Consider the following 46,942-nt stretch of genomic DNA (forward strand, 5'->3'; position numbering starts at 1 on the left):
CATGGTGCTCGATGAATACGCCGACGTCGACGCGGCTTCGCGCGCCCAAGCGCGTCGCACGCGCGCGCTGCTGAAGCCGCACGGCACGGTGCGCGTGGTGCGCGAGCGCGTGCATCGTCGCGAGGTTGACGCGTGGCGTGGCTATCGCGCCGCCATCCAAGCGCTTCAGCGTCTGTAGATCGCGGCCCGTGCGGTCTTGCGCGCTTGCCGCCGACCGCCGCTTACCGCTTACCGCCCGCCGCTTGCCATTTGCTGCCCGCCACCTGCGAGGAACAGGACATGCCCGAACTCAACGACACGGTGTTTTCGCTCCATCGCGGAACGATTCCGTTATTGCTGTCGATTCCGCATCTTGGAACCCGCATCCCTGGCGACATCGCCGCGACGATGACGGAGACGGCGTTGCGCACCGACGACTGCGACTGGCATCTCGACCGGCTCTATGCCTTCGCCAGACGGCTGGGCGCGTCGATCATCACGCCTGCGTACGCGCGCTACGTGATCGACCTGAACCGGCCGCCCGACGGCGCTAACCTCTATCCGGGCCAGGACACGACGGGGCTGCTGCCCGTCGATACCTTCGACAAGGCGCCGCTCTACCGTGACGGGCAGGTTCCGGCCGAGGCGGAGATCGCGCGCCGGCGCGACGCCTACTGGGCGCCGTATCACCGGGCGCTCGCGGGCGAACTCGACGCGTTAAGGCGCGAGCACGGCAAGGTGCTGCTATGGGACGCCCACTCGATCCGGTCGCGCGTGCCGCGTCTGTTCGCCGGCACGCTGCCCGACTTCAACTTCGGCACGGCGGGCGGTGCAAGCGCGCTGGCCGGGCTTGGCGAAACGCTGGCGGAGGCGGTGCAGCGGCACGGCAGGTATTCGGCCGTGTCGAACGGGCGTTTTCGCGGCGGCTACATCACGCGGTGCTACGGCCGGCCGGAGCAGGGCGTCCATGCGGTGCAGCTCGAACTCGCGCAGCGCACCTACATGGACGAGCAGGCGCCGTACAGCTATCGCGAAACACGGGCCGCGGAGGTTCAGCCCCTGCTGGAAACCCTGGTCGCCATTGCACTGGAAGCCGTGCGCGCCGATAATGTTCAATAACAAAAAAAATATTGTTCATTTTTTTTGATAAACATATGCTGGACTCAGATGTCGCAGGCGTTCCACGAGCCGAAGTCTAGCCGCGCACGGCCGCCGCCATCGTCCGGCCCCGCTCGTTGCATGTCGCACGTTGCCAAGCAAGGCGCTCGCGTATTGTGAGCAGTAAAAAAGGAGATCGCATGAGAGTTCGTCCTCGCACCGCAGTGGTTGGCCTATGCTGCGCGCTGGCCGCCGGCATGAGCACGCTTTGCGCCGGCGCGCAGCAGCCGGCCGCTGGGGCGGCCTACGACGTCAGCCCGCTCGCCATGCCCGGCAAGAGCGTGGAGGCGCCGCCGAAGGTGGCCGCCGCGGGCAGGATCGTGCTGTGTACGGAACTGGGCGATCCTCCGGGCGGCTTTCTCGCCGAGGACGGCGTGACGCCGAAGGGCTTCAACGTGGACGTCATGTCGGCCATCGGCCCGGTCATGGGCGTGAAAAGCGAGGTGGTCAACTACCCCTTCGCCGACATTTTCGCCGCGCTCGATTCCGGCAAATGCGACGCCGTGATGTCGAACAATTCCCGGAGTCCGGCGCGCGCCGCCCGCTACAACTTCGTCTCGTACATGACGATGCGGCTCGGTCTCATGACGCCCAAGGGCAACCCGCTGGGCCTGAAGACGTTCGGCGACCTGTCCGGCCGTCGCGCCGCCGTGCTGGTTTCCAGCACGACCGAGCGGCTCCTGAAGGACGCGAGCGCGAAGGCCGTGGCGGCGGGCAGGAAGCCGATCGACATCCAGTCGTATCCGCAAAACACAACGGTGTTCCGTCAATTGCAGTTGGGCCGCGTGGATGCCTTCGTCGGCGACGCGATGACCATCGGCTACTTCATCCATCTGATGCCGAACCGTTTTCAGGTAGGCGGGCTGCCGGTCGAGCCGCTCACCATCGGCATCGTGATGCGCAAGGACGATCCGCAGCTCGAGGCGGCGGTGCGCAAGGCCTATTTCGCGCTGTACGACAGCGGCTACGTGCAGCGCGCGGCGAAACAGTGGGGCATGGACGGGCTCGTCACGCTGTGCCGCGACAGCGCGCCGTGCTCGTGAAACGGCATGCGCATGCGGCGGTAAGCGAACGGCGGCGGTGAGCGCCGGCGGTTGGCGCGAGTTGCGGTTTCCACGTCCTGTCATGTAATCGGATTTCCGGATTTTCGAAATGCACTTTGACGTCGGCTATTTCCTGGCATTCGTCTTTCATCCGCCGCTCGCGCTGCTCCGGGGGCTGCTGACGACCGTGCTGACGACGTTCGTGTCGATGGCGCTGGGCGTCGTGCTGGGCTTCCTGCTGTGCCTCCTCGGGATGTCGCGTTATCGCCCGCTGCGTTGGGCCAACCAGGCCTACATTTTCGTGTTTCGCGGCACGCCGCTGCTGGTGCAGGTGATCCTCATCTACTTCGGTTTGCCGTACCTGACGCGGGTGAATCTCTTTCCGCAAAGCGTCGAGCTGTTCGGCGTGATACCGGTGGCGGGCGCGATCGTCGCCGGTGTCGCGTCGTTCGCGCTGCACGAAGCCGCGTATATCAGCGAAATCGCGCGCGGCGCGCTGGGCGCGGTCGAACACGGCCAATGGGATGCGGCGCGCGCGCTGGGCATGTCGCCGTCGCTCGTCATGCGGCGGGTGATTCTGCCGCAAGCTGTGCGCACCATGTTGCCGCCGCTCGGCAACCAGATCAACAGCATGTTCAAGGCGACCTCGTTGCTGTATCTGATCGCCGTGCCGGAGATGCTCTTTATCGCCGACGCGGTGCAGGCCGTGAACTACAAGACGCTCGAGGTCTATCTCGCCATCTCCGTTTATTACCTGGCGTTGACGAGCGCGTGGAGCTTCGTCCAGCAGGGATTGGAGCGGCGCTATTCGAAGGGTTTTACGCTGGGGTGACGCGATGCGGGCGCGCGGCGTTCGCAGGATGGTCGTGATGGTGCTGCCGCTTTCGCCGAAGTGCGCGAAAGCCGGCGTGGGAGATTGCCGGTGAATTTCGATACGCATTACTTTCTTGAACTCGTGTTCGCGCCGCCGCCGCCGTTGCTGTACGCCGTCTGGCTCACGGTGTCGATTACGTTCGCGTCGATGGCGGTGGGCATGGTGACGGGGTTCTTTCTCGCGCTGCTCGGCCTGAGCCGCGTGGGCGTGCTCAAGGGCATGAACGGGTTCTATGTGTGGTTCTTTCGCGGCACGCCGGTACTGGTGCAGCTCTTTCTGATCTATTTCGGTTTGCCCTCGCTATTCGGCATCGACCTGTTTCCCTCGCAGGTGGACACGCCGCTTTTCTCCATCAGCGGCAGCATTCTCGCGGGCATTCTGGCGTTCAGTCTGCACGAGGCCGCTTATGTGAGCGAGATCACGCGCGCCGGCATTCGCTCGGTCGATCCGGGGCAGCGCGAAGCCGCGCTCGCGCTCGGCATGACCCGCGCGCTCGCGATGCGGCGCGTGATCCTGCCGCAAGCGCTGCGCACGGTGCTGCCCGCATTGGGCAACCAGTGCAATCTGATGTTCAAGACCACGGCGTTTCTCAGCGTGATCGCCGTGCCGGAACTGGTGCATACGGCCGACAGCCTGCGTTCGGCCAATTTCAAAACCTTCGAGGCTTATGCCGCCATCTCCGTCTACTACCTGCTGCTGAGCGGAGCGTGGATGTTGCTGCAACGCTGGGTCGAGAAGCGACTGGCGTGGGATTCCCGCGCCGCGACGCGAAAAGCCCGCCGCGGGGCCGCGACGCTCGTACAACTGGAGAACTGATATGGCCGATCGCCACGCCGCGCCCGCTGTCGAACTGCGCAATGTGAGCAAGTCCTTTGGCGCGTCGAAGGTATTCGAAGACGTGTCGCTGACGGTGGGACAAAACGAAACCGTCGTGATAATCGGGCCTTCCGGTTCCGGCAAGACGACGCTCATCCGCTGCATCAACCACCTCGAAACCGTCGAGGCGGGCGAGATTTTCGTCAACGGCGCGCTCGTCAGTCACAAGATGTCGGGCCACAAGCGCGTCGCGCTCAGCGAAAAGGAAAAGACCGTGACGCGCCGCCGTGTCGGGATGGTGTTCCAGCGCTTCAATCTGTTTCCGCATTTGACCGCGTTGCAGAACATCATTGATGCGCCCATGCACGTTCTCGGGCAGTCGCGCGAGGAAGCGACCGCGCATGCGCTGGCTTTGCTCAAACGCGTGGGGCTCGCCGACAAGCGCGACCACTATCCGGCGCAACTGTCGGGTGGTCAGCAGCAGCGCGTGGCCATTGCGCGCGTGCTCGCCATGAAACCCGAGATCGTGCTGTTCGACGAGCCGACCAGCGCGCTCGACCCGGAAATGGTGGGCGAAGTGCTGGCGGTCATGAAAGAACTCGCGCGCAACGGCATGACGATGGTCGTCGTCACGCACGAGATGGGTTTCGCGCGCGAGGTGGCGGATCGGGTGATCGTCATGGACAAAGGCGCGATCATCGAGGAAGGGCCGCCCGACGACGTGTTTTCGCGCTCGCGCAATCAGCGCACGGCGTCGTTCCTGCAACGCGTGGCGTGAGCGTGACCTCCGCTGCGCGTCTTGCCGGCTTTGTCTCGGATGCCCGCACGTTGCCGGCGGCGGTGATCGAGCGGGCGCAACGGCATATCGCGGACACGCTGGCCTGCCTGTACGCCGGAACGGCTTCGCAGGCCGTGCGTTTGATGCGGCGCGTGAGCGTGGCGCCCGAAGCCGCCGCACCCGTTGTGGTGCCCGGCCTCGGACGATGGCGCGATCCCGCGCTGGCCGCGTTGCTCGCCGGCCTGTGCGCGCACGCGGATGACTTCGACGACACGAGCGAATATTCGATGAACGGGCACCCGAGCGCGCCCGTCGTCAGCGCATTGATTCCCACTGCGTGCCTGACCGATGCGAGCGGTGCCGACGTGGTGCGCGCCTACGCGGTGGGCGTCGAAGTCGCCTGCAAGCTGGGCCTGGCCGTGGGCGAGAGCCATACGCGGCGCGGCTGGCACACGATGTCAACGCTCGGCGCGCTGGGCGCGGCCGCGGCGGCCGCCAATCTGCGCGGCCTGAGCCGCGCGCAGACCGAGCGGGCGCTCGCCATTGCGTGTTCTTTCGCGGGCGGCCTGCTCGGCAATACGGGGACCATGACCAAGGCGCTGCACTGCGGCCGCGCCGCGCAAGCCGGTTATCTGAGCGCGGCGCTCGCGCAGCAGGGATTCACCGCGGGCGCCGATATTCTGGAAACGGAGGGCGGCTTTCTCGATGCGCTGACGGACCGCGCGGTCTCGCGCATCGAGTGGGGCGCGCTGGGCGAGCCGTGGGACCTGGTGGCACCGGGTTTCGCCATCAAGCTTTATCCGTGCTGTAGCTGTACGCATCTGTGCATCGACGCCGCTCTCGCGCTTCGCGGGCGGCACGCGTTCGCGCTGTCGGCGATCGAATCGGTGCATTGCACCGTGCGCGAAGAATGCACGCATTATCTGCGCTTTCCCGCGCCGCGCACTGCCGTCGAGGCCAAGTTCAGCCTGCATTACGTAGTGGCGGCGGCGCTCGCGCGCGGGGCGGTGCGGCTCGACGACTTCGAAGCCGAGGCGCTTGAACGCCCCGATGTGACCACGCTCATGCACAAGCTCCACGTGGCGGTCGCGGGTCCGGGCGAGAAGGAAGGCCGCGTCGAGGTGCGTCTTGCCGACGGCAGGCGGTTCGCGCTGCGCCGCGATGCCGCGCGCGGATCGCCGGACGATCCCGTCGAGTGGGACGACATCGGCGCCAAGCTGAAAGACGGCATGGCGAAATCCGGCGTGCTGAGTCGGGTCGATGCCAACGCGCATGTTGCGGCGCTTCGCGAGATGTCACGCGCCCCGCGCTTTTCCTCTCTGCTGATCGGGGGCGACGCCGAAGTTCGCCCGTAACCGGCGTTCGCCGCCGCTTGCATTGCCCGCCGCGCCGCCAGACCGGCGCGCGGTTTCGGGCTGATCGCGCCCGGCCGTCTAGCGGCTCCTCCTGCTCATTTCCGTTCCCTCGGGACGGCCGGGTTGCCGTGACCGGCCGCTCGCACGGCCCGGGTTTCGTCGCCGGAAAAATTATTGTTCAATAACATAAAAATAATTGTACATAGTTTTTGATAAACATATTCTTGTCCTTGTAACAACACGGCGTCCGGCGAGCGAACTTCCTCTGCGGGAATGCGCAGCGGACTCAAACACAGGCTGATTGGGAGAGGCCATGGATATTCGTACTTATGCAGTAGTCCTTAGCTTGATGATCGCGGCCGCGGCGAATTTCGCAGCCGCGTCGAGCGCCGCGGAAGTCGCGCCCGGCACGTCGTATCAGATCAAGCTTCCGGCGATACCGGCGAAAGGCGTCACGCCGCCGGCGCGGCTCGCGGCGGCGGGCAAGATCGTGATGTGTACCGATCTCGGCGACCCGCCCGGCGGTTTTCTCGACGAAGACGGCGTCACGCCGAAGGGCTTCAACGTGGAAATCATGTCGGCGATCGGTCCGGTCATGGGCATCAAGACGGAAGTCGTGAACTACCCGTTTGCCGATATTTTCGCGGCGCTCGATTCGGGCAAATGCGACGCCGTCATGTCGACGAATTCGAAAAGCCCGGCACGCCTCGCGCGCTATGACTTCGTCGATTACATGACGATCCGGCTGGGCCTGATGGTGCCGAAGGGGAATCCGCTGGGTTTGAAGAACTTCGAGGACCTCTCGGGGCACCGCGCCGCCGTGCTGGTTTCCAGCACCACCGAACGGCTCGTCAAGGCTGCCAGCAACAAGGACGTGGCCGAAGGAAAGAAACCGGTGGAAATCCAGTCGTATCCGCAGAACACGGTGGTGTTTCGTCAGTTGGAGATGGGCCGCGTCGACGCGTTCGTGGGCGACGCCATGTCTATCGGCTACTTCATGAATCTCGACAAGAACCGCTTCGAAGTGGGCGGTCTGCCGGTCGATCCGCTCACCATCGGCATCGTCATGCGCAAGGACGATACGCAGACGGAGGACGCGGTGCGCAAGGCGTATTTCGCGCTCTACGACGCCGGTTATGTGGAGGCGTCCGCGAAAAAGTGGGGGATGTACGGGCTGGTTTCGCTTTGCCGCGACGACAAGCCGTGCATGTGAGCGTGTGCAACGTCATGCCGGTTTGCTGCTGAGACGACGATGCCGGGACGATGCGTCCGGCGTCGGCCGCATGCTTTCTTCGCCTGCATTCGCGCCGCGGATGTCGGGATCTTGAGACGCAACACGATTGAGGACGATAGTGATCAATTTTAGAAAAATCGGCATTGCCGTGACGATGGTGCTGGGTGTCTGGGGGATGACCGGCGTGACGGCCGCGCATGCCGCCCAGGATATCGCGACTCCCGCGACGCTCGTCCAGAAGGGCGTGCTGACCGTTTGCTCCGACCTGTCGAATCCTCCGGCCGAAGGTGTGGCCGACGACGGCAAGACGCCCAAGGGCGCCGCGCTCGACATCGTGTATGCCGTCGCAAAGAAACTGCGCCTCAAGCCGGAGATCGACAATTACCAGTTCTCGGGCATCTTCGCGGCGCTCGACACGGGCAAGTGCGATCTCATCATGGCGAGCCTCGGCAAAACGCCCGAACGCGCGCAGCGTTACGCGCTGGTGGACTACTGGAGCGTTGCTTCCGGTCTGCTCGTTCGCCAGGGTAATCCGTACCACATGACTCATTTCGAAGACTTGTCCGGGCATCGCGTTTCCGCACTCCTTGGCAGCCGCAACGCCAAAGTCGTGAAGCAGATCAGCGATCAACTGGTGAGCGAGGGACGCGCGCCTATCGACATCGTCTTGATGAATTCCTACGTCGCGGCATTTCAGGAACTCATGCTTGGCCGCGTCGATGCGCTGGTGGCCGACACGGTAGTGATCAACTACTTCAATCAGCAAGGTCACGGCCGGCTCGAAGTGGGCGGCGTGCCTGTTCCACCCAAAACGTGGTCGATGGCCATCATGAAAAACAACGTCGAACTGAAAAACGCGGTCGCCGCCGCGATCGACCAGTTGAACGCCGACGGCACCATGCAGGCGATCTCGAAGAAGTGGGGGTTGGAAACGGGCGTGGCGCTGTGCAGTTCGAGTCATCCGTGCGAATGACGCGCGTGGCGTGAAGGCGCGGCGGGCAGTACGGTGCGTGGAAAACGAGAGTGCTGGCGCCACGCGGCGGATTCCCGTGCAATTCCAGTGTGTTGCTTGACGACGACCGGCAGCCGTTGCCAGCACGACTGCGGGCCAGGAGACCATGATGTTGCTGAAACAGGCCGATATCGACACTTTTGCCGCCGACGGCGTCGTATGTTTGCGCGGGGTCATTCCGCCCGAATGGATTGAACGGGTGACGAAAGGCATCGAAAAAAACCTGCTGGAACCCGGCGTGCATCACAGTTACGCGGACGGCGAGACAAGACGCTTCTTTCAGGACGCGAACAACTGGCAAAGAATTTCGGAGTTCGAATCATTCGTGCGGTCCTCGCCCGCACGGGAAATTGCCGGGCATCTGCTGCGCGCTTCGCAAATATGTTTTCTTCACGATCATGTGCTGGTCAAACATGGCGGTGCCTCCAAGGCCACGCCCTGGCATCAGGACCAGCCTTACAGCCCGGTGGACGGCTGGCAGTTCTGCACGATGTGGATGCCGATCGACCCCGTGGCGCGCGATACGGCGCTGGAATGCGTGGCGGGCTCGCACGCCGCGCGCAAGTGGTATCGGCCGCAACGTTTCGTGGACGGTGCCCTTCGCGCGGAAGACGATCCGCGATGGTCGGTGCTGCCCGACATCAACGCGGACCGGTCGGCGTACCGCATCGTGAGCTGGGACATGGAGCCGGGCGACATCGTGGTTTTTCATGGGCTTACGCTGCATGGCGCGCCCGCGAACCATGGCGCGCAGCCGCGGCGCGTGCTGTCCACGCGCTGGCTGGGAGACGACGCGCGCGTGCAGCGGCGCAGCGGGAAGATGTCGCCGCCGTTGCCGGACGATGCGCCGGCCGACGGCGAGCCTTTCGAGTCGTCGCATTTTCCCTTGGTGTGGAAGCGCGCCGCGCCGCTCTAGCCTCGAACGGCAGGGCCTCGAACATCAGGCAGGTGTTCCGACACGGCGATAACGGAGATGCGATACGAGCGTCGGGCGAGGTCGGGGAAGCGGGAGGTCCGGCGATCGTTGGCGCTCATATCGTTGCCGCGTCGGCGCTAGGTGAACCGGCCACGGCATTTCCGTTGTCTCCCGACGGCTCGCAAAAGTCACAAAAATGTCACAATCTCACTGTCGATTGAGATCCGTGGTTCTCGGCGGGTCGCCTTGGGGAGTGAGAAGATGATCGGAAATATCGAGTTGCTGTCCCGGCTGTTGATTGCTGCGTTGCTTGGCAGCGTGATTGGATTTGAGCGTGAGCGGCTGAACTGGGCGGCGGGCCTTCGAACCCACATGCTCGTCTGCGTGGGAGCGTCGCTGATGATGCTGGTTTCGGCGTTCGGTTTTGCGGATGTTCTCGGCGAGAGGAATGTCGTGCTTGACCCTTCGCGGGTTGCCGCGCAGGTCGTGTCAGGTATCGGATTTCTCGGCGCAGGTTCGATTCTGCTCCGCGGCGAAGTGGTGCGCGGGCTGACGACGGCCGCCAGCCTTTGGTCTGTCGCGGGAATTGGCCTCGCGGTCGGCGGCGGCATGTACACCGCGGCTATCGGCGCCACGGTCATCATTCTGGTCATCCTCGCGGGGATGAAGCCTCTGGAGCGCCGGTTTATTTCGGTACGTCAGCAACGCAGCGTACAACTGCTTGTCGAGCGGGGCAGCGTCTCGCTCGATACGCTTCACCGAACGCTTGGCACCGGTAGCGTGCGCGTCAAGCAGTTCATCGTCCAGCAATCCGAGGACGACCCCGATCTCGACGACGTTCAGATCGCGCTGTCGCGCGTGACGGCAGCCGAATTCTCGGCAATATGCGTGCGGCTGGAGGCCATGCCGGGCGTTCGCGCATGCCGGCACGACAGAAGCAAGGGGGGCGACGCATGAGGCGGAAGTTGCGCGATGATTGTCGTTCGGCTCTCCACTGGCTTGACCGGCCATGCCTGCGTATCGACGAATGGCCGGACATGCCATGCTCCGCTTCGAGATGATATGTGCGCGAAGAATCGGGGCGGCGCTCACACGGCCGGCGTGCCCGCAGCGCGGCGCGCCGGAACGATGAAGATTCGCTCTCCCTCTTTATGTACGAGCTGTATCAGTTCGTCCACGGGCAACGCCGGGCTGTACAGGTAACCCTGAACAATCTGGCAGCCTTTTTTTCGCAGCCGCTCGGCCTGATCCCAGGTTTCCACCCCTTCGGCAATGACGTCGAGTCCGAAGCTGTGGCCAAGGTGCAGGATGGCGCGAATGATCGCCGCATCAGGCGGTGAGTCGAGCATGGCCCGTACGAAGCTCTGGTCGATCTTCAGGCGCGTAAGCGGATACCGCTTGAGCATGCTGAGCGAGGCGTAGCCTGTGCCGTAGTCGTCGAATGCGATGCCAACGCCCAGGGAGCGAAGCTCGCGCAGGGGCGCGATCATCTGGTCGTCGTGGCGCAGAATGATATTTTCCGTTATTTCGAGTTCCAGGCAGGACGCCTCGATTCCGGACTCTTCCATGGCATCGCGAACCGTCTGCGCCAGGTTGCCCGTGCGGAACTGCGCACCGAAAAGGTTGACACTGACCCGCAGCGGAACGCCGAAGTGCTGGCCCAAGGCCACGGTCTGGCGGCAGGCGGTACGCAGGATCCACTCGCCCAGCTGAGGTGCGAGCAGTCCCGCTTCCAGCGCGGGCAGGAAGACGCCCGGAGTCAGCAATCCTTTTTCAGGATGTTGCCAGCGCAGGAGCGCTTCCACGCCCACGAGCGCTCCGTCAGCAAGCGCCACTTGCGGTTGGTAGTACAGAACAAACTCACCCTCGCGAAACGCCCGGGTAAGTTCGCCCTGAAACGCCCGTCTTGACGCGGCCGCTTCGCGCAGCGGCGAACTGAACATGCGGTAACAGCCGCGGCCTTCTGCCTTGGCCTGATAGAGCGCAAGATCGGCATTTCCGGTCAGTTCGCGAACCGTTGCGCCGTGCTCGGGAAACAGGGCAATTCCGACACTCGCGCCAACGTTGATAGATTGTCCTTCGACCGTCAGCAGCGCGGACACCGAGGCGATAACGTTGCCCGCGATCTCCGAAGCGGCCCGGGGATCTTTGAGGCCCGGCAACAGCAGGGCGAACTCATCTCCTCCCATGCGTGCCACCGTATCGCCGGTCCGCACGCAGGCCCGCAAGCGCGTCGCGACCGCGGCCAGGACCGCATCGCCGCCGGAATGGCCAAGACTGTCGTTGACGTCCTTGAAGCCATCCAGATCGACCATCATCATGCCCGCGACCTTTTCCTCTGCCAGCGTCTGCTCCACGCGCATTCGCAGCATGGTGCGATTGGGCAGGTCGGTGAGGGGATCGATGTGCGCCAGCCGGAAAAGCCGCTCCTCGTTGCGTCTTCGCTCCGTAATGTCGCGCAGGATCGCGCCAAAACTAGGGTGGCCATGATCGCGCCACATTGAACCGGACAATTCCACCGGCACGGCGCTCCCGTCCGCGCGGTGAACCGTCATCTCCAGGGTACGTCCGTTTGTCAGGGAGTCGTCCTCGGCGGCGAGCTGCTTCAGCCGCAGCGAGAATTGTTCGGGCGCAATCAGGTCGATGCTGCGGCCCAGGATTTGCCCCGGCTGATAGCCGAGAAGGCGGACGGCAGCGGCGTTCCAGAATGTCACCCGCCCCTCGTCGTCCACGCAGATAATGGCGTCGGGCGAGGTCGCTGCGATATTCTCGAAACGGATCTGGCTGGCCTGGCGCGCCAGTTCGAGACGCCGCAACTCGAGCCGGTCCAGCACCAGGGCGGCCAGATCCTTGAGGTTCTGGCGATCTTGATCGCTGAATGTGTCGCGGGGAATCCGGTCGATGAGGCAGAGCGTTCCAAGAGGCATGCCCGTGGCGGACCGTAGGGGTGCGCCCGCATAGAACCGGATGAAGGGCTCTCCTGTGACAAGCGGGTTATGGCTGAACCGGGGGTCTTGCCTTGCATCCGGAATGACGGTGACGTCTTCGCGGAGCATGGCATGCGCGCAAAACGAAATGTCGCGGGCCGTCTCGCAGACTTCCAGTCCCTTGCCGGCAGCGAAGAGTTGCCGTTCGGCTTCCACAAGGGAAACGAGCACGACCGGCACGTTGAACACGCCGGCCGTGAGCTGTATCAGACGGTCGAATGCGGGTTCGTTCAGGACGTCCCCGACGCCGTATTCAGCAAGCGCGGTGAGTCGATCCTCTTCATTCACCGGTATCTCGTTGCCGTACGCCATGGCACCTCCCTCGCGGGGATAATTATTCGCGTCGCTTTACATATATCATAGGTTTCGCACGGATTGTTAGCGTGGATACAACGGCCCGGGCACGCACGGGACGCCGGGAACCATCACGACGAATGGGTCTCGACCGACTTTCCGCAAGACGAGCAGGGTGCTTTCAGGACGGTCTGTGCGCAATACGAACGCGCGTTCAGGAATTCGAGGTTCCAAAAGGCAGCCGATGGGCAAGCGGCAGAGTGGCTCTGCCCGGCAGAGCCTGCCGCGCGCGTGCCGTCCGAAGATCGCTGCCGGAAGTATTCGACCGGCATAAGGCGCAACCCCGCTTCAGGCGTAGCGCTCGATAGCCCTTCGGGTTCCGCCCCGCAAGGCCTGAACGGCGCGCAGCAGCGCCGTGCGCAATGCCTGCGTCTGCGCAAGCGGCGCCGGGAACACGTCCGTGATTTGCAGCATGGCGTCGACGAGCTGCCGGTCGTCGCGCGCGCCAGTAGCGGTTCGCACGAGCCGCTCGGCAAGCGGGTCGCTGATCTCGTGGCGCTCGCCGCGGTCCGACTTTCCTTCGAGAAACACGAACCATGCGGCAACGGCAAGGGCGAGCCGCTCGAAAGGCCGACCCGAATCCAGCCGTGCCGCAATGGTCGCCAGAATGCGCGGCGGGATCTTCTGGCTGCCGTCCATCGCAATCTGGGCGCAACGATGTTTTAGCGCCGGATTCGCATAACGTTCGAGCAGGGCGTCGCGATACGCCAGCAGGTCGAACGACGAGGGGACGTTGAGCGTCGGCGCGATCTCCTGCGTCATCATCTGGTAAATGAGCGCGCGCAGCGGCGCGTGATTCACCGCTTCGCTGATCGTTTCGAAGCCTGCCAGCATCGAAAGATAGGCCAGCGCCGAGTGCGTGGCGTTGAGCATGCGCAGCTTGGCGATCTCGAACGGCGTGACGTCGTCGACCAGTTGTGCCCCCACCGCGTCCCACGCAGGACGGCCCGCAGGAAAGGCGTCCTCGACCACCCATTGGCGAAACGGCTCGCACGGCACCGGCACGTTGTCGCGAACGCCCAGTGCGGCGAGCGCGGCGGCGCGATCCGCATCCGTCGTGGCGGGAACGATGCGATCCACCATGGTCGACGGAAACGACACCTGTTCCCCGATCCAGGCGCCGAGGCCCGCATCGAGCCGCGTGGCGAACGACACCACCACTTGCCGCAGGGCCGCGCCATTGTGCGCGAGGTTATCGCAGGAAAGCACCGTGAACGGCGCCGTGCCGCTGGCGCGTCGCGCCTTCAGCGCCGCGGCAAGAATGCCCGGCACGCTGACGGGTTCGCCGGGACGCGCGAGGTCGTGCGCCACCTCGGAACGCGTCAGGTCCACGTCGCCGCTTCGCGCGTCGCGGCAATAGCCTTTTTCGGTGACGCTCAGCGAGACGATGCGCACGCGCGCATCGGCGAGCAGTTCGAACAGTCGTGCGCGATCGAATGGCATCGCCAGCACTTCGCGCAGCGCGCGCGCGACTGTCACGCGCACACCGCCGGGGCCATGTTCGACGATGCTGTACAGGCCGTCCTGCGCCATCAGCGCGTCGCGCTTGGCTACGTCGCCTTTAAGCGTGACGCCGCAAATGCCCCAGTCGCCGCCGTGCGCGAGCATGGCTTCTTCCGTGTAAAGCGCCTGGTGCGCGCGATGAAAATTGCCGATGCCGAGATGAACTATGCCGATGGCGGGCGTGCGCCATTCGGCTGAAAGCACGTGACCGGACGAGGCGCGCAGGGTGTCGCGCGAAAGCGTGAGAGGTGGCGTCATGGAGGGGCGGAAAAGGTGTCGCGTGGTCGGCGAGGGAAAACCCGTAACTTGATGTGACATACTGGTATGGTAGTATGTTCTGAAATCGTTGCCCATTTAAGGAAATCCCTATGAAGATCATTCGCGCTGACGTCATCGTCACATGCCCGGGCAGAAACTTCGTCACTTTGAAAGTGGTGACGGACGAGGGCGTGCATGGCATTGGTGATGCCACGCTAAATGGTCGCGAACTGGCCGTCGCCGCGTATTTGCGCGACCACGTGTGTCCGCTGCTGATCGGGCGCGACGCGAGCCGCATCGAAGACACCTGGCAGTTTCTCTACAAGGGCGCTTACTGGCGGCGCGGCCCGGTGACGATGACCGCGATCGCGGCGGTGGACATGGCGCTCTGGGACATTCTCGGCAAGGTCACGCATCAGCCGCTCTACAAGCTGCTGGGCGGGGCGTCGCGCGAAGGCGTGATGGTCTACGGTCACGCGACGGGCCGCGATATTCCCGAGGCGCTCGACCGTTACGAGGAGCATGTCGAACAGGGCTACAAGGCCATCCGCATTCAGTGCGGCGTGCCGAACATGCGCTCGGTATATGGCGTCGCAAAGGGCAACGGCATGTACGAACCCGCGACCAAGGGCGCGGCGGAGGAGCAGAGCTGGTCCTCGGAAAAGTATCTGGATTTCGTGCCGAAGCTGTTCGAAGCGGTGCGCGACAAGTTCGGCTTCGACACGCATCTTCTGCACGACGTGCATCACCGTCTCACGCCGATCGAAGCCGCGCGGCTCGGCAAATCCGTCGAGGCGTACCGCCTCTTCTGGATGGAGGACCCCACGCCCGCCGAGAATCAGGAAGGCTTCCGGCTGATTCGCCAGCACACGGTCACGCCGATCGCGGTGGGCGAGGTCTTCAACAGCATCTGGGACTGCAAGACGCTCATCGAGGAGCAACTCATCGATTACATTCGCGCGACGCTCACGCACGCGGGCGGCATCACGCATCTGAAGCGCATCGCCGACTTCGCTTCGCTCTATCAGGTGCGCACGGGTTGCCACGGCCCGTCCGATCTCTCGCCGGTCTGCATGGGCGCGGCGTTGCATTTCGGTCTCTGGGTGCCGAACTTCGGCGTGCAGGAATACATGGGTTTTCCGAAAGAAGCGCTTGAAGTGTTCCCGCATGCATGGTCGTTCGCGAACGGCATGATGCATCCGGGCGAAGCGCCGGGCCACGGTGTCGACATCGACGAAGCGCTCGCCGCGAAATATCCGTACGAACCCGCCTATCTGCCGGTGGCGCGCCTCGAGGACGGCACGCTCTGGAACTGGTGAGCGCCTCCCGCGCACGCTCCGCAACCACGCCGCACGACACCCCGCACGACACCCCGCAAGACACCCTATACGCCCTCCGCGAACGATCAAGGATTCGACATGCTCGCAGCCGTTCTCCACGAAGCCAGACAACTTCATATCGACGAACTCGACGCGCCCCAGCCCCTGGCGGGCCAGGTGCAGATCCGCGTGCGCGCGGGCGGCATCTGCGGTTCGGACCTTTCGTACTACTTCAAGGGCAAGAGCGGCGACTTCGCCGTGCGGGAGCCGTTCGTGCTCGGTCATGAAGTGGCGGGCGAAGTGGCGGCGCTGGGCGAGGGCGTGACGGGCCTGCGCGTGGGGCAGCGCGTGGCGGTGAATCCGGGCCTGAACTGCGGCACGTGCCGCTTCTGCGTGAAGGGCATGCCGAACCACTGCCTGAACATGCGCTTCATGGGCAGCGCTTCCACGTTTCCGCACATGCAGGGCATGTTCCGCCAGTACATCACGGCTTCGGCGCGCCAGTGCGTGCCCGTGCCCGATTCGCTCGATTTCGCCCAGGCGTCGATGGCCGAGCCGCTGGCGGTCGCGCTGCACGCGCTGCGCCAGGCCGGCTCGCTCGTCGGCGCGACGATGCTGCTGGTGGGCTGCGGCCCGATCGGTTGCATCGTGCTCGCCGCCGCACGCAGCGCGGGTGCGCACCGCATCGTCGCGCTCGACCTCGCACCGAAGGCACTGAAGACGGCCGCTTCGCTCGGCGCCGACGAAACCGTGCTGGCGGGCGATTCGGCCCGGATCGACGCGTGGTCGCGCGAGCGCGGCACCTTCGACGTGGTGATCGAGGCGTCGGGCAGCCCCGCGGGTCTCGACACGGCGTTGCGCGCGGCGCGCGCCGGCGGCACGGTGATCCAGCTCGGCAACCTGCCGGCCGGCCAGTCGCCGGTGGCCGCGAATCTCGTCATGGCCAAGGAGCTGCGTTATCAAGGCTCGTTCCGTTTCGTCGACGAATACGCGTTCGCGGCCGAACAGATCGCTTCGCAACGCATCGACCTGCGCCCGCTGATGACGCACGTGTTTCCGCTTGCGCAAGCGAACGAGGCCTTCGAGGTCGCGCACGACCGCAATCAGTCGATGAAAGTGCATTTGAAGTTCGACTGAACGCTCCACGAAATCCCGGGTTGGAACCGGCGGCCGCCTCACGACAACAAGCGGATCACGCGCGCAACGCGCCGCCGGAAAATGAGTCAGGAGACACATGATGATCAGAAGCCAGCGATGGTTCGTCGTCGGCCTGCTGTTTCTGGCGGGCGTCGCCAATTATCTGGACCGCGCGGCGCTTTCCATCACCGCGCCGCTCATCCAGAAAGACCTTCATTTCACGCATGCGGAGATGGGCGTCGTGTTCAGCAGCTTCTTCATCGGCTATGCGATGTTCAATTTCGTCGGCGGCGTGCTGGCGGACCGCATCGGCGCGAAAAAGGTGTTCGGCGGCGCAATGGGCGTATGGTCGCTTTTTTGCGGCGCGACGGCGCTCGCGAGCAGCTTCGCCTCGCTGATCGTGTTGCGCGTGCTGTTCGGCATGGGCGAAGGGCCGTTCAGCTCGTCGAACAGCAAGATGGTCAACAACTGGTTTCCGCGCCGCGAAGTGGCGAGCGCGATTGGCGTGATCAGTTCGGGCACGCCGCTGGGCGGCGCGCTTGCGGGGCCGATCGTCGGCTTTCTTGCGATCCGGTTCGGCTGGCGCCCCGCATTCGTCATCATCATGGTGATCGGGCTGGCCTGGCTCGTGCTGTGGTCGCTCACGACCACGGAAATGCCGCAAGGCAACCCGCGCGTGAGCCAGGCCGAACTGGCGCTCATCGTCGAAGGCCAGCAGGCGGACGTGTCGATGACGCACGACGCGCAAGGGCGCCCGGCGGGACTCGGGCATTACCTGCGCCAGCCGCTCATTCTGGCGACCGCGTTCGCGTTTTTCGCCTACAACTACGTGCTGTTCTTCTTTCTCTCCTGGTTCCCGACGTATCTGACCGAGGCGCATCACATGTCGTTGCGCAACATGAGCCTCGCGACGGTGGTGCCGTGGCTGCTCGGCTCCATCGGCCTGGCCTGCGGCGGCTTCGTCACGGACGCGATCCTGCGTTGGACCGGCAATCCGCTGCTGTCGCGGCGCATCGTGCTGTCGGTGTGCCTGGGCGTGGCCGCGCTTTGCGTGGCGCTGGCGGGACGCGTGGCGGACACGCAAAGCGCGGTCGCCCTCATGTCGGTCACCACGTTCTTTCTCTATGTCACCGGCTCCGTGTACTGGGCCGTGATTCAGGACACCGTGCGCCGCGAAAACGTGGGCGGCGTGGGCGGCTTCGTGCATCTGCTCGCCAATCTCGCCGGCGTGATCGGCCCTGCGGTGACGGGCTTCATCGTCGAAGCGACGCATGGCGCTTACGGTGCCGCTTTCGTGCTCGCGGGCGGCGTGGCGATCCTCGGCGCGCTGTGCGCGTTCATCTGGATTCGCGAGCCGCGTGCGAGCGGCAGCAGCGCGAGGCCGGCCCGCGCGGCTTGATGCCGGTGGCTCCATCCGGAGCCTCGGCCCTAGGCGAGCGCCTTCACGCACATCGGCGTACCGACGCGCGCTTCGTCGGCCAGATCGAGCAGCGCGCCGCTCCGTGCATCGATGCGCCACACGGCGAGCTGATCGCTATCCTGATTCGCCACCAGCAGAAAGCGGTTCGACGGCGAAAGCGTGAAGCTGCGCGGCGTTCGGCCACCGCTCGGATGAATGCCGCGCCGCTGGGCGAGCGCGCCGTCGTCGGCCAGGGCATAGACGCCGATGCAGTCCGCGCCGCGAAACGAGACGTACAGAAAGCGGCCGTCGTTCGACACGGCGAGATCGGCGGCGTGGCTGCCGGCGAGCCCATCCGGCAGCGCCGCGATGGTTTGTTCGAGCGCGACGCCGCCGTTTTCACGCGCGTAAGCGAGCCGACTCAAGGTGTTGTTCAACTCGTTGACGACATAGACGCAGGGCAGCGACGGATGAAACGCGAGATGACGCGGCCCGCTGCCCGCAGGCAGGCGCAACGGCTCGCGCAGCGGCGGGAGCAGGCCGCCTTGCGTGTCGATGCGATAGACGCTCACGGTGTCGGCGCCGAGATCCGTCACGAGCGCGAAGCGATTATCGGGCGAGGGCGCGATGCAATGCGCGTGCGGCACGCTTTGCCGGTCGGCGTGCGGACCGTGGCCGTCGTGCCGGTAGGCGTTGCGGGCGGGCAGGAGCGTGCCGTCGTCGTGCAACGGAAAGCTCGCCACATGAAACCCCGGCGTTTCGTCGCGCGCTTCATGCGCGTAGTTTGCGACGAACGCGTGCCGGCCCGCACGATCGGTCGTGCAGAACACACTGAGGCTGCCGCGCGTGGCATGCCGCTCGCCCAGCGGCGCGAGCGTGCCCGTTTGCGCGTCGAAACGCCAGGCGCCGATCGATCCCTCCGCGTCGCCGAAGACTTCGCTCGTCGCATACAGCACGCCGCGCGCGCGCAGGGGCGCCAGATAGGTGGGATTGTCCATGCCGCCGAGCGTGGCCAGCGGGCTGAGCTTGCCGGTGGTTTCGTCGAGCCGCAGCGTCGTGATGCCGCTGCCGTTGGCGGTTTCGAAATGCGGCACCGCGCGATTCAGGCTGCCCACGAATATGAGCGCGCCGTTGCTGGTTGTCATCGAGTCTCCCATACGATTCATGCCGAGGTTCGAGCGATCCGGAAATTGCCTGGAACGAAGTCTACGCGTGCATCGCTTCGCACGATGTCGGGCAATTACCTACTTGTATGGTAGTAGGTTGATCATTATGATTCATCTCAGGGCGGACGTAACCAGCACGAGCCCGCAGCCGGTAGCAAAGAGCCGGGCATAGCGGCAACGACTGGCAAGCGGCGCGCGCGAGCCGACATCAACCGGCGGTCCGACGACACGACCCGACCGGACATTCAGGCCGATTCAAGGAGACCACAGTGGCATTCCATCCCATTCGTGCAGCACAATTCGTGGCCATCGTCGGCCTCGCGATCAGCACGGCGGCCGCGGCGGCAGTCGCGACCGGCGACACGTCGAAGGACAAGATCGCGCTGTCCAACAGCTACGCGGGCAATACCTTCCGTCAGCAGCAGCTCAAGAGCTGGGCCGAAGTCGCATCGCAGGCGAAAAAAGCCGGCCTCGTGGCCGACGCGCCCGCCTACACCACGGCCGAAAACCAGGCGACCGAGCAGGCCCAGCAAATCCAGAATCTCGTGTTGCAGGGCTACAAGGCCATCGTCGTCAACGCCGCATCCCCGACGGCGCTCAACGGGTCGATCAAGCAGGCGTGCGCGGCGGGCGTGGTGGTCGTGTCGTTCGACGGCATTGTGACGGAACCCTGCGCGTATCGAATTGCCGCGGACTTCCACAAGATGGGCGCGGAGCAGGTCGATTTTCTTGCGAAACAACTCAACGGCAAGGGAAATCTGCTCGAAGTGCGTGGACTCGCCGGCGTGTCGGTCGACGACGAGATTCATCAGGGTATTGTCGACGAAATCAGGAAGTACCCGAACATGAAGATCGTCGGCTCGGTGTACGGCCAGTGGACCCAAACTGTCGCGCAAAAGGAAGTGGCGGGCGTGCTGCCTTCGCTGCCGCAGATTGACGGAGTCGTCACGCAAGGCGGCGACGGCTACGGCGTGGCGCAGGCGTTCCGTGCCGCCGGACGCAAGACGCCCATCATCATCCTCGGCAATCGTCAGGAAGAACTGGCCTGGTGGCAGCAGCAGGGCGTGAGCACGTACAAGACGATGTCGGTCGCGGCCGATCCGGGTTCGTCCACGTTTGCGTTCTGGGCCGCGCAGCAGATTCTCGCCGGCAACAAGCTGCCGCACGACATGTCGTTGCCCACGCTGACCGTCACGCCCGAGTCGCTGGCGAGCGTGCTGCCGAAGACCGCGCCGGGCACGGTGGCGAGCGACGTGTTCTCGCGCGAGCAGGTCGTGAACATGGTGCTGGGCGCGAAGAAATAAGTCGCGGGTGTCGACGGCGCGGAATCACTCACCAAACCTGCGGAGCCTTGCAGTGAACCACTCTGAAAGCATCCTGCTTGGCGCGCTACCGGGCCGCCCGCGCGCGCAGGCGCTTCTGTCGATCCGCAAGCTGGCCGTGTCGTTCGGCTCGGTGCGCGCGTTGCAGGGCGTCGATTTCGACTTCGCGGCAGGCGAATGCGTAGCCATCGCCGGACACAACGGCGCGGGCAAATCCACGCTGATGTCGGTGCTTGCCGGCGCGCGGCGCGCGACCGAAGGCGTGGTCGAGATCGACGGCAAGCAGCATGCGAACGGGTTCGATGCGGCCGTGGCGCGCACGCTCGGAATTCGCTGCGTGTTCCAGGAATTGTCGCTCTGCCCGAATCTCACGATCGAGGAGAACATGCGCGCGGTGCATCCGCAACTGCGCGGCATGGGCTGGCGCAAGGTGGCACGGCGCATCATCGAGGCGCAGCTCGACGCCATCTTTCCCGGCCACGGCCTGCGCGGCACCGATGTGGTCGGCGATCTCACCCTCACGCAGCAGCAGATGGTGGAAATTGCGCGGGGCTTCGCGGAGGTGGATGCGTCGGTGCGGCTCGTGATTCTCGATGAACCGACGTCGAGCCTCGACCGCTATACGGCGCAGCAACTGCTCGGCTATATCCGCGCGAGCGCACGCAGGGGCATTACCTGCATTCTCATCACGCACATGCTCGAAGAGATGCTGCAAAGCGCCGACCGCGTGATGGTCATGCGCGACGGCCAGATCGTCTCCACGCTGCCCGCGTCGAATCTCGAGAAAGAGCACATCATTCGCGCGATGGGGCAATTTTCCGAGGCCGTCGAGCCCGCGACGCGACGCGCGGCGCGCAGTGCGGCCGAGCCGGCATTTCAATGGCGCTTCGGACCACGGCGGCGCACCACGGTCGAAGCCGCGCGCGGCAGCATCGTGGGCTTCGCGGGACTGGCCGGGCAAGGTCAGACCGACGCGCTGCTCGCCATCTACGCCCAGGCGCGCAAGCGCGGCTCGCGGCAGACCGTCGCGTTCGTCGCGGGCGACCGGCGCGCCGACGGCGTGTTCGCCGACTGGTCCATCGCGGAAAACTTCGATATCCGCTCGCTTTATGACCGCCAAAGCAAAACCTGGATTGATCGCGCGGTCCTGCGCGAGCTGTTCGACACGTGGAAAGCGCGCATCAACATTCGCGGCGCGGGAGCGGCGGACCCGATCCTCGCGCTCTCGGGCGGCAATCAGCAAAAGGTGCTGTTTGCCCGCGCGCTGGCGGCCGACGCCGAACTGGTGCTGATGGACGACCCGATGCGCGGCGTCGACATCGGCACCAAGCAGGAGATCTACGCGCTGTTGCGCGCCGAAGCCGCCAAGGGGCGCACCTTCCTCTGGTACACCACGGAAAACGACGAGTTCGCCTATTGCGACCGCACCTATGTGTTCCGCGCGGGGCAGGTGACGCGGGTGCTCGATGCCAGCGAATGCAATGAAGAGGCGCTGCTGGCCGCCAGTTTCGACGAGGTTCCCGCATGAATTCGACTCCGGCCACGACGGCGCTCGCCCGACCGCGCCGCCGCCCCAATCTGCGTGCGGCGTTGCCCGTTGTCTCGCTGCTGGCGGTGCTGGTACCGATGGCGATCATCCAGCCCAACACGCTCAGCTATTTCGGCATGGTGATGCTGCTGAACCTGGGCGTGCCCATCGTGTTCGCGACGCTGTCTCAGCTCGCGGTCATCACGGCGAACGAACTCGATCTGTCGATCGGCTCGTTCGTGAGTCTGGTGGCTTGCATCGGCGCCACGCTGCTGGTGCAGCATCCCTTGCTCGGCTGGCTCGCGCTGGCCGGCTGCGTCGTGCTGTACGCGCTCGTCGGCGCCTTGATCGAGTTGCGGCGCATTTCTTCGGTGGTGGTGACGCTCGGGCTGTCGTTCGTCTGGAACGGCGCCGCCGTGCTGCTGCTGCCCTCGCCGGGCGGCACGAGCCCCGGCTGGCTCGGTGCGCTGATGGGCTTCCAGTCGCCCGTGATTCCGGCACCGCTCGTCTGGACCGCCGGCATCGCGCTCGTCGCGCACTGGCTGCTGATGCGCTCGCCGCTGGGCGTGGCGCTGCGCGGCGTGGGCGGCAATCCGGCGGCCATGCGCCGCTTCGGCTGGTCGATCGTTCGCGCCAAGGCGCTGCTGTTCGGCTGCGCCGGGGTGTTCGGCGTTTGCTCGGGACTCGCGCTGCTCGGCCTCACCACCTCGGCGGACGCCAATATCGCGCTGCGATACACGTTGCTTTCGGTAGCAGGCGTGATTCTCGGCGGCGGCGAATTCGTCGGCGGCCGGGTGTCCGCGCTCGGCGCCGTGCTCGGCGCGATCACGCTGACGCTGGCGTCGTCATTTCTCTCGTTTCTACAGATCGCACCCGAATGGCAGATCGGCCTTCAAGGACTGATCCTGATCGTCGTGCTCTCGCTGCGGCTCGTGTTCGGTCATCGTAAAGGTCAATCATGAATTCGACGCATCCGGCGCGGCCGGTTCGAGGTCTCGCCCTGGCCGCCGCCTTGCATAAAGCGCCCTGGCTGTGGTCGGTGGGCGGCGCGCTCCTCGTGGGCGTCGCGGCCATGATGACCTTCGGTGCGACGACGGCGGGCAACATGCTTTCGGCGGCGTCCGCGTTCGTGGTGTTCACGGTGTTGGTCGGGCTCGGGCAGATGCTGGTCGTCACGAGCGGGCCAGGCAATATCGACCTGTCGATACCCGCGGCCATCTCGCTCTCGGGCGGCGTAGCCATGCACGTGATGGGCGCGCGCGACGGCGCGCTGCTGCCGGGCTTGGCGGCGGCGCTGGGCGTGGGCGCCGCGATTGGCTTCTTCAATTACGCATTGATCCGCGCGCTACGCATTCCGCCGATCATCGCGACGCTCTCGTCGAGCTTCGTGCTTCAATCCATCGCCATCAGTCTCGGACGCGGCAGCGCCGCGCCGCCGCCGCTGCTCGAAAACTTCGCGCTGAGCCATGTGGCGGGCGTGTCGAGCCTGGCGTTCGTGGCGCTTGCGGCCACACTGGCGGTGGCGGTCGTGCTGTTCCGGCTGGTGGCGGGCCGCAGCCTCTCCGCCGTCGGCCAGAACCCGCGCGCGGCGAATCTCGCGGGCGTGCGGGTGGAGCGCGTGCGCTGCGCGACCTACGTGAGCTGCTCGGTGCTCGTGGCGCTGGCGGCGGTGTTGCTTGCCGCGTTCTCCGGCGGGGCGACGCTCGATATGGGGGCGGACTACATGCTGCTTTCCGTGGCGGTAGTCGTGATCGGCGGCACGCAGGTGTCCGGCGGTCGCGCGAGCCCGACGGGCGTATGGGGGGCGGCGTGCTTTCTGTTTCTCATCAACGCGCTGCTCAACGCCAGCGGCACGGGCGCAGGTGTGCGGGCTATCGTGTATGGCGCGCTGATCATCGGCGTGACGACGATAGCGGGGGGATCGCCCGCCGCGCGCCGCTAGGTTGCGAGCTGGGCGTACCGGGGAATCGCCCGCAAACATAGTAGTATGGCGGTGAACATGGCGACGGCCCCGTATGACGACGACAATGCCCGGCGGACCATCGCGTAACTTTTCTTGCCGCAACCACAACGATGAAAGCAGCCAAATCCGCTGGAGTCAGCCCCGACGTCAGCCCGGCCAATACGAGTTATCCAGCGCTGACGATTGCCTCGCCGAAGCGTGCGCGACGCCGTCTCGGCGCGACCGGTTCGGAGCCGGCGGCGCTGCCCGATCTCCGCTCGCAGTTGTCGACCGAGTCGCCTGAGCCGATTACCCGGCAGATTTATCGCGCACTGCGTCAGTCGATCTTCGCCGGGGAAATGGTGCCCGGTACGCCACTTTCCGAAAAGGAAGTATCCGACATGTTTCAGGTGTCGCGCCAGCCGGTGCGCGAGGCGTTCATCAAGCTCGTCGAGGCGGGCGTGTTGCAGGTGCTGCCGCAGCGCGGCACGTTCGTGAAACGCATTTCGCCGCGCCGCGTACGCGAAGGCCGTTTCATTCGCGAGGCTATCGAAACGGCGGTCGCGCGCAAGGCGGCCGAGCACATCACAAAGGAACAACTCGATCGGCTCGCCGACAACCTGCGCGAACAGCGTGTCGCGGCGAAGGCGAACGACACGGCCGCGTTTCTCGCGCTGGACGAGGCGTTTCATTGCACGATCGCGCAAAGCATCGACTGCCAGGCGGCATGGGACACCATTCAGGACATCAAGGCGCAGATGGATCGCGTGCGTTATTTGAGCTTGCCCGACGATTCGCCGCTCGACCATCTGATCAAGCAGCATGCGAAGATTCTTGCCGCGCTGAAGGCGCACGATGCCAGCGCCGCCGAAGATGCGATGCGCGCGCATTTGCGCGAAATTCTGGTGACGCTCGGGCCGATTGCGGCGCGCAATCCCGCATGGTTCGAAGCCGACGAACGCGAGATCGTCGCGCTGGCCGATTGAGCGTGGGCGCGGGCCGTCCGCACGGGCGCCGCGCTTTTTGCCGTACTGCGTTTTCGTTCTTTAGCGAAGTCTACGGACTTCGACCATTGATGTTTTTATCCGGCTTCCGAGCAGATTCCGACGGCTACATCCCCGGAAACGCTTGGGACCTGATCGGATAAGTTGGGAGAAGGAAGCTGTCAATTAGAATAACCGGCGATCGCCTTTATCTCTAGATAATCACCGAGGCCGAATTCCGCGTGCTCGCGGCCTTCAGCCGGCGAAGCTCGGCTGCCAGCTCCGTGCGGGCCGCGTCGGTCAGCATGCCCTGCACAAACTCCAGCGTCTCGCCGTGCCCGTTGAAGCTGCTTTCGAGAAAGTCATCGAGCCCATGGGTACAGAAATACTGACGGATCGGGCCGCCCGGGATCCAGTCGAAATCGCGCGCGACAAGCAGGCGAATCCGGTCGCCCGGCATCAGCGCGATCAGGCCCATGCTCTCGAGTGTCAGCAGGAGCTTGAGACACGCGGCGCGCGTCAGTCGGTAGGCACGGATGATGTCGTCTACGCCCCAGTGGTTCAGCGCGCAGACAGCCACCAGCATCAGGCGTTCGTCCGAGACCAGTTGCGCTTCCTTGGCCGCGCTCAGCATTCGCAACGCCGGAATGGCCGGCGCCGATTCCTGCACCAGGTCGGACAGCGTCAGGCCGAGTAGCCCGCACACCTCTTCCAGCCGGTCGAGCGTGAAGCGGCCTTTCGCGAAGAGCCGCTTTACGCTTGGTTCCGAGAGCCGGAGTGTTTGTGCCACATCGCGATAGGTGAGCCGTCGGGCGCGCAACTGACGCTTCAGGGTTTCGACGAGTCGAGCGGATTCGGACGTCGTGAGGTATTGGAAAATGATACCGAAAGGGCGATTTTAAGCCACCGGAATAAGGAGACAGGCATCCGCCGACACTATGGCGGCACAATTCGTCGGGTCCTCCACGCAAGAGTCGCCTTCATGCCATTTCCTTCGTCTGCACCTGCTGCACTGCCGTCAACCTCAGGGCTTGCTGGCAAGCTCATGCCGGGCGACCTGTTGTTCATCCGCGTCGCGTCGCGGCCATTTCTCGAGATCGCGACCGCTACCCGGAGCTGGACCAATCACGTCGGGATCGTCGTCGACACGACGAGCAACGAACCACTCATCGCGGAGAGCACGTTTCCGTTCGCGCGCCTCACGCCGTTATCCAGTTTTGTCGGGCGCTCCATGCAGGGCAAGGTCGTTGCGTCCCGGCTGGCTGTTGCCCTTGGTGCGGCGCAGGCCCAACCCATTCGCGCTGCGGCAGCGCGGCGCACCGGCATCTTCTATGACACGGGTTTCAATCTCGATTCGCGCCGCCAGTTCTGCTCACGTTTCGTTCATGAAGTGCTCGACGAGGCACTGGATATGAAGATCGGCGAGGTGCAGACGTTCGAACAGCTTTATGCCGGCAATCCCGACGCGGATCTCCGGTTCTGGAACGCCTGGTTCCTCGGCCGCATTCCGTGGGAGCGCAGGACGGTCACGCCGGCCAGCGTGCTCGAGAGCCCGTTCCTTGACCTGATCTTCGACAACCGTTCGCCGTGCCGCTGATCCGAGTCGCCGCGACACCCCTGATACTTCAGGCAACCAGCGTTTTCTCATGCCATGCACCAAAGCACCTCAACGCCCACGAATCGCCCCGGCCATGCGGTCACCCGCCCGTCGTCTGCTGCCGCCCTGCTGCACGAGCGCCGTTTCGCACCGTTCTTCTGGACGCAGTTCTTCGGGGCACTGAACGACAACGCCTTCAAGGTCGGTTTCACGTCTCTCGTCACCTATGAGGCCGCGCTGTTTCAGGGGATAGACGGCAGAACGGCCGCTTTCCTGATTCCCGCAGTCTTCGTACTTCCCTTCGTCCTCTTTTCTGCAACGTCCGGCCAGATTGCTGACAGGTTCGACAGGGCGACGCTGACCCGCTTCGTCAAGTCTTTCGAGATTGTGGCAATGCTGATCGGCGGCACGGGATTCTGGTTGCACAGCGCGCCGCTGCTGTATGTATGCACTTTCCTGATGGGCATGCATTCCGCGCTGTTCGGACCGGTGAAATACGCCTATCTGCCGCAGCATCTCGCCGAAGGGGAACTGGTTGGTGGCAACGGGCTGGTCGAAACGGGGACGTTCGTCGCGATCCTGCTCGGCACAATCGTCGGCGGCTTCGCGGCGACTACGTCGCATGGATCGCTCGTGCTCGCTGGGCTGGGTATTGGGGTCGCGGTTGCCGGACGGGTGTCTGCGGCGTTTGTGCCCGTGTCGCCGGCCCCGCAGCCAGCATTGCGCATCGATTGGAACCCTGTCAGCGAGACGTGGCGCAATCTGGGTGTCGCCCGCACCGACCGTACGGTTTTTCTCGGGCTGCTCGGAATCTCGTGGCTGTGGTTTATCGGCGCAACGTTTCTGTCATCGTTCTTCAGCTTTGCGAAGGACGTGCTCTATGCAAACCCCGACGTCGTGACCGTGCTCCTCGCGACGTTCTCACTGGGCATCTGTACGGGCTCGTTGCTGTGCGAACGTCTCTCGCGTGGACGCATCGAGATCGGGCTCGTGCCCCTCGGTTCGATCGGCATCAGCGTCTTTGCCATCGATCTCTTTTTGGCAAGCCACTCGCTTCCGTCAACCGGGCACCTGCAGACGGTCGGCACATTTCTGGGCGCGCCGTCACACTGGCGTGTGCTGGCCGATCTGTTCCTGCTCGCCGCGTTTAGCGGGCTCTACAGCGTGCCGCTGTACGCGCTCGTCCAGAGCCGCAGTCCCGAGAGTCACCGGGCGCGCATCATGGCTGCGAACAATATTCTCAATTCGCTCTTCATGGTGGCGTCCGCCATGATCGCGATGGGGCTCGGCGCCGTCGGGGTCGGTGTGCCCGGCCTCTTTCTCGTGACAGGGCTGCTCAACATCGCCGTCGCCGTGTATATCTACTCGCTCGTGCCGGAATTCATGCTGCGCTTTGTCGCATGGCTACTGGTGCATACGATCTACCGCATTCGTCTCGTGGATACGCAGCGCATCCCGGAAACGGGCGCGGCCGTGCTCGTGTGCAATCACGTGAGCTTCGTCGATGCGATCGTGATCATGGCGGAGAGCCCGCGTCCGATCCGGTTCGTTATGGACCACCGCATCTTCCGCTCGCCCTTGGCGGGCTGGCTCTTTCGCCACGTGAAGGCAATCCCGATTGCGCCCGCGCACGAAGATGTCGCGCTGCTTGAGCGTGCCTATGAGCGCTGTGCGGAGGCCCTTGCGCAGGGAGAACTGGTCTGCATCTTTCCGGAAGGCAAGCTGACCCGCACGGGCGAGATAAACGCGTTTCGCCATGGCGTCACGGAAATCCTGCGCCGCTCGCCGGTGCCGGTCGTGCCGATGGCGCTGCGTGGCCTCTGGGGGAGCGTATTCTCGCGCGACGCTCAGGCACGCGTGCCGCGCCCGCTGCGCCGCGGCGTCATGAGCCACCTCACACTCGCCGTGGGCGAACCCCTGGCCGCGGCGGAGGCCTCGCCGCAACGCCTGCAGCAGATCGTGCATGACCTGCGTGGTGCGCGCCCTTGAATGCACGCACCGCTTCAATCGACAAACGCCCGCAAACGATCTTCGAAATTTCTACTGCTGCACCGAACGACAAAATGAACAAGAACTGGCTCAATTCCTACCCGGCTGGCGTACCCGCTGAAATCGACATGACGCGTTATTCGTCGATTGGCGAACTGTTCGAGGAGAGCTTCCGCAAGCATGGCCCAAAGCCGGCGTTCGCCTGCATGGGCCGGTCGATCAGCTATACGCAACTGGACAAGCTCTCGCAGCGGCTCGCCGCGTGGCTGCAATCGAAGGGCCTCGCGCGCGGCGCGCGTGTTGCGATCATGATGCCCAACGTGCTGCAATATCCGGTCGCGCTCGCGGCCATACTGCGCGCGGGTTATGTCGTCGTGAATGTGAATCCGCTTTATACGCCGCGTGAGCTGGAGCACCAGCTCAAGGACAGCGGCGCGGAGGCGATCGTTGTGCTGGAGAACTTCGCAGTGACGTTGCAGGCCATCATACAGAACACGTCAGTCAAGCATACTTTGGTGGCGTCGATGGGCGATCTGCTGGGCGCGAAGGGCTTGATCGTGAACTTCATGGTCCGGCGCGTGAAAAAGATGGTGCCCGCGTGGCACCTGCCCGGGCATACGACGTTCACAGCCGCACTGGCCGAAGGTGCACGGCGGCCGTTCATCTCCGCAAGGCAGGGGCCCGACGACATCGCGTTCCTTCAGTATACCGGCGGCACGACCGGCATTTCGAAGGGTGCGAAGCTGCTGCATCGCAATCTGATCGCCAACCTGCTGCAGACCCAGGTGTGGCTCGAGCCAGCACGCACGAAGCGTCCGGACGTCACGCAGTTCACGACTGTCGCTGCGTTGCCGCTCTATCACGTGTTCGCGCTCACTGTTTGCGCGTTGCTCACGATCCATACCGGCGGGCAGGCCGTGTTGATTCCGAACCCGCGGGACATGGCGGGCATGATCGAAACGCTGCGCGCCTACCGCATCACCATGTTCCCGGCCGTGAACACACTTTACAACGCGATGCTGGAGCACCCGGACTTCGGTCAGCTGGATTTTTCGCAGCTTTTCGCGGTGGTGGGCGGCGGCATGGCAGTGCAAGAGGCGGTCGCGAAACGCTGGTTCGAAAAGACCGGCGTGCCGATCATTGAAGGCTACGGACTCACGGAGACCTCGGCGTGCGTGACGTGCAACTCGCCAGTGTCCACAGCGTATAGCGGTGCGATCGGTCTGCCGCTGCCGTCCACGGAGGTGTCGATTCGCGATGACGACGGCAACGAACTCGGTATTGGCCAGTCTGGCGAACTCTGCATTCGCGGGCCGCAGGTGATGGCGGGATACTGGATGCGCCCCGACGAGACGGCGAACGTAATGACGTCCGATGGCTTCTTCAAGTCGGGCGATATCGCCGTGATGAGCAAAACTGGCCTTGTGAAGATCGTCGATCGCAAGAAGGACATGATTCTCGTCTCGGGCTTCAACGTCTATCCGAACGAGATTGAGGACGTGGTGGCGCAGCATCCTGGCGTATTCGAAGTCGCGGCAGTCGGCGTGCCTGACCGGCACTCCGGCGAAGCGGTCAAGATCTTCGTGGTCCGCAAGAGCAAAGCGCTGACCGATGCCGACCTGTTCGACTGGTGCAAGGAACGGCTCACAGGGTACAAGCGTCCAAAACTCGTCGAGTTCAGGGAGGTGTTGCCGAAGAGCAATATCGGGAAGATCTTGAGACGGGAATTGCGCGATGGAGCCGCCTGAGCGAGTTCACATCGGACTCAGGCCATCGGTATCCGGAGGTTGATGAAGCGGTCGCCCGAAGCAGGTTTCGCACGCGTCCCGGGTTTCGGGTCGGAGATGTTGAACCCGGAGACGCCATTGATGCAGCGGGGTTTATTGTGACAACTGATGAGTTTCAGGGGCAGCGGCCGGCAGGCCTCTTTCTGGTAAACCGGCTTGCTTGTTCGAGCGTGCGAACTGATAGGTAGCGCATTTGTACCGCACCGGCGGGCGTTTGAATCCTGCCGATTCGCCAATAGAAGCAGAGATCCCACGCGAACAGCGCAAAAGTCCACTGCGCGGCGTGCGGCAGGCGGTCGATCCAGTGCAGGTTTAGATGCGCGAGAACCGCGGCGTAGACCGCGATCTCGACGCCACGGAAGGCCCGCATCAGGATATGGCCGGAATTGAGATTGAAAACGAGTTCCGTCCAGACCGTGCGTTCACGGCGCATCGCTTTCAGCAGGAGCGCTTCCGCGAGAATCAGGCTGCCTCCCACGGCGCAAGCGATGGCGGATGGACTCATGCTGGACAATTCCCTGGTGTTGGCCATGTTCTGGCTTCACAAATCCCGCCGCAGCGAATGTGCGCCGACCGAACCGGAGCGATGCATCCTTTCGTGACGACGGCGGATGTAAAGTCGGACATGCGATTGTAAGCAATGGGGTTATCGAAAACGCAGGCCTTCATGTCGGCGACGCGCGAATCGCACTTTCCTCATCGCCGCCGCCTTTGGTGCATAAAGGCGGCTTGGTGTACGTAGATGTCCGAATCTTTCAGGCACGCCAAAGTCTGCATTTACCGGAACAGACTCAACAGCCACAAAACCGGGCGGATGGTGACGGGCTCCGCGGACGGATTCAACGTGAGACGAATCCTGTACACCACGTAGGCGGGAACCTCGCGCCAGCTTGAATACAGGTCAAGTGAATGAAACTGATGCGGATAGGCACCGAATATCGCGAGCGCGTTGGCGCCAGCACGTTCGACAGCGAGACGGGCACGTGGAAGATGATAGTACTGGCTGATCAGCATGACGGATGCAAGATGCTGCTCGTGCATATACGCCACAAGATGGCGGGCGCTGGCGAGCGTGTTGTCACCAGCATTGTCGGCGATGATGGCCGTCCCCGGTACCCCGTGTGCCGTCAGATATCGCTTCATGGCAACCGTTTCGTCGCCGCGCGGCACATCGATGCTTCCCGTTATAAACAGCCGGCCACACATCCCTGCCCGGTAGCACTGAAGGGCGACGTCAAGGCGTTGGACCAGAATGGGAGCGGGCGTCCCGTCCCGGTCAAGCGCGTTTCCGAATATGACCGCGACTTCGGCCTTGCCGTCCGGCATCAAAATGCCAGTCACACAGATCACAACGGCCGCAAGCGCCCACGCCACAACCAGCAGCATCGCCATCTTCTTGAACAGCGAATATATCGTCTTTGTGTATCTCATATTTCATGATGCTTCGGAGCGCTAGTCGAAATTGTCCCGAGCCTACTGCGTTGGGGTCCCGGAAACTTCCACTTCGACCCTGCGATCCGGTGCAAGACAAGCGGCAGCTTTCACGCGGACGCGCTCGTTGCAGGCCGCTGTTACCCGATTGTTTGCCCCTTTTCCCTCGGCATAGATCTTCGCCTCGGGTATTCCCTTGCTAACAAGGTACGCCTTGACAGTGAGCGCACGACGCAGAGACAGTGCGTCGTTGTAGGTTGACGCACCCAAGTGGGCGGCATAGCCGGTGACTACAACAGCTTCCAGTCTCCAGAATGGCATCTGGCTTACCAGGTAATCCAGGCGTTCCCTACCACCGGGTTTGATTGTTGTGCGATCAAAGTCGAACAGTACGTCCGCGTGAGGGGGCCAATAATCTACGATTGTCAGGGGAGGCGGCGCCTGCGTGCGTTTCGCAGGCGAAGCGACCATAGCGAATGCGCCTTCGCACCGCGTATCCGCCGTCGCAGGTGTCCATGCGGCATCGCGCCAACAGAGTTCACTCGTGCCGTTTTTCCAGGTAGACGTACCGCTGTCATCCTGCCAGTTATCGGCAGCTTCTTGTTGCCGGGATGAAGCAGCGTGCGCCTGGATGCCGACAGAAAGCGCAGCAACGACAGCACAACGAACCAGGAAAAGTAATCTACGCATGTATCGCTGATCTTTGGTGTCTCTGTTCGTTTGCCCGCTTGCGATAGGTGGCTTCGCGCCCATGGAACCCGGAATGATTCCAGGTGCCGCCATCAGTGGCGGCGTCGCATCCTTCAGGTCACAAGAATGCCCGAATGGTCCATCACCTTAATTCTTTGCATTTCTCAAATGTGCAAGTCTCAGAGGCGGGTCCATCGCACTTTTCGATAGCGTGTTGCTCCGGGACGTTACGCGACGTGTGACAGTTCTGGCTTGTCGGCCCGGTGTAGCAAAGCGTCAATGGCTCTTTCGGCGGCCATGCCGTGTTCGCCAGCGTAAAACAGCTGACCGCTGATGGCGACCGAATCGAGCTGAATCTCGTGGTGGACTCTCATGCATTTCGATAAATCATCGAAGAGCAGGAACGGTACGTCGCCACGGATGAGATCGGCGACGTCGCCAAATCCGTGCGCGAGCAGCTTGTGAACCAGGCTATCGAGGCTACGATGATTGCGCGCGTCGACCGAGGGATACGTAATCGAAATGATCGCGATTCCCTGTGTCTGGAGGACCTTTGAAAGCAGATGTGCCATTTCGCCGGCGGTAAGGCCCGCGACGTCTTCCGACGCTGACGCCTCAATGTGCAGTTGTGGAATGATGGAATCAAGTTTCGAAATCAGACTGTTCACGGTTTTTCCCTGTTTGGTGTGGCGATTGAGGCGGCCCCGAGTGTAGCGCGAGGAGCGTCGGGGTTTAGCCAGATGTGAAATTTCTAAATTAGATAGGATGACGTATAAACATTGATGGTGAATGAATTTGAGCAACGGACACTTCAGCACGTCTTTGACGAAGGGCTGCTATCGCACGTTCGAGGAAACCGTGCGCCTATGCCTCGATTTGCCTGCGAAGCTGCTCGATGTCGACGTGTTCGAGATAGCGTCCGATGTTGCGCCAGATCGTATGAAAACCGAAACCGCCGTGCTGGAGTTCGTGCAGCGCGGCCGCCTTGGTCCAACCCTGGCAGACCACTCGATAGAGTGCGCAGACAAGCCCGGTGCGGTCCGCGCCGTGCTGACAGTGGATCAGGATGGGACCGCCGTTCTCGGCCGTGACAAGCACCTTGAGCGCGGCAACCATGTCCTTGTCGCGGATGCGCCATGTGTTGACCGGAATGCGTATTGTCTCGACTCCGGACCCCGCGAGGATGCCATCGTCCGAGTGAAAGGCGCGGAAGCTGAGCACCTTGCGGATGCCCAGTTCCTGCAGATGCGCCACATCCCTGCGGGTCAGCCTGGCGCTGCGATAGAGCGAGGGGGTGATGCGAAACAGGTTGTTCACGGTCATGTCGACGACGCCTTGACGCCCGATGCATTCCGGCGGTCATGCGAGAGGAAGAAGAGGAGAGCCGCGGCGGCGCTCATGGTCCAGTAGTCGGTAGGCGCGACCCAGAACCAGTGAATATGCCACGGCACATTCTCTGGCCTGAAACGGGCAAGCCCATAAGCGGGGTTCAGCACGAACCAGAGAAAGTCTTCGGTTAGCCAGAACAGCATGATGCAGGCGATGATGCGCGCCTCGATGCGCCACGACCATTGCCAGTTGAATACCGGCGGCAGGTGAAAGAATAACGCCATGAACGGGAAAACCCATGCGTGATACCCGGTCATCGGGCGACCGCCCCAGAAGAGATCGAGCAGCCAGTGCTTTTCGATACGCCACGTCGGCAACCTGGCAGCCCAGCCGGCACTACCTTCGATCTGGATTTCGACGTTGGCGAAGAAGAAGCCCAGTAGCATGACCCACGCGATCAGGACTAGAAAGCGGCAGCCCGGAAGTAAGGCGCGTTTCATGTGGATCTGCCGGTAACGGACGCCTCGGTGGGCACCGTGTCGGGCTGCCGATAGGACAGGTGATCGAGCACCCGGTCGAGCACCATGCGGCCCGCAAGCGGTTTGCCAAGCGGCAGGATGCGCTGGCGCATGACGGCAAGACGTGCCGGTTCGTCGAGCAACGCACGAATGCGGTAGACGAGCGCGTCGACATCGATGGCCTTCATGGCGACACCCTGTTCGAGCAGATAATCGGCGTTGCGCTCTTCTTGGCCGGGAATGGGCGAGGTGACGATCATCGGCAGGCGCATCGCCAGGCATTCGGACGTTGTGAGGCCACCGGGCTTGGTAATGGCGAGATCCGCGCACGCCATCAGCCGTTCGACCTGATGCGTAAAGCCTTGCGGAAAGAGGCGTCCAGGGTGTTGTGCGGCAAGCGTCTGTAGCGATGCGAGCATCGCCTCATTGCGGCCCGCCAGGGCGACGATCTGGAAACCTGCATCGATCTCAAGGAGCCGCGCCGCCGATCTCTCCAGGCCCGCGAGGCCCGCTCCGCCCGACATCAGCAGAAACGTGGGCTTATATGGGTCCAGGCCAAATCCGGCTGCACACGATGCACGGTCAGGTGCGTTTCCGAAGATGGGCATGATCGGGATACCGGTGACGTGTACCTTGTCGCGCGGCAAACCCCGCGAACGCATGCGCCATGCGATTTCGTCACTGGCGGCGAAGTAGCCAGTCATGTTCGGTACGATCCACATGCTGTGGAGGTCGAAGTCGGTGACCTGCACCCAGACAGGCGTCTGTAGCCGCGCCTGGCGAATTTCACGGGAGAGGATTTCCGCGGGCAGGAAGTGCGTGCAGATAATGGCGTCGGGCTGAAGTTGTGCGATTTCGGCTGTTAGCCGTCTGCAATTGACGCGCTCCACCGCGCGCCTGATCTTCTGCGATAGTGACGCGGGATCGGCTTCGTCGGTCTTCTGGTAGAGATAGCCCCATAAGGCCGGCCTGCTCGTCACGAACTCGATATAGAGATCGGTATAGACTTTGCGGAAGGCCGCAGGGACGTAGTCCATGACGTCGAGATGGGTGGCCGCGATGTCCGCCGGGTGAATGTCCGCGAAAGCACGAAGGGCCTCGGCAGCCCGCGTATGACCTGCGCCAGCGCTTACGCTCAGCAGCAGGATCTTCATTTTCCGTTTGACCATTTTGGATGCCGGTGCAGCCGGCCCTGTGCTGGGAAGGTCCATCATTTGGTCGTGATGCTGTCGTGACATGCGTGCGTGTGATTTATGGCTCGGTGCGAGCGACGTCACGTATTCAGCGCGAAAAAGTAGCGTGTGAGGTGAAAGAAGACGGGTGCGGCAAAACAGATGGAGTCGACGCGATCGAGCATGCCGCCGTGACCGGCAATCATGACGCCCCAGTCCTTCGCGCCCATCGACCGTTTGACGGCGGAGAGCACAAGGCCCCCGATGAAGCCGCCGGCTACCGTGACCGCTGACATTACCGCCGCCTGCCAGGGACTGAACGGCGTGAGACCGTGGAGGAGCGTTCCGAGGCAGATGGCGAGTGCGCCGCCGCCAATCAGGCCTTCCCATGTTTTGGAAGGGCTCACGAGGGGAGAGAGCTTGTGCTTGCCCCAGAGCTTGCCGCAGACATATTGGAATACGTCACTTGACTGCACGACCAGAAGGAAGAACAGCAACAGCGGTCCGTTATTGTCAAAGTAGTGAGGCAGGGGCAGCAACAGCAGCGCGGGGGCGTAGCTCAGCGAATACACGCACACCATCAGTGCCCACTGGAGTCTGGCGTTGCGTTCGAGAAAATCGGTCGTATCCTGCGCGAACGCGCTCGCCGCTGGGAGCATGAAAAACATGTACACGGGCATGAAGATGGCGAAAAGGCCATACCAGTGAAACGCGACCAGCAGATACTGAACGGGCAGCACGACGTACCAGGCGAGCACGAGTGGCCAGTAGTCGGCTGCCCGGGTCGGTGTGAGCGTGATGAATTCGCGCAGCGCGAAGAACGAGCAGATGAAGAACAGGAAGAGCGTTGCGTAAGGGCCGAGCCACAGCGCGCCGCTGACAACGGCGATCATGACCCACCACGCCGCGATGCGCTGGTTCATGTTGGAGATCGTCGCATTGTCCGCGCCGAGCTTTACGCGCAGCACGGCTCCCGCAATCGTGAAGGCAAGGAGGAGGGCGAGCACCCCCACGATCGTGATCCAGAATACGTGTGGCATGGCTAGTTCCGTACTGCGTTTTGAAGCTGGACGACCGCGTCTCGGGCCGTGGCGAGGAAGTCGTCCTTGCCAAGCGTCGCTGCGCCAGGCACGGGCGCTCCAAAGATAACCTGACAGTTGATCGGTACCGGCAGCATCCTGCCCTTGGGCATTGCGCGCAGGAGATTGGTCAAATGTACGGGTACGAGTTGAACGTCCGGGAACTCGCGCGACAGCCAGTAAAGGCCGCTCTTGAACGGGCCAATCTGCCCTGTCTGGTTGCGCATGCCCTCGGGGAAGATGATGATCGACGAGCCGCAGGCGAGGGCGTCCCGTACGGGCTGGAGCGGATCTTCGCCTTCCACGCGCTGGCGCGTCACATAAACTGCCCCCAGCACACGCTGTGCAATGAAGCGGCGCACTGGCGTGCTATCCCAGTAGTCGCGCGCTGCTGCTGGACGTACGTTCACGCGCAGCGCCGGCGGCAGCGCCGACAGAATTGCGAGGGTATCGGCGTTGCTCGAATGATTGGCGAAATAGATCGTCTGCCGCGCTGACGGTGGCGCACTTGCAAAGCGACCGCGCGCTCCCACCACTAGCCGTATGACACCAAGCAGCACGCTTTGCATCAGGTTATCCATGGTTGTTCTCCCCGGCGCCTTGTCGGGCACGGTGCAGGTCGCGCACCAGCGTGCGCGTGCGGGTGATGCAGGTGAGCGCGCTGCCTGCGGCAATGATCACGAGACCCGCGAGCAGGCAGAAGTGTGGCCGATGCAGCCAGGTTTCGACGATTGTGCCGAGACATGCGAACGTGAGCACGGCCATCCGTTGCTGCTTGGCCATCGGCCCGATGAAGCGCTGTGTTAATCCCAAAGCGCCGCCAGTTACACGAACATAGGCGGTTAGTGCGGCAAGCAGTGACGCGGCCCAGCCGAGCGATTCCGCGCCGCCCGCGTAGCCTGTCGCGACAAGCAGCACGCTGTCCGCGACGCGATCCGGAAATTCGTTAAAAATTGGTCCGACGATGGACTTCTTGCCGCCTTCCACAGCAACGAGTCCGTCGATGACGTTGCACAGTAGTCGCAACTGGACGCCCGCGACGGCGATCAGCATTGCGGACACACTGTCGATTCGCAACAGCGCCAAGGCGCCTATCGCAGCAAAGACTACGCTCGCGCATGAAATCTGGTTAGGCGTGACGGGCGTGCTGGCGAGCCAATTGGAAAGCTCGATGACCAAGGTGTTGGAGCGGGATTTGATCGGGCGCCGGTTGTCTTCCATGAGCCGTTAAAAGGAGGGGGAGATAAAGCGGGCGTAGCCAGCGAGGAAGTTTGCCCGATTGCCATGTGCAATCCATCTGCCTGCCGTGCAGTTACTCCGTCGGTATGGCCTTGCTGGAAATGCTGAACTTCTGACCGTTGATGTCGAATGCGTCGACTTTCGTATAGCCATCGTCTCCGCCATACGTGGTGCGAAGCCGGATGCTGTAGTGGCCGGTTCGGAAAGTATTGCATCACGCAAAGACATGAAATCTCCCAGTTGATCAGGAAGCAGGCGGGATGAAAAGCACTGGGTGGCGCTAACCAGAGATCATGGCTGGCGTCCGCCATGGCGAATGGGTTCTACCTGCTCAATACTGTGTCCTCCAGCGAATTGAACCCACCGAGCAGAAGCGACGCCTCAGCGCATTTGCGTCTATCGCGCCCTATTCCGCCTGCGGGCATCGCAGGCCACGATGACGCAGTGATGGCACGCGGACTTCACTGGCCGAGTTTCGACTCCGCGCAACCCGTGCTGTTGCACTCGCGCTCCCTTTCCCGGAGGAAGGCGAGACGCTGCTGCGTCATATCGACCGCACAGTCGAGGTTGACGAAGAATCCGGATTCCTTGGTTTCGCTGCATGCTGCGTCCCGCTGCCTGATCCAGGAAACCTGACTTCGTTTCAGCATCGCCTGCTGGCCGGTCGACAGACGCTTTTGCAGCGTCGCATATTCGGAATTGAGATCATGGTCGACCTGCGCAAACAGGTTGCCTGAGCAATACACATCGTCGAAAGCATTGCGAGGTTTTGCACAACCTGCCGCATATGCGCCGCCCGCGAAAGAAATCGCCGCGAGGGTAAGAAAGAGTCGTTTCACTGGAATATCTCCCTGGTTGATTACCTGCATCGCCGCGGAAATTCAATGTGTCTGGCAGGCGTGCACACCGCCTGCAATCGCCGCAGCAAGATGCTGGATGGTGTCGGGCTGGGCCAGCCGCTTCTCCTCGGCGGGATTCGCTATCACGCCCGCTTCGACCAGAACGGCGGGCATCGGGGCCGTTTTCAGTACGACCAGGTTGTCGTAGCGGTGTATGCCGAGCTCGCGATCAATGACGGGGCGGTTCTCGCCGTCGATAGGTGTCGCGTGATAAAGCGATGGATGTTCGCCTGCCGCGAGCAGGCGCCTGCCGATTTCCTTTGCGCAGAGAAGGCTCTCGTTGTAACGCGGATTGCGCTCCGAGACGAAGATTGCGTAGCCGCTGAATTCGCTGCGCCGGCCCGCGTCGATCCATTGCTGCTGAATCGAGTCGTGATGGATCGATATGAAAAAATCGGCATCAGGTGCCGCTTGCGGGCGCGACTCAAGGCTGATCTCCTTGCCGTCAGCGGAGGTTCGTGTAACCCGATCTCCGGTGGCTTCCAGATCTTTTTTCAGCGCGGCGCCGAGATCAAGGTTATAGAGATATTCAACGCGGCCGCTCGCACCTGTTGCACCTGGGTGCCTGGGCGTGTGACCCGAGTCGACAATAATGGAGGCGGCACTACAGGGGAGCGACGCGCAGAACGCGAGCGCAGCGAGAAAGGCTGAAAACGAATGGCCTCGTCGCAGGTTGTAATCGGTCTTGCTACCATCTTGCCGGAGCGCACGAAGCAGCTTTTCCAATGCTCGCCCTTGTTGACCAGACTGTGAAGCGCGCAATCTTGGCATCAGTTCCGACGAATGACAATAAGATTAATTCGAGATAATCGCCGCGAATAGCCAACGGAATTTTTGTGGAATTTTCGAGATTGGTTAAACGTGAATTTGACAATTCCTTAATTGACGATTGCCAGAGTGGGTGGTGAAATCGCGCCAATGCAAGCGATTGCCGATCCCAAACGGATACTGACATATTCATCAAGGTTCCTTCTGTCTGACGGAGTACCTTCGCAGACCCCAGAGCCGCTCGATTTGATGGATTTCATCCCGATATCTTCGACAAGCGTAGTCCGTTGGGCGAAGTAGGGGCCATGCAGGCTCCCGCGACGCCCATGGGGGCGGCTTGTCGTTCTGCCTACGCTGCCCGCTGCATACCGGGAGGCAGCGCGAAAGCTGTCAGATTCGATGCGTTTCGCCTATGGGCCGGCACTGGAAGTCATGAAGCAATGAGCGGGCCGAAGGGGCGGTGCGGGCAATCGCGTAGAGAACAGGCAGAAGTTGATTCTGCTGCACACTCCGGAAATTCCCTGTTCGATAAGCCCCGCAATACGATTGTGTGATGAATCTATCGTTCCTGTTTGCACCATCGTTCTGGTCTGCGCCGCGCAACCCGTATTGGCACAGGCTGATATTGGAAGCCGTATTTGTTCGGACATTGCGGATACGCGCCGACTGCTCGGTCAGGAACTGTCCAGACGCAGGAGCATGGCAAAAGAGAGCGTGCCAAAAATGAATACTTGGCTTGGATCCGTGCTGGGGCTCGTGGCGGGCTTGATAGCCTCGCTGACTTACGACACGCCCGGCGTCGTAACGGCGATGTTTGGCGCCTTGGCTGGTGCTTTCGTCTGCCACATGCTGAAAGTTGGCAGCCGCTCGAAGGAGGAGGCACAAGGTGCCCGCGAGCGGGACCAGGGTCTCGCAGCCGTCAGGGAGCGCGTCGGCCAGCTCGAGATCGACGTCGCGGTGCTCAGGCAGCGTCTGGTGCAAATCGACAGGCCTCGCACGGAGGCGCCGGACGCGCGCGTGCCCAAGCAGGACGCGATCCTGCCAACCGATGTCCGTCCCACCGGGATGCCTGCCATGCCTGGGCAACCGGAGAATTCCGGGCTTGTGGTACCAAAGCGCGCGGTGGCAGTCGCTGGCGAAACAGCAACCGCAGATTTGCGTTCGCCCATTGCGCTCGTGCCTGTGCTGCACTCGCCGCAAGTCGAAGAAGGGCACGTCACGGATTCCGCCGAGCCCGCGACTGATAGCGGCCCCGAGGGCGAACCTGTGCATACGGAGCCCGGGATTTTCGAGAGAGTGTTCCGCGCGGCGACGGGCTGGTTGCTTGGCGGCAATACTGTTGTGTGCGTGGGCATCGTTGTTCTCCTGTTCGGTGTCGCGTTTCTGCTCAAATATGCTGCCGACAACAGCCTTCTGCCTGTCGAATTCCGCCTCGCAGCCGTCGCGGTTGGCGCGACGGCGATGTTGATCGCGGGACAGCGGATCGGTGCGCGCCGCGGTGCCTATGGACTGGTGCTGCAAGGCGGGGGCGTCGGCATTCTTTATCTGATCGTGTTCGCGGCCGCACGGCTCTATTCCTTGCTGCCCACAATGCCTGCGCTCGCCCTGATGATTGTGATCTGTGCGCTAAGCGCGTATCTGGCGGTCCGGCAGGATGCCCGTTCACTCGCCTTCATGGGGAGTGCCGGTGGATTTCTGGCGCCAATCCTCCTGTCGAGCGGTGGTGGAAATCACGTAGCCCTGTTCGGTTACTATGCAATCCTGAATATTGGCATCATTTCCTTTGCCTGGTTCAAGGCATGGCGTCCGCTCAACCTGCTTGGTTTCGTTTTCACTTTCACGATTGGCGCTGCGTGGGGGAGCACGGCTTACCGGTCCGAACTGCTGCGCTCAACCGAGCCATTTCTCGTTCTGTTCTTCCTGATTTACGTCGGGATCGGGCTGCTTTATGCGGTGAAACGTGAGATCGCGCTCAAAAGCTATATCGACGGTACGCTTGTGTTTGGCACGCCGATTGTCGTTGCCGGTCTGCAGGCTGCGCTGGTGCGCAATGTGCCGTTTGGGCTTGCCTGGAGCGCGGTTGTGCTCGCGGCGTTCTATCTTGGCGTAGCGTTGTGGTTGAAGCCGCGGCGGGCACGCCTGGGCCTGCTGTTCGACGCTACGCTCGCGCTTGGTGTCATCTTTGCAACACTCGCATTGCCGTTCGCCTTCTCAGGCCCGACGACGAGCGCCGCGTGGGCTCTCGAAGGCGCGGCGCTGGTCTGGGTGGGTGTGCGAGAAAGACGCCTCCTGCCATTCGGATTTGGCATCGTGACGCAACTGGCGGCAGCGTGCGCATTTGCCGGGTCGGTTACCACGGGCGGCATTGTTGGCGGCTTGCCGGTGCTCAACGGTTCATATATTGCGACCTTGCTGATCGCCCTTGCCGGCCTTTTCACAGGCTGGTGGTTGCACGCTCGCAGCGAGGCCCGTGCGTGGCACGCCTGGATGGGGGAGTGGGGTATCGCGGCTGCGGCATGGGGACTACTCTGGTGGCTGGGCGGCGGTATTGGAGAAATCGTTCGATACGCCGAAGTCCACGCTGGCGCGCATCAACTTCGTTTTGAAACCGATGCGACGCTGCTCTTCGCAGTTGCCACCGCGTGGCTCGCGCACATCGCGCACAGGCGCTTGATCTGGCCGCTTGCTGAATGGGTCGCGCTTGCCCTGGCTCCCGTCTTGACAGTCGCGCTGGTGCGTACTTTCGATGCAGGTGCCGCGCCGCTCTCCGGCCCGGGCGCGCTCGCCTGGCCGCTGGCATTGGCCGGTGCGTACGGGTTGATGCGGCGGCAGGAGCGCGAGGTCGGCGACAAGCTCATGGCACCCTCTACCTGTTGGGTGCGCTCCTGATAAGTGCAAACGCCCATCCTGCTGACGCCGAGACGCGTTTCACACACCGTTTTGCGCTTGAACTCTCAGGCAGTGGCGCGTACTACACGACCATGCTCCCTCAATCTGTCTACGCAGCGAGCCAGCGGGGAGATCTGGGTGATCTGCGTGTGCTTAACGGTGCGGACGAACCGGTACCTTACACGCTTGAAACGGCCGCTCCAGAACTACCGACCTCACGCGTACGCCAGCGGGTCGCCTGGTTCCCGTTACCGACGACCAAGGCAAACACGTCGGCGGCACCACTGGGCGTAACGATTGCCACCGACGGATCGCTGCACGCGGCTGCGCCGTCGGCGCGGCTTGCTACGTCACACGACGACCTGATCGATCTTGGCCGGAGCGAGCCACACGGCGACGCTATCTGGATTCATTTGCGCGACATCGAGTATCAAGGTCGGGTAAGCGTCGAACAGTCCGATGACCTGCGTGACTGGCAGCCGTTGAGCGATGCGCAAGTGCTGCGTCTGACTCATGGCGACAACCGGCTCGTTCAGGAGCGGGTTAGTGTCTCGGGACTGCGTAGTCGCTACTTGCGCTTGCACTGGCTCGACGACGCGCCCGATATCGAGTCGGTCGAACTGGAAACGACGGAGTCGGCGCCGGAGGTCAGCGCTTCAGCCGGGGCGAAAGATGTCGGGGACACCGAACAGTGGCGAAGCGCCGTGCGCGTGCGTGCGGGCCAGTCGCCAGGTGAATACCTGTTCGAGACAGACGGCGCCTATCCCGTCGACGGATTGAGGTTCGGATTGCCGCAACCCAATACGGTGGCCAGCGTGACGATTGACTCGCGCGTCAATGCGCAGCAACCGTGGCAAACGGTACAGTCGGGCACGCTGTTCCGTTTGAGGGGAAAGTTGGGCGAACAAGGCAACGAGCCGCTGACGTTGCCGGCCGATACGGATCGCCAGTGGCGTCTTCAGGTCGATATGCGCAACGGCGGCCTGGGCGGCGGGTTGCCAACGGTTGCCGCGAGGTGGCGGCCGGGGCGGCTGACCTTTGTTGCACGGGGCGATCCGCCGTTCACGCTTGCGGTCGGCAATGCGGCACTCGCTCCGGCGGCCTCGACGCGCGATGCATTGCTCATCAGCAAGTTGTCTGCCGTCATGGCGGCGCGTGTCGGTGCGATGTCGGCGGAGCATGCAAACACGGCTCAGGCCGCGCAGAGGTCAGCCAACCCGGATGCAACGCGGCGATACGTCTTATGGGGCGCCCTGGTGCTCGCAGTTGGTGCGCTGGGCACGTTGGCCGCCCGGCTCGCGCGCGGCGGCGCGGCGCAGGAAAACGGTAAAGATCAGTAGGACGATGTCATAGACGGCCGCGGGCCTTTTCCAGCACGGTCCCGGCGATATGGAGAATTACGTTGTCACTTCGACGCATCATAACTACCCTCGTGGCGATCCTACTTCCTGTTTCGCTCGCTTATGCCAGCTCGGACGATACTTGCGAAACGTCGGCCACGATCCGGCAAAACGACTATTCGTGTGGGGGCTTGCCGATACTGAGCCCCGGCAACGATACGAGAATCAACGCCATGCTGTTGATGGCACGGTCCGAAACGTTCGCGCAATTCCTTCCCGCTCCGGCGAACGTCACGTCCCCGGATCGCATTAGCGAGCTTCCTGTCCCATTCGTGTACGACTTTTCGGGATGGATAGACTACAGTCGCTCGCTGTCCGGTACGTCGAACGACAATGCCACGGATGGTGTCCAGGCGGATCGCTATGCCGATGGAGAAGGCAGTATCTGCCGCAGCATTGCATCAGGAGACAAGGCGTTCTATGAGTCGTTGGACGCCGCGAAGCAGCTTCCTACGGAGGAAGCCATGCGTTTGCGCGCCGCGCGCGCCGACATCGGCAAGGCTTGCGCGAATAGCGGGGCGAGAGTGACATGGACAAAGCCCGCGGGCCTGAAGTCTCCTCTTAGCCAACAGTTTGCCACTTACCTCGATGGTGCGTTCGCGTTTTATCACGGCGATTTCTTCCACGCGACAAACTCATTTGCCAGTGCGTCGCACAGTTCCGATCCTTGGCTAAAGGAGTCCGCGCTTTACATGACCGGCCGCGCCCAACTGAACGCCGACCAGGCGAACGTGTTCGAAGGCGACAGCAATGCGCTGAATCGTTCAGCAGTTGTCAAGGTCTCGCTCGGCGCAGCCGATACGGTCTTCCGCGCCTATCTGCATGTCTACCCTCACGGCCGATATTCGACATCCGCTGCGGGCTTGCAACGACGCGTTGCATGGCTCGGCGGCGACGTCGGACGGCAGTCCGAACTCTATGCCAGGGCGTTTGCGAACTGGTCCCCAGCAACGTCGAACGTCCGGCTCGATCAACTGGCGAACGAACTCGATAGCAAGTTCCTGATGGCGGATATCGAGCCGGGCCGGATCCAGTCTCCCCAGCTGCTCGCGACGCTTGACCTGATGCGCATGCGTGTTCCCTACAGCAAAGATGCGAACAGCCCGAAGCCGATCGCGTTGAACGAGTTGCAGGCGCAGAAGCCACGCTTTGGCGCCGCACCTGCGCTGCACAGCTTCCTGCTCGCGGTGTGGTACGTCTATGTCGGGCATCAGCCGGATCAGGCGCTTGCGCTGCTGCCGCAGACGAGCGACGCTCCGCTCGACTACTTCGGCTTGAGCCAGCAGACGTTGCGCGCCTTTGCACTTGAAGACAGCGGTAAGGCCGAAGATGCACGACAGCTCTGGGCCAGGTTGATACCGCTGGCGACATACCGTTTTCAGCGCGAGGCGCTGGAACTCGCACTCGCCATCAACCTCGAGCAGGCCGGTCTCGTCGATCGTGTCTTTGCGGATGATTCCCTCGTTCAAAACACCGCCATTCGCGCCACACTGCTTCAGCGCGCGGCCGGCGCGAGCCTGCTGAGGGCGCAGGCGCAGAACAGCGCGACACGCGGCGCGCTGCGCGATCTCGCACTCTACACCCTGCTGTACAAAGAGCTGACCCGCGGACACTACCCCGATTTCATCGGGGATCTGGCCTTGATACGGGATAATCCGGCGAAGCCGTTGAAACCCTTCGCAGCGGCCGGCACGGTCGATGACATCGGCTACGCATGTCCGTCCATACGAGACGTGGCGACGATTCTGCAGCGCGATCCTCAGGATCCGAAGGGGCTGAATTGTCTTGGCGAGTTCGTGCGCCGAAATCCCCCCGCATACAGTCTCGTCGAAGATCCGATGGTGTTCCACACCGTGCGGCAACCAGTGACCAGCTACCCGCTAACACTCGGCAGTAGTCCTTCTCAATTTCCGGGTAAAACGTTTGAACGGATGACAAATTATCAGCAGGTCATGAACAATGCGCGGGCTTCGGCGGACGACCGTGCTTACGCGTTCTATCGTGCAATCCGCTGCTTCGCACCGGCTGGTTCGAGTGACTGCGGAGGCGATAACATCTCGCGCGAGACGCGAAAGCGGTGGTTCAATACGCTGAAGTCGACCTATCCACGTAGTCTGGCAGCACAATCACTCAGGTATTACTGGTAAGCGCGAGTGAAGCATCTGCTATGCGGCGGTATGCTGCTGCTGTCCGTACAGGCCGCACTGGCAGGTACTGTGGACGCGACGCAGTATGACGCGTTCTGGATATGGGCGAATGTGAAGCCCCAGGCGGTCTGGCGTAGTGCGCGCACCCTCTACGTGCTTCAGGGGCAGATCGACGCATCGCCGAAAGACGAAACGATCGTGCGCTTCATCGCACAGGGCACGCCGTCGCCGCCTTTGTCCCGTGCCTCAATCTGGCTCGTGTATCGCGCAAATACGTTGCGCTGGACGCCGCGCGTCGAGAAAGTCATGCTGGCACAATTGGCGCGCTGGCGAGCAGAGGGGCATAACGTTGTCGGTGTTCAGATCGATTTCGATGCACATACGCTTCATTTGCAGGACTACATCGATTTTCTGTGCGGTCTGCGTGAGCGTTTGCCCGCCGATTACCGGTTGAGCATTACTGGTCTGCTCGACTGGAGCAGCCGCGTTGACGCCGATCAGGTCAACCAGCTCAAATCCGTTGTCGACGAGGTCGTCGTGCAGACCTATCAGGGTCGCCATACCATTACCAATTACGACGCCTATCTGCCGCGCGTTGGGCGGCTGAAATTGCCCTTCCGGGTCGGGATCGTCCAACGTGGCGAGTGGTAAGCGCCTCGATATCTTGCTGAGAGTCCATGGTTTCGCGGTTACGTGGTCTTTCTGAAAAATGATTGAAATTTTATGATTTTTTTGCTGCGTCCCTTCTCGACTCGAATCAACTGTGGGCTATTGTGCGAAGTTGATCGAGAGATACGGGATTGACGTTAATGTCGATGCCAATACTGCGGCCGTTGGAAGTGCTTTGTCGCATAAGGAACGCAAGCGAGACAAATGCGAGTTAGGTATGGTGAGGGGCCGTTGATCGGCAGCTATGGGAACGCGTGGTACGTCGTCCTGGTCGAG

The 46,942-nt window shown here is 62.9% G+C and carries 40 protein-coding genes and 1 pseudogene; 25 read left to right on the forward strand and 16 right to left on the reverse strand.

Annotated elements, in window-relative coordinates:
* Positions 1-279: 279 nt before the first annotated feature.
* The 10 genes from hutG to U5805_RS27795 all read left to right on the forward strand — a co-directional run bounded on the left by hutG (position 280) and on the right by U5805_RS27795 (position 10,122).
* A complete protein-coding gene (hutG, locus tag U5805_RS27750; protein WP_322106715.1) occupies positions 280-1,098 on the forward strand; it encodes an N-formylglutamate deformylase in 819 nt (272 codons plus the stop codon).
* Positions 1,099-1,277: 179 nt separating this feature from the next.
* Positions 1,278-2,180, forward strand: a complete 903-nt coding sequence (locus U5805_RS27755) for an ABC transporter substrate-binding protein (protein ID WP_322106716.1) — start codon at positions 1,278-1,280, stop codon at positions 2,178-2,180.
* A gap of 109 nt (positions 2,181-2,289) precedes the next feature.
* Positions 2,290-3,012: an amino acid ABC transporter permease gene (locus U5805_RS27760; RefSeq protein WP_322106717.1), complete on the forward strand. Its 723-nt coding sequence runs from the start codon at positions 2,290-2,292 to the stop codon at positions 3,010-3,012.
* 90 nt (positions 3,013-3,102) lie between these two features.
* On the forward strand, positions 3,103-3,870 hold the full coding sequence (locus tag U5805_RS27765; protein ID WP_322106718.1) for an amino acid ABC transporter permease: 768 nt from the start codon (positions 3,103-3,105) through the stop codon (positions 3,868-3,870).
* 1 nt (position 3,871) lies between these two features.
* Positions 3,872-4,648 (forward strand): amino acid ABC transporter ATP-binding protein, encoded by a 777-nt coding sequence (locus U5805_RS27770; RefSeq protein ID WP_322106719.1) that lies wholly within the window; start codon positions 3,872-3,874, stop codon positions 4,646-4,648.
* Positions 4,645-6,003, forward strand: a complete 1,359-nt coding sequence (locus U5805_RS27775) for an MmgE/PrpD family protein (RefSeq protein WP_322106720.1) — start codon at positions 4,645-4,647, stop codon at positions 6,001-6,003. Before U5805_RS27770 ends, U5805_RS27775 begins: the two co-directional genes overlap by 4 nt.
* A 313-nt stretch (positions 6,004-6,316) precedes the next feature.
* Positions 6,317-7,216 (forward strand): ABC transporter substrate-binding protein, encoded by a 900-nt coding sequence (locus tag U5805_RS27780; protein ID WP_322106721.1) that lies wholly within the window; start codon positions 6,317-6,319, stop codon positions 7,214-7,216.
* Positions 7,217-7,355: 139 nt separating this feature from the next.
* Entirely contained in the window at positions 7,356-8,210 is an 855-nt protein-coding gene (locus U5805_RS27785) for an ABC transporter substrate-binding protein (protein ID WP_322106722.1), read from the forward strand.
* 145 nt (positions 8,211-8,355) lie between these two features.
* On the forward strand, positions 8,356-9,165 hold the full coding sequence (locus U5805_RS27790) for a phytanoyl-CoA dioxygenase family protein (protein WP_322106723.1): 810 nt from the start codon (positions 8,356-8,358) through the stop codon (positions 9,163-9,165).
* Positions 9,166-9,426: 261 nt separating this feature from the next.
* On the forward strand, positions 9,427-10,122 hold the full coding sequence (locus tag U5805_RS27795) for an MgtC/SapB family protein (RefSeq protein WP_322106724.1): 696 nt from the start codon (positions 9,427-9,429) through the stop codon (positions 10,120-10,122).
* A 131-nt stretch (positions 10,123-10,253) separates the two neighbouring features.
* Here U5805_RS27795 and U5805_RS27800 read toward each other — a convergent pair whose 3' ends face one another.
* Positions 10,254-12,464, reverse strand: coding sequence for a putative bifunctional diguanylate cyclase/phosphodiesterase (locus U5805_RS27800; protein WP_322106725.1), 2,211 nt, complete (start codon positions 12,462-12,464; stop codon positions 10,254-10,256).
* A 330-nt stretch (positions 12,465-12,794) separates the two neighbouring features.
* Positions 12,795-14,267 (reverse strand): mannitol dehydrogenase family protein, encoded by a 1,473-nt coding sequence (locus U5805_RS27805; protein WP_322106726.1) that lies wholly within the window; start codon positions 14,265-14,267, stop codon positions 12,795-12,797.
* Between the two features lie 110 nt (positions 14,268-14,377).
* On the opposite strand from U5805_RS27805, the gene manD reads away from it, so the two are divergent.
* The 3 genes from manD to U5805_RS27820 all read left to right on the forward strand — a co-directional run bounded on the left by manD (position 14,378) and on the right by U5805_RS27820 (position 18,122).
* The gene (gene manD / locus U5805_RS27810; protein ID WP_322106727.1) at positions 14,378-15,586 is read left to right on the forward strand and encodes a D-mannonate dehydratase ManD; all 1,209 of its coding nucleotides are present in this window, start codon (positions 14,378-14,380) and stop codon (positions 15,584-15,586) included.
* Positions 15,587-15,685: 99 nt separating this feature from the next.
* Complete coding sequence (locus tag U5805_RS27815; protein WP_322106728.1) at positions 15,686-16,723, forward strand: L-idonate 5-dehydrogenase; 1,038 nt, start codon at positions 15,686-15,688, stop codon at positions 16,721-16,723.
* Positions 16,724-16,823: 100 nt separating this feature from the next.
* Positions 16,824-18,122, forward strand: coding sequence for an MFS transporter (locus U5805_RS27820; RefSeq protein WP_322106750.1), 1,299 nt, complete (start codon positions 16,824-16,826; stop codon positions 18,120-18,122).
* A 29-nt stretch (positions 18,123-18,151) separates the two neighbouring features.
* Here the strand turns inward: U5805_RS27820 and U5805_RS27825 are convergent, their stop codons facing one another.
* The gene (locus tag U5805_RS27825) at positions 18,152-19,267 is read right to left on the reverse strand and encodes a lactonase family protein (protein WP_322106729.1); all 1,116 of its coding nucleotides are present in this window, start codon (positions 19,265-19,267) and stop codon (positions 18,152-18,154) included.
* Between the two features lie 290 nt (positions 19,268-19,557).
* On the opposite strand from U5805_RS27825, the gene U5805_RS27830 reads away from it, so the two are divergent.
* From U5805_RS27830 to U5805_RS27850, 5 genes are all read left to right on the forward strand, one after another.
* Positions 19,558-20,592, forward strand: coding sequence for an ABC transporter substrate-binding protein (locus tag U5805_RS27830; RefSeq protein ID WP_415914679.1), 1,035 nt, complete (start codon positions 19,558-19,560; stop codon positions 20,590-20,592).
* A 52-nt stretch (positions 20,593-20,644) separates the two neighbouring features.
* Positions 20,645-22,138, forward strand: a complete 1,494-nt coding sequence (locus tag U5805_RS27835; RefSeq protein ID WP_415914680.1) for an ATP-binding cassette domain-containing protein — start codon at positions 20,645-20,647, stop codon at positions 22,136-22,138.
* Positions 22,135-23,100 carry an ABC transporter permease gene (locus U5805_RS27840; protein ID WP_322106730.1) on the forward strand — a complete coding sequence of 322 codons (966 nt, stop codon included), beginning with the start codon at positions 22,135-22,137 and terminating at the stop codon, positions 23,098-23,100. The genes U5805_RS27835 and U5805_RS27840 overlap by 4 nt, the downstream gene beginning before the upstream one ends.
* A complete protein-coding gene (locus U5805_RS27845) occupies positions 23,097-24,080 on the forward strand; it encodes an ABC transporter permease (RefSeq protein WP_322106731.1) in 984 nt (327 codons plus the stop codon). The genes U5805_RS27840 and U5805_RS27845 overlap by 4 nt, the downstream gene beginning before the upstream one ends.
* A gap of 131 nt (positions 24,081-24,211) precedes the next feature.
* On the forward strand, positions 24,212-25,066 hold the full coding sequence (locus U5805_RS27850) for a GntR family transcriptional regulator (protein ID WP_322106732.1): 855 nt from the start codon (positions 24,212-24,214) through the stop codon (positions 25,064-25,066).
* Positions 25,067-25,277: 211 nt separating this feature from the next.
* Here the strand turns inward: U5805_RS27850 and U5805_RS27855 are convergent, their stop codons facing one another.
* Positions 25,278-25,883, reverse strand: a complete 606-nt coding sequence (locus U5805_RS27855) for a helix-turn-helix transcriptional regulator (RefSeq protein ID WP_322106733.1) — start codon at positions 25,881-25,883, stop codon at positions 25,278-25,280.
* Between the two features lie 225 nt (positions 25,884-26,108).
* On the opposite strand from U5805_RS27855, the gene U5805_RS27860 reads away from it, so the two are divergent.
* The 3 genes from U5805_RS27860 (at position 26,109) to U5805_RS27870 (ending at position 30,397) form a co-directional block, all read left to right on the forward strand.
* Complete coding sequence (locus U5805_RS27860; RefSeq protein WP_322106734.1) at positions 26,109-26,660, forward strand: YebB family permuted papain-like enzyme; 552 nt, start codon at positions 26,109-26,111, stop codon at positions 26,658-26,660.
* A 54-nt stretch (positions 26,661-26,714) separates the two neighbouring features.
* Positions 26,715-28,649, forward strand: coding sequence for an MFS transporter (locus tag U5805_RS27865; RefSeq protein ID WP_322106735.1), 1,935 nt, complete (start codon positions 26,715-26,717; stop codon positions 28,647-28,649).
* A 74-nt stretch (positions 28,650-28,723) separates the two neighbouring features.
* Entirely contained in the window at positions 28,724-30,397 is a 1,674-nt protein-coding gene (locus U5805_RS27870) for a long-chain-fatty-acid--CoA ligase (RefSeq protein ID WP_322106753.1), read from the forward strand.
* Positions 30,398-30,551: 154 nt separating this feature from the next.
* On the opposite strand, the gene U5805_RS27875 is transcribed toward U5805_RS27870, so the two are convergent.
* The 12 genes from U5805_RS27875 to U5805_RS27930 all read right to left on the reverse strand — a co-directional run bounded on the left by U5805_RS27875 (position 30,552) and on the right by U5805_RS27930 (position 39,510).
* Complete coding sequence (locus U5805_RS27875) at positions 30,552-30,968, reverse strand: hypothetical protein (RefSeq protein WP_322106736.1); 417 nt, start codon at positions 30,966-30,968, stop codon at positions 30,552-30,554.
* A 245-nt stretch (positions 30,969-31,213) separates the two neighbouring features.
* Complete coding sequence (locus tag U5805_RS27880) at positions 31,214-31,822, reverse strand: YdcF family protein (RefSeq protein ID WP_322106737.1); 609 nt, start codon at positions 31,820-31,822, stop codon at positions 31,214-31,216.
* A gap of 87 nt (positions 31,823-31,909) precedes the next feature.
* Positions 31,910-32,557 (reverse strand): OmpA family protein, encoded by a 648-nt coding sequence (locus U5805_RS27885; protein WP_322106738.1) that lies wholly within the window; start codon positions 32,555-32,557, stop codon positions 31,910-31,912.
* 227 nt (positions 32,558-32,784) lie between these two features.
* Positions 32,785-33,225, reverse strand: coding sequence for a hypothetical protein (locus U5805_RS27890; RefSeq protein WP_322106739.1), 441 nt, complete (start codon positions 33,223-33,225; stop codon positions 32,785-32,787).
* Between the two features lie 196 nt (positions 33,226-33,421).
* Complete coding sequence (locus U5805_RS27895) at positions 33,422-33,880, reverse strand: dual specificity protein phosphatase family protein (protein WP_322106740.1); 459 nt, start codon at positions 33,878-33,880, stop codon at positions 33,422-33,424.
* The gene (locus tag U5805_RS27900) at positions 33,877-34,332 is read right to left on the reverse strand and encodes a hypothetical protein (protein ID WP_322106741.1); all 456 of its coding nucleotides are present in this window, start codon (positions 34,330-34,332) and stop codon (positions 33,877-33,879) included. The genes U5805_RS27895 and U5805_RS27900 overlap by 4 nt, the downstream gene beginning before the upstream one ends.
* A 50-nt stretch (positions 34,333-34,382) precedes the next feature.
* The gene (locus U5805_RS27905) at positions 34,383-35,573 is read right to left on the reverse strand and encodes an MGDG synthase family glycosyltransferase (RefSeq protein ID WP_415914681.1); all 1,191 of its coding nucleotides are present in this window, start codon (positions 35,571-35,573) and stop codon (positions 34,383-34,385) included.
* Positions 35,574-35,677: 104 nt separating this feature from the next.
* On the reverse strand, positions 35,678-36,616 hold the full coding sequence (locus U5805_RS27910) for a phosphatidate cytidylyltransferase (RefSeq protein WP_322106743.1): 939 nt from the start codon (positions 36,614-36,616) through the stop codon (positions 35,678-35,680).
* 2 nt (positions 36,617-36,618) lie between these two features.
* Complete coding sequence (locus tag U5805_RS27915; protein WP_322106744.1) at positions 36,619-37,236, reverse strand: lysophospholipid acyltransferase family protein; 618 nt, start codon at positions 37,234-37,236, stop codon at positions 36,619-36,621.
* Positions 37,229-37,876: a CDP-alcohol phosphatidyltransferase family protein gene (locus U5805_RS27920; RefSeq protein WP_322106745.1), complete on the reverse strand. Its 648-nt coding sequence runs from the start codon at positions 37,874-37,876 to the stop codon at positions 37,229-37,231. Before U5805_RS27920 ends, U5805_RS27915 begins: the two co-directional genes overlap by 8 nt.
* Positions 37,877-38,355: 479 nt before the next feature.
* A complete protein-coding gene (locus tag U5805_RS27925) occupies positions 38,356-38,733 on the reverse strand; it encodes a lysozyme inhibitor LprI family protein (RefSeq protein ID WP_322106746.1) in 378 nt (125 codons plus the stop codon).
* 42 nt (positions 38,734-38,775) lie between these two features.
* Positions 38,776-39,510, reverse strand: a complete 735-nt coding sequence (locus U5805_RS27930; RefSeq protein WP_415914682.1) for an N-acetylmuramoyl-L-alanine amidase family protein — start codon at positions 39,508-39,510, stop codon at positions 38,776-38,778.
* Between the two features lie 543 nt (positions 39,511-40,053).
* Here U5805_RS27930 and U5805_RS27935 point away from each other — a divergent pair.
* The 4 genes and pseudogenes from U5805_RS27935 (at position 40,054) to U5805_RS27950 (ending at position 46,714) form a co-directional block, all read left to right on the forward strand.
* Entirely contained in the window at positions 40,054-42,450 is a 2,397-nt protein-coding gene (locus U5805_RS27935) for a DUF2339 domain-containing protein (RefSeq protein WP_322106747.1), read from the forward strand.
* Positions 42,432-43,790, forward strand: coding sequence for a DUF3999 domain-containing protein (locus tag U5805_RS27940; RefSeq protein ID WP_415914683.1), 1,359 nt, complete (start codon positions 42,432-42,434; stop codon positions 43,788-43,790). The genes U5805_RS27935 and U5805_RS27940 overlap by 19 nt, the downstream gene beginning before the upstream one ends.
* Positions 43,791-44,023: 233 nt before the next feature.
* Complete coding sequence (locus U5805_RS27945) at positions 44,024-45,997, forward strand: hypothetical protein (RefSeq protein WP_322106749.1); 1,974 nt, start codon at positions 44,024-44,026, stop codon at positions 45,995-45,997.
* Positions 45,998-46,027: 30 nt separating this feature from the next.
* Positions 46,028-46,714: pseudogene (locus U5805_RS27950) on the forward strand (DUF3142 domain-containing protein).
* Positions 46,715-46,942 lie beyond the last annotated feature (228 nt).

Origin of the sequence: Paraburkholderia sp. J41, assembly GCF_905220235.1 — a bacterium.
Lineage (GTDB): Bacteria > Pseudomonadota > Gammaproteobacteria > Burkholderiales > Burkholderiaceae > Paraburkholderia.

Coding starts and splice junctions, on each gene's coding strand:
- U5805_RS27860 (WP_322106734.1), top strand. CDS start 26,109: ATGCCGGGCGACCTGTTGTTCATCCGCGTCGCGTCGCGGCCATTTCTC.
- U5805_RS27825 (WP_322106729.1), bottom strand. CDS start 19,267: ATGACAACCAGCAACGGCGCGCTCATATTCGTGGGCAGCCTGAATCGC.
- U5805_RS27945 (WP_322106749.1), top strand. CDS start 44,024: ATGCTGTTGATGGCACGGTCCGAAACGTTCGCGCAATTCCTTCCCGCT.
- U5805_RS27840 (WP_322106730.1), top strand. CDS start 22,135: ATGAATTCGACTCCGGCCACGACGGCGCTCGCCCGACCGCGCCGCCGC.
- U5805_RS27845 (WP_322106731.1), top strand. CDS start 23,097: ATGAATTCGACGCATCCGGCGCGGCCGGTTCGAGGTCTCGCCCTGGCC.
- manD (WP_322106727.1), top strand. CDS start 14,378: ATGAAGATCATTCGCGCTGACGTCATCGTCACATGCCCGGGCAGAAAC.
- U5805_RS27875 (WP_322106736.1), bottom strand. CDS start 30,968: ATGGCCAACACCAGGGAATTGTCCAGCATGAGTCCATCCGCCATCGCT.
- U5805_RS27920 (WP_322106745.1), bottom strand. CDS start 37,876: ATGGAAGACAACCGGCGCCCGATCAAATCCCGCTCCAACACCTTGGTC.
- hutG (WP_322106715.1), top strand. CDS start 280: ATGCCCGAACTCAACGACACGGTGTTTTCGCTCCATCGCGGAACGATT.
- U5805_RS27770 (WP_322106719.1), top strand. CDS start 3,872: ATGGCCGATCGCCACGCCGCGCCCGCTGTCGAACTGCGCAATGTGAGC.
- U5805_RS27880 (WP_322106737.1), bottom strand. CDS start 31,822: ATGCTGCTGGTTGTGGCGTGGGCGCTTGCGGCCGTTGTGATCTGTGTG.
- U5805_RS27805 (WP_322106726.1), bottom strand. CDS start 14,267: ATGACGCCACCTCTCACGCTTTCGCGCGACACCCTGCGCGCCTCGTCC.
- U5805_RS27865 (WP_322106735.1), top strand. CDS start 26,715: ATGCACCAAAGCACCTCAACGCCCACGAATCGCCCCGGCCATGCGGTC.
- U5805_RS27850 (WP_322106732.1), top strand. CDS start 24,212: ATGAAAGCAGCCAAATCCGCTGGAGTCAGCCCCGACGTCAGCCCGGCC.
- U5805_RS27885 (WP_322106738.1), bottom strand. CDS start 32,557: ATGCGTAGATTACTTTTCCTGGTTCGTTGTGCTGTCGTTGCTGCGCTT.
- U5805_RS27915 (WP_322106744.1), bottom strand. CDS start 37,236: ATGGATAACCTGATGCAAAGCGTGCTGCTTGGTGTCATACGGCTAGTG.
- U5805_RS27910 (WP_322106743.1), bottom strand. CDS start 36,616: ATGCCACACGTATTCTGGATCACGATCGTGGGGGTGCTCGCCCTCCTC.
- U5805_RS27870 (WP_322106753.1), top strand. CDS start 28,724: ATGAACAAGAACTGGCTCAATTCCTACCCGGCTGGCGTACCCGCTGAA.
- U5805_RS27780 (WP_322106721.1), top strand. CDS start 6,317: ATGGATATTCGTACTTATGCAGTAGTCCTTAGCTTGATGATCGCGGCC.
- U5805_RS27800 (WP_322106725.1), bottom strand. CDS start 12,464: ATGGCGTACGGCAACGAGATACCGGTGAATGAAGAGGATCGACTCACC.
- U5805_RS27895 (WP_322106740.1), bottom strand. CDS start 33,880: ATGACCGTGAACAACCTGTTTCGCATCACCCCCTCGCTCTATCGCAGC.
- U5805_RS27760 (WP_322106717.1), top strand. CDS start 2,290: ATGCACTTTGACGTCGGCTATTTCCTGGCATTCGTCTTTCATCCGCCG.
- U5805_RS27820 (WP_322106750.1), top strand. CDS start 16,824: ATGATCAGAAGCCAGCGATGGTTCGTCGTCGGCCTGCTGTTTCTGGCG.
- U5805_RS27795 (WP_322106724.1), top strand. CDS start 9,427: ATGATCGGAAATATCGAGTTGCTGTCCCGGCTGTTGATTGCTGCGTTG.
- U5805_RS27815 (WP_322106728.1), top strand. CDS start 15,686: ATGCTCGCAGCCGTTCTCCACGAAGCCAGACAACTTCATATCGACGAA.
- U5805_RS27900 (WP_322106741.1), bottom strand. CDS start 34,332: ATGCTACTGGGCTTCTTCTTCGCCAACGTCGAAATCCAGATCGAAGGT.
- U5805_RS27905 (WP_415914681.1), bottom strand. CDS start 35,573: ATGGTCAAACGGAAAATGAAGATCCTGCTGCTGAGCGTAAGCGCTGGC.
- U5805_RS27755 (WP_322106716.1), top strand. CDS start 1,278: ATGAGAGTTCGTCCTCGCACCGCAGTGGTTGGCCTATGCTGCGCGCTG.
- U5805_RS27790 (WP_322106723.1), top strand. CDS start 8,356: ATGATGTTGCTGAAACAGGCCGATATCGACACTTTTGCCGCCGACGGC.